The 56,977-nt window shown below is 70.3% G+C and carries 51 protein-coding genes, 2 pseudogenes and 1 riboswitch (1 of these 54 only partly in view); of the genes and pseudogenes, 33 read left to right on the top strand and 20 right to left on the bottom strand.

Annotated elements, in window-relative coordinates; translation table 11 throughout:
• Positions 1-2,387, bottom strand: the 5' portion of a protein-coding gene (locus tag ACF08M_RS13645) for a Tex family protein (protein WP_392185414.1). The gene continues 13 nt to the left of window position 1, outside the view; the window shows 2,387 of its 2,400 coding nt (coding positions 1-2,387); its start codon is at positions 2,385-2,387; its stop codon lies beyond the left edge, outside the window.
• 124 nt (positions 2,388-2,511) lie between these two features.
• The gene (locus ACF08M_RS13640) at positions 2,512-3,375 is read right to left on the bottom strand and encodes a hypothetical protein (RefSeq protein ID WP_392185413.1); all 864 of its coding nucleotides are present in this window, start codon (positions 3,373-3,375) and stop codon (positions 2,512-2,514) included.
• 156 nt (positions 3,376-3,531) lie between these two features.
• On the opposite strand from ACF08M_RS13640, the gene ACF08M_RS13635 reads away from it, so the two are divergent.
• Together ACF08M_RS13635 and ACF08M_RS13630 are read left to right on the top strand one after the other, a co-directional pair.
• Positions 3,532-4,494, top strand: coding sequence for a GlxA family transcriptional regulator (locus ACF08M_RS13635; RefSeq protein WP_392185412.1), 963 nt, complete (start codon positions 3,532-3,534; stop codon positions 4,492-4,494).
• Between the two features lie 41 nt (positions 4,495-4,535).
• Complete coding sequence (locus ACF08M_RS13630) at positions 4,536-5,171, top strand: DJ-1/PfpI family protein (protein WP_392185411.1); 636 nt, start codon at positions 4,536-4,538, stop codon at positions 5,169-5,171.
• Positions 5,172-5,183: 12 nt separating this feature from the next.
• Here the strand turns inward: ACF08M_RS13630 and ACF08M_RS13625 are convergent, their stop codons facing one another.
• The gene (locus ACF08M_RS13625) at positions 5,184-5,942 is read right to left on the bottom strand and encodes an enoyl-CoA hydratase/isomerase family protein (RefSeq protein ID WP_392185410.1); all 759 of its coding nucleotides are present in this window, start codon (positions 5,940-5,942) and stop codon (positions 5,184-5,186) included.
• 80 nt (positions 5,943-6,022) lie between these two features.
• Between ACF08M_RS13625 and ACF08M_RS13620 the strand changes: the two genes are divergently transcribed.
• Positions 6,023-6,646 (top strand): HdeD family acid-resistance protein, encoded by a 624-nt coding sequence (locus tag ACF08M_RS13620; protein ID WP_392185409.1) that lies wholly within the window; start codon positions 6,023-6,025, stop codon positions 6,644-6,646.
• A gap of 134 nt (positions 6,647-6,780) precedes the next feature.
• On the top strand, positions 6,781-7,236 hold the full coding sequence (locus tag ACF08M_RS13615; RefSeq protein ID WP_392185408.1) for an ATP-binding protein: 456 nt from the start codon (positions 6,781-6,783) through the stop codon (positions 7,234-7,236).
• 36 nt (positions 7,237-7,272) lie between these two features.
• On the opposite strand, the gene idi is transcribed toward ACF08M_RS13615, so the two are convergent.
• The 4 genes from idi to galE all read right to left on the bottom strand — a co-directional run bounded on the left by idi (position 7,273) and on the right by galE (position 11,577).
• A complete protein-coding gene (gene idi, locus ACF08M_RS13610; protein ID WP_392185407.1) occupies positions 7,273-7,866 on the bottom strand; it encodes an isopentenyl-diphosphate Delta-isomerase in 594 nt (197 codons plus the stop codon).
• Positions 7,867-8,012: 146 nt separating this feature from the next.
• Positions 8,013-9,281 carry a bifunctional class I SAM-dependent methyltransferase/N-acetyltransferase gene (locus ACF08M_RS13605; RefSeq protein ID WP_392185406.1) on the bottom strand — a complete coding sequence of 423 codons (1,269 nt, stop codon included), beginning with the start codon at positions 9,279-9,281 and terminating at the stop codon, positions 8,013-8,015.
• Positions 9,282-9,488: 207 nt separating this feature from the next.
• Positions 9,489-10,430, bottom strand: coding sequence for a cation diffusion facilitator family transporter (locus ACF08M_RS13600; RefSeq protein ID WP_392185405.1), 942 nt, complete (start codon positions 10,428-10,430; stop codon positions 9,489-9,491).
• A 166-nt stretch (positions 10,431-10,596) separates the two neighbouring features.
• Positions 10,597-11,577 carry a UDP-glucose 4-epimerase GalE gene (galE, locus tag ACF08M_RS13595; RefSeq protein ID WP_392185404.1) on the bottom strand — a complete coding sequence of 327 codons (981 nt, stop codon included), beginning with the start codon at positions 11,575-11,577 and terminating at the stop codon, positions 10,597-10,599.
• A 426-nt stretch (positions 11,578-12,003) separates the two neighbouring features.
• Here galE and ACF08M_RS13590 point away from each other — a divergent pair, with 426 nt between their 5' ends.
• From ACF08M_RS13590 to ACF08M_RS13500, 19 genes and pseudogenes are all read left to right on the top strand, one after another.
• Entirely contained in the window at positions 12,004-13,830 is a 1,827-nt protein-coding gene (locus tag ACF08M_RS13590; protein WP_392185529.1) for a DUF5941 domain-containing protein, read from the top strand.
• Positions 13,827-14,579: a sugar phosphate nucleotidyltransferase gene (locus ACF08M_RS13585; RefSeq protein ID WP_392185403.1), complete on the top strand. Its 753-nt coding sequence runs from the start codon at positions 13,827-13,829 to the stop codon at positions 14,577-14,579. The genes ACF08M_RS13590 and ACF08M_RS13585 overlap by 4 nt, the downstream gene beginning before the upstream one ends.
• Positions 14,567-15,628, top strand: a complete 1,062-nt coding sequence (locus ACF08M_RS13580) for an iron-containing alcohol dehydrogenase family protein (protein WP_392185402.1) — start codon at positions 14,567-14,569, stop codon at positions 15,626-15,628. The genes ACF08M_RS13585 and ACF08M_RS13580 overlap by 13 nt, the downstream gene beginning before the upstream one ends.
• The gene (locus ACF08M_RS13575; RefSeq protein WP_392185401.1) at positions 15,606-16,385 is read left to right on the top strand and encodes a CDP-alcohol phosphatidyltransferase family protein; all 780 of its coding nucleotides are present in this window, start codon (positions 15,606-15,608) and stop codon (positions 16,383-16,385) included. Before ACF08M_RS13580 ends, ACF08M_RS13575 begins: the two co-directional genes overlap by 23 nt.
• A complete protein-coding gene (locus ACF08M_RS13570) occupies positions 16,382-17,266 on the top strand; it encodes a glycosyltransferase family 2 protein (protein WP_392185400.1) in 885 nt (294 codons plus the stop codon). Before ACF08M_RS13575 ends, ACF08M_RS13570 begins: the two co-directional genes overlap by 4 nt.
• A gap of 107 nt (positions 17,267-17,373) precedes the next feature.
• Positions 17,374-18,303, top strand: coding sequence for an ABC transporter permease (locus ACF08M_RS13565; RefSeq protein ID WP_392185399.1), 930 nt, complete (start codon positions 17,374-17,376; stop codon positions 18,301-18,303).
• Positions 18,296-19,081 (top strand): ABC transporter ATP-binding protein, encoded by a 786-nt coding sequence (locus ACF08M_RS13560; protein WP_392185398.1) that lies wholly within the window; start codon positions 18,296-18,298, stop codon positions 19,079-19,081. Before ACF08M_RS13565 ends, ACF08M_RS13560 begins: the two co-directional genes overlap by 8 nt.
• Positions 19,082-19,527: 446 nt before the next feature.
• Positions 19,528-20,448, top strand: coding sequence for a squalene synthase HpnC (gene hpnC, locus ACF08M_RS13555; protein WP_392185528.1), 921 nt, complete (start codon positions 19,528-19,530; stop codon positions 20,446-20,448).
• A 29-nt stretch (positions 20,449-20,477) separates the two neighbouring features.
• Positions 20,478-21,398 (top strand): presqualene diphosphate synthase HpnD, encoded by a 921-nt coding sequence (hpnD, locus tag ACF08M_RS13550; RefSeq protein ID WP_392185397.1) that lies wholly within the window; start codon positions 20,478-20,480, stop codon positions 21,396-21,398.
• A gap of 118 nt (positions 21,399-21,516) precedes the next feature.
• The gene (gene hpnE, locus ACF08M_RS13545; RefSeq protein WP_392185396.1) at positions 21,517-22,905 is read left to right on the top strand and encodes a hydroxysqualene dehydroxylase HpnE; all 1,389 of its coding nucleotides are present in this window, start codon (positions 21,517-21,519) and stop codon (positions 22,903-22,905) included.
• A complete protein-coding gene (locus ACF08M_RS13540; protein ID WP_392185395.1) occupies positions 22,902-24,005 on the top strand; it encodes a polyprenyl synthetase family protein in 1,104 nt (367 codons plus the stop codon). Before hpnE ends, ACF08M_RS13540 begins: the two co-directional genes overlap by 4 nt.
• Positions 24,006-24,112: 107 nt before the next feature.
• Positions 24,113-26,113, top strand: coding sequence for a squalene--hopene cyclase (gene shc, locus ACF08M_RS13535; protein ID WP_392185394.1), 2,001 nt, complete (start codon positions 24,113-24,115; stop codon positions 26,111-26,113).
• Positions 26,113-26,772, top strand: coding sequence for a 1-hydroxy-2-methyl-2-butenyl 4-diphosphate reductase (locus ACF08M_RS13530; protein WP_392185393.1), 660 nt, complete (start codon positions 26,113-26,115; stop codon positions 26,770-26,772). Before shc ends, ACF08M_RS13530 begins: the two co-directional genes overlap by 1 nt.
• A gap of 5 nt (positions 26,773-26,777) precedes the next feature.
• On the top strand, positions 26,778-27,797 hold the full coding sequence (gene hpnH, locus ACF08M_RS13525) for an adenosyl-hopene transferase HpnH (protein ID WP_392185392.1): 1,020 nt from the start codon (positions 26,778-26,780) through the stop codon (positions 27,795-27,797).
• 4 nt (positions 27,798-27,801) lie between these two features.
• Positions 27,802-28,435 (top strand): annotated as a pseudogene (locus ACF08M_RS13520) (flavodoxin-dependent (E)-4-hydroxy-3-methylbut-2-enyl-diphosphate synthase).
• Between the two features lie 26 nt (positions 28,436-28,461).
• The gene (dxs, locus tag ACF08M_RS13515; RefSeq protein WP_392185391.1) at positions 28,462-30,363 is read left to right on the top strand and encodes a 1-deoxy-D-xylulose-5-phosphate synthase; all 1,902 of its coding nucleotides are present in this window, start codon (positions 28,462-28,464) and stop codon (positions 30,361-30,363) included.
• Positions 30,360-31,757, top strand: coding sequence for an aspartate aminotransferase family protein (locus ACF08M_RS13510; RefSeq protein ID WP_392185390.1), 1,398 nt, complete (start codon positions 30,360-30,362; stop codon positions 31,755-31,757). The genes dxs and ACF08M_RS13510 overlap by 4 nt, the downstream gene beginning before the upstream one ends.
• An 85-nt stretch (positions 31,758-31,842) precedes the next feature.
• On the top strand, positions 31,843-32,451 hold the full coding sequence (locus ACF08M_RS13505; RefSeq protein WP_392185389.1) for a helix-turn-helix domain-containing protein: 609 nt from the start codon (positions 31,843-31,845) through the stop codon (positions 32,449-32,451).
• Positions 32,452-32,482: 31 nt separating this feature from the next.
• Positions 32,483-32,650 carry a DUF6126 family protein gene (locus ACF08M_RS13500; RefSeq protein ID WP_164495316.1) on the top strand — a complete coding sequence of 56 codons (168 nt, stop codon included), beginning with the start codon at positions 32,483-32,485 and terminating at the stop codon, positions 32,648-32,650.
• A 23-nt stretch (positions 32,651-32,673) separates the two neighbouring features.
• On the opposite strand, the gene ACF08M_RS13495 is transcribed toward ACF08M_RS13500, so the two are convergent.
• Complete coding sequence (locus ACF08M_RS13495; RefSeq protein WP_392185388.1) at positions 32,674-33,486, bottom strand: tyrosine-protein phosphatase; 813 nt, start codon at positions 33,484-33,486, stop codon at positions 32,674-32,676.
• Positions 33,487-33,712: 226 nt separating this feature from the next.
• Between ACF08M_RS13495 and ACF08M_RS13490 the strand changes: the two genes are divergently transcribed.
• The 3 genes from ACF08M_RS13490 to ACF08M_RS13480 all read left to right on the top strand — a co-directional run bounded on the left by ACF08M_RS13490 (position 33,713) and on the right by ACF08M_RS13480 (position 38,256).
• The gene (locus ACF08M_RS13490) at positions 33,713-35,812 is read left to right on the top strand and encodes an alpha-galactosidase (RefSeq protein ID WP_392185387.1); all 2,100 of its coding nucleotides are present in this window, start codon (positions 33,713-33,715) and stop codon (positions 35,810-35,812) included.
• A 292-nt stretch (positions 35,813-36,104) separates the two neighbouring features.
• Positions 36,105-36,261, top strand: a riboswitch (cyclic di-AMP (ydaO/yuaA leader).
• Positions 36,262-36,264: 3 nt separating this feature from the next.
• On the top strand, positions 36,265-37,221 hold the full coding sequence (locus tag ACF08M_RS13485; RefSeq protein ID WP_392185386.1) for a peptidoglycan DD-metalloendopeptidase family protein: 957 nt from the start codon (positions 36,265-36,267) through the stop codon (positions 37,219-37,221).
• Positions 37,222-37,410: 189 nt separating this feature from the next.
• A complete protein-coding gene (locus ACF08M_RS13480; RefSeq protein ID WP_392185385.1) occupies positions 37,411-38,256 on the top strand; it encodes an SGNH/GDSL hydrolase family protein in 846 nt (281 codons plus the stop codon).
• A gap of 98 nt (positions 38,257-38,354) precedes the next feature.
• On the opposite strand, the gene ACF08M_RS13475 is transcribed toward ACF08M_RS13480, so the two are convergent.
• Genes ACF08M_RS13475 through ACF08M_RS13450 form a run of 6 tightly spaced genes read right to left on the bottom strand, consistent with a single transcriptional unit; the run spans position 38,355 to position 44,516 of the window.
• Positions 38,355-39,224, bottom strand: coding sequence for an STM4011 family radical SAM protein (locus tag ACF08M_RS13475; RefSeq protein WP_392185384.1), 870 nt, complete (start codon positions 39,222-39,224; stop codon positions 38,355-38,357).
• Between the two features lie 8 nt (positions 39,225-39,232).
• Positions 39,233-40,597, bottom strand: a complete 1,365-nt coding sequence (locus tag ACF08M_RS13470) for an STM4012 family radical SAM protein (protein ID WP_392185383.1) — start codon at positions 40,595-40,597, stop codon at positions 39,233-39,235.
• Positions 40,594-41,409 (bottom strand): STM4013/SEN3800 family hydrolase, encoded by an 816-nt coding sequence (locus ACF08M_RS13465; RefSeq protein ID WP_392185527.1) that lies wholly within the window; start codon positions 41,407-41,409, stop codon positions 40,594-40,596. The genes ACF08M_RS13470 and ACF08M_RS13465 overlap by 4 nt, the downstream gene beginning before the upstream one ends.
• A 37-nt stretch (positions 41,410-41,446) precedes the next feature.
• Positions 41,447-42,601 (bottom strand): STM4014 family protein, encoded by a 1,155-nt coding sequence (locus ACF08M_RS13460; protein ID WP_392185382.1) that lies wholly within the window; start codon positions 42,599-42,601, stop codon positions 41,447-41,449.
• Complete coding sequence (locus tag ACF08M_RS13455; RefSeq protein ID WP_392185381.1) at positions 42,582-43,553, bottom strand: STM4015 family protein; 972 nt, start codon at positions 43,551-43,553, stop codon at positions 42,582-42,584. Before ACF08M_RS13455 ends, ACF08M_RS13460 begins: the two co-directional genes overlap by 20 nt.
• Before the next feature lie 6 nt (positions 43,554-43,559).
• Positions 43,560-44,516: an STM4015 family protein gene (locus ACF08M_RS13450; RefSeq protein WP_392185380.1), complete on the bottom strand. Its 957-nt coding sequence runs from the start codon at positions 44,514-44,516 to the stop codon at positions 43,560-43,562.
• A 199-nt stretch (positions 44,517-44,715) separates the two neighbouring features.
• Here ACF08M_RS13450 and ACF08M_RS13445 point away from each other — a divergent pair, with 199 nt between their 5' ends.
• Together ACF08M_RS13445 and ACF08M_RS13440 are read left to right on the top strand one after the other, a co-directional pair.
• Positions 44,716-45,042 carry a hypothetical protein gene (locus ACF08M_RS13445; RefSeq protein ID WP_392185379.1) on the top strand — a complete coding sequence of 109 codons (327 nt, stop codon included), beginning with the start codon at positions 44,716-44,718 and terminating at the stop codon, positions 45,040-45,042.
• A 197-nt stretch (positions 45,043-45,239) separates the two neighbouring features.
• The gene (locus ACF08M_RS13440; RefSeq protein WP_392185378.1) at positions 45,240-46,241 is read left to right on the top strand and encodes a DUF6745 domain-containing protein; all 1,002 of its coding nucleotides are present in this window, start codon (positions 45,240-45,242) and stop codon (positions 46,239-46,241) included.
• A gap of 29 nt (positions 46,242-46,270) precedes the next feature.
• On the opposite strand, the gene ACF08M_RS13435 is transcribed toward ACF08M_RS13440, so the two are convergent.
• From ACF08M_RS13435 to ACF08M_RS13420, 4 genes are all read right to left on the bottom strand, one after another.
• Positions 46,271-46,837: a hypothetical protein gene (locus ACF08M_RS13435; protein WP_392185377.1), complete on the bottom strand. Its 567-nt coding sequence runs from the start codon at positions 46,835-46,837 to the stop codon at positions 46,271-46,273.
• A gap of 51 nt (positions 46,838-46,888) precedes the next feature.
• Positions 46,889-47,500 carry a TetR/AcrR family transcriptional regulator gene (locus tag ACF08M_RS13430; RefSeq protein WP_392185376.1) on the bottom strand — a complete coding sequence of 204 codons (612 nt, stop codon included), beginning with the start codon at positions 47,498-47,500 and terminating at the stop codon, positions 46,889-46,891.
• Between the two features lie 427 nt (positions 47,501-47,927).
• On the bottom strand, positions 47,928-49,148 hold the full coding sequence (locus ACF08M_RS13425) for a Glu/Leu/Phe/Val dehydrogenase dimerization domain-containing protein (RefSeq protein ID WP_392185375.1): 1,221 nt from the start codon (positions 49,146-49,148) through the stop codon (positions 47,928-47,930).
• 248 nt (positions 49,149-49,396) lie between these two features.
• The gene (locus ACF08M_RS13420; RefSeq protein WP_392185374.1) at positions 49,397-49,960 is read right to left on the bottom strand and encodes a carboxymuconolactone decarboxylase family protein; all 564 of its coding nucleotides are present in this window, start codon (positions 49,958-49,960) and stop codon (positions 49,397-49,399) included.
• A gap of 161 nt (positions 49,961-50,121) precedes the next feature.
• On the opposite strand from ACF08M_RS13420, the gene ACF08M_RS13415 reads away from it, so the two are divergent.
• Positions 50,122-50,562, top strand: a complete 441-nt coding sequence (locus ACF08M_RS13415) for a PPOX class F420-dependent oxidoreductase (RefSeq protein WP_392185373.1) — start codon at positions 50,122-50,124, stop codon at positions 50,560-50,562.
• A gap of 98 nt (positions 50,563-50,660) precedes the next feature.
• Positions 50,661-51,902, top strand: coding sequence for an MBL fold metallo-hydrolase (locus ACF08M_RS13410; protein WP_392185372.1), 1,242 nt, complete (start codon positions 50,661-50,663; stop codon positions 51,900-51,902).
• Between the two features lie 292 nt (positions 51,903-52,194).
• On the opposite strand, the gene ACF08M_RS13405 is transcribed toward ACF08M_RS13410, so the two are convergent.
• Both ACF08M_RS13405 and ACF08M_RS13400 read right to left on the bottom strand, forming a co-directional pair.
• On the bottom strand, positions 52,195-52,791 hold the full coding sequence (locus ACF08M_RS13405; RefSeq protein WP_392185371.1) for a hypothetical protein: 597 nt from the start codon (positions 52,789-52,791) through the stop codon (positions 52,195-52,197).
• 72 nt (positions 52,792-52,863) lie between these two features.
• Positions 52,864-53,331 carry a hypothetical protein gene (locus ACF08M_RS13400; RefSeq protein WP_392185370.1) on the bottom strand — a complete coding sequence of 156 codons (468 nt, stop codon included), beginning with the start codon at positions 53,329-53,331 and terminating at the stop codon, positions 52,864-52,866.
• A gap of 510 nt (positions 53,332-53,841) precedes the next feature.
• Between ACF08M_RS13400 and ACF08M_RS13395 the strand changes: the two are divergent.
• The 3 genes and pseudogenes from ACF08M_RS13395 (at position 53,842) to ACF08M_RS13385 (ending at position 56,763) form a co-directional block, all read left to right on the top strand.
• A pseudogene (locus tag ACF08M_RS13395) lies at positions 53,842-54,592 on the top strand (carbohydrate ABC transporter permease).
• A gap of 145 nt (positions 54,593-54,737) precedes the next feature.
• The gene (locus tag ACF08M_RS13390) at positions 54,738-55,847 is read left to right on the top strand and encodes a hypothetical protein (RefSeq protein WP_392185369.1); all 1,110 of its coding nucleotides are present in this window, start codon (positions 54,738-54,740) and stop codon (positions 55,845-55,847) included.
• 55 nt (positions 55,848-55,902) lie between these two features.
• Positions 55,903-56,763, top strand: a complete 861-nt coding sequence (locus ACF08M_RS13385; protein ID WP_392185368.1) for a DUF3592 domain-containing protein — start codon at positions 55,903-55,905, stop codon at positions 56,761-56,763.
• Positions 56,764-56,977: the final 214 nt, after the last annotated feature.

Genomic DNA, 56,977 nt, shown 5'->3' with positions numbered 1-56,977 from the left:
CCGCCCTGCTTCGGATCCGTCAGTCCGGCCCGGCGCAGTGCGTCCGCCATTGCGCTGTTCACCGGGGCGGGCGCCGGACGGGCGGAGCCGCCTCCACCGCCGCCGCGCCGGTCGCGGTCCCGGCCGCCCTGGCCCTGGCGCTGCCGCGGCGGCCGGCCGCCCTGGCCGCCCCGTTCCCGCTTCGGCCCGCCGCCCTGGCTCCCCGTCGCCGCCGACGCCTCGTCGTCCAGCCGCAGGGTCAACGAGATCCGCTTCCGCGGAATGTCGACATCCATGACCTTCACCTTCACGATGTCGCCCGGCTTCACGACATCCCTCGGGTCCTTCACGAACGTGCGCGACATCGCCGACACATGCACCAGTCCGTCCTGGTGCACACCGATGTCCACGAATGCGCCGAACGCCGCGACATTCGTGACGACCCCCTCCAGTACCATCCCGGAGGCCAGATCACCGATCTTCTCGACGCCCTCCTTGAAGGTGGCCGTCCTGAACGCCGGACGAGGGTCGCGCCCCGGCTTCTCCAGCTCCTTCAGGATGTCGGTGACCGTCGGCAGACCGAACTTCTCGTCCACGAAATCGTCGGCCCGCAGCGACCGCAGCACACCCGTGTTGCCGACCAGCGAGGCGACGTCGCCGCCGGTCCGCTTCACCATCGCCCGCACCACGGGGTACGCCTCCGGGTGCACGCTCGACGTGTCCAGCGGGTCGTCGCCCCGGATGCGCAGGAACCCCGCGCACTGCTCGTACGCCTTCGGGCCCAGCCGCGCCACATCCTTGAGCGCCTTGCGCGACCGGAACGGCCCGTTCGCGTCACGGTGCGCAACGATGTTCTCGGCGAGCCCCGAGCCGATCCCCGACACCCGCGAAAGCAGTGGTGCCGAAGCGGTGTTGACGTCGACACCGACACCGTTCACACAGTCCTCGACGACCGCGTCCAGTGAACGCGACAGCTTCACCTCGGACAGATCGTGCTGGTACTGACCGACACCGATCGACTTCGGGTCGATCTTCACCAGTTCCGCGAGAGGGTCCTGAAGGCGTCGCGCGATCGAGACGGCGCCGCGCAACGACACGTCCATGTCGGGGAGTTCCTGCGACGCGAAGGCCGAAGCGGAGTACACCGACGCGCCCGCCTCCGACACCATCACCTTGGTGAGCTTCAACTCGGGGTGCCTGTCGATGAGTTCACCGGCGAGCTTGTCGGTCTCGCGGGACGCCGTGCCGTTGCCGATCGCGATCAGGTCGACGTCGTGGGTCTTCGCCAGCCGTTCCAGCGCGGCCAGCGACTGGTCCCACTTGTTCGCCGGGACGTGCGGGTGGATGACGTCCGTCGCGACGACCTTGCCGGTCGCGTCGACGACGGCGACCTTCACACCCGTGCGGAAACCGGGGTCGAGACCCAGGGTGGCCCGTGTCCCGGCCGGCGCGGCGAGCAGCAGGTCGCGCAGGTTCGACGCGAAGACTCGTACCGCCTCGTCCTCCGCCGCCGTACGCAGCCGCAGCCGCAGATCGATGCCGAGGTGCACCAGGATCCGGGTCCGCCAGGCCCAGCGCACCGTGTCGCCGAGCCACTTGTCGCCCGGACGGCCGCGGTCGGTCACCCCGAAACGGCGGGCGACCATGTTCTCGTACGTCGAAGGGCCGGGCGTCCCGGACGGTTCCTCCGGTTCCAGGACCAGGTCGAGCACGTCCTCCTTCTCGCCCCGCAGCATCGCGAGCACCCGGTGCGAGGGCAGCGCGGTGAACGGCTCCGCGAAATCGAAGTAGTCGGCGAACTTCGCACCCGCCTCCTCCTTGCCGTCGCGCACCTTGGCGGCGAGCCGGCCGCGCGACCACATGCGCTCACGCAGCTCACCGATCAGATCGGCGTCCTCAGAGAACCGCTCGGTGAGGATGGCCCGGGCCCCCTCCAGCGCCGCCGCGGCGTCCGCGACGCCCTTGTCGGCGTCGACGAAGGCGGCGGCAGCGGCGAGCGGTTCCACCGAAGGGTCCCCGAGCAGGCCGTCCGCGAGCGGTTCGAGACCGGCTTCCCTGGCGATCTGCGCCTTCGTGCGCCGCTTGGGCTTGAACGGCAGATAGATGTCCTCAAGACGCGCCTTGGTGTCGGCGGCCCGGATCTGCGCCTCCAGCGCCTGGTCCAGCTTGCCCTGCTCGCGCACGGAGTCGAGGATCGCCGTACGACGGTCCTCCAGCTCCCGCAGATACCGCAGCCGCTCCTCGAGCGTGCGCAGCTGCGCGTCGTCGAGCATCTCGGTCGCTTCCTTGCGGTAGCGCGCGATGAACGGCACGGTCGACCCGCCGTCGAGCAGCTCGACGGCCGCCTTCACCTGCCGCTCGCGTACGCCGAGCTCCTCGGCGATCCTGCCTTCGATGGACGTCGTCACGGTTCTACCGACTCGCCTTCTCGTACTGGCTGTGCTTACCGGGGCGGGGCCCCTCCGCCTGCATTGTGCCGGGTGGCCGGGCACCGTGTCGCCCGGCCACCCCAGTTGTCGCGGGTCGGCGTGCTCAGCCCCTGCCCATCAGGTCGGCCGGGAACGCGCCCGCCGAGGCCGCCGTGAACAGGAAGTCGCGCCCCAGCTCGGTCAGCCGCGCCACGCCCTCCTCGCCCAGATGCTCGTACGGGGCCAGGTCCATCCGGTCCGTGGCCTCCTCCAGCTCCGCCCGCAGTGCGACTCCCGCCTCCGTCAACTCGCCTTCGGCGTCCAGGAGTCCACGCCCGCGCAGCCGATCGGCCGCCTCCTCCCAGTCGGTGCGGTTCCAGCCGCGGGTGGTGAGGATCCAGTCCGGGTTCATTCCCTTGCCGGTCGCGGTGTGGCTGACCAGGGCCTCCACCGGGTCGAGACCGGCGGCGAGGAGAGCCGCTATATGGGCGTCGCCGCGGTGCTCGCGCAGTAGTGTGCCGGCGTGCCAGTACGCCAGATGGGGCTCCTCGGGCACCGGAAGATCGGCATGGGCGGCGTAGAGCGGCCGGGCGTGTCGGGTGCACGCCCCGGCGGCGCGCAGCGCCAGCCCGGCCGCCTCGGCCATGCCGGGGGAGGCGATGATCTCCTCGCCCAGCAGCCGGCGGAGCGTGGCGTCGGCGGCGCGCAGCCGGGCGTCCAGGACGGCCTGCGGCGAGGCGACGGACCACACGGCGGGCAGATGCCGGGCGACGAGGTCATGGTTGAAGTTGTAGAAGGTCGCGGTGACCGTGCCGGGGCCGACGGCGCCCAGCGCCGCCGCCCGCGAGGCGATGTAGGTGGCGTGGGGGTCGTCGATGCCGAGTTTCCCGAACTCCTTGCCGAGGTCGGGGGAGAAGTAGACCGTCGAGTGCAACGGGTTGACGGCGTTGTGGCAGTGGCGTCCGGCGCGCGGCGGCAGAGTGCTCATACGGGCACATTACCGACTGGTCGGTACGCTCCGTAACCCCTGGGCGGCCCCCTGATCGGCCCTTGATCGCCCTTTGATCCAGGAGGACGCGGCATGGCAGGAAAGGTGGGGATTTCGTCATTGCGGCCATGCGACCGGCTGTCCAGGATGGCAGTCATGACGCAGCGATCCGTACTCGTCGTCCTCTACGACGGCGTGCAGAGCCTCGATGTGACCGGTCCGGTGGAGGTCTTCGCCGGGGTCTCCCATTTCGCCGGGGCCGGCTACGAACTGCGCACCGCCTCCCGGGACGGCGCGCCGGTCCGGACGAGCAGTGGTCTGTCGCTCGTCCCGGACGGCAGTCTCGCCGACGCCGAACCGCCGCACACCCTCCTCGTCCCGGGCGGCCAGAGCACCGGTACCCCCGACCCGTCACTCGTCGACTGGCTGCGTGCCCACGCCCCGCAGGCCGAGCGGCTCGTCTCCGTCTGTACGGGGGCACTGCTGCTCGCCGCGGCCGGGCTGCTGGACGGGCACCGGGTGACGACGCACTGGACGGTCTGCGACCACCTCGCCCGCAGCTACCCGGCCGTCGAGGTCGACCCCGATCCGATCTTCGTACGCGACGGCAGACTGGCCACCTCCGCCGGGGTCACCGCCGGTATCGACCTGGCCCTCGCGCTCGTCGAGGAGGACCACGGCCGGGACATCGCGCTCACGATCGCCCGCCACCTCGTGGTCTTTCTGCGCAGGCCCGGGAACCAGGCGCAGTTCAGCGCCCAGCTCACCGCGCAGACCGCCCGGCGCGAACCTCTGCGTGCGGTCCAGCACTGGATCACCGAGCACCCCGGCGACGATCTCACCGTCGAGGCGCTCGCCGCCCGCGCGCGGCTCTCGCCCCGTCACTTCGCCCGCGCCTTCCGGGCCGAGACGGGCCTCACACCGGGCCGCTACGTCGACCGCGTACGCCTCGAACACGCCCGTCGGCTGCTGGAGGACACCACCGACGGCATCTCCGGCATCTCGCGCGACTGCGGTTACGGCACTCCGGAGGCCATGCGCCGCGCGTTCATCAAGACCCTCGGCACGGCACCCGCCGAATACCGCCGACGCTTCCGCGGCCGGCTGGCCGCTCACTGACCGGCCCGCCATCCACCGACGACCGACCGAAAGGCAACGCCGTGCAGATCGCCATCGTCCTCTTCGACCGTTTCACCTCGCTCGACGCCGTGGGTCCCTACGAAATGCTCGCCCGCACCCCTGACGCCGAGACCGTGTTCGTCGCCGAACGGACCGGACCCGTGCGCAACGACAGCGGCAGCCTCGCGCTGGTCGCCGACAGGACCTTCGCCGAGGTACCGGCGCCCGACGTGGTGGTCGTCCCGGGCGGCCCGGGCCAGAGCGCCCAGATGGAGAACGAGGAACTGCTCGGCTGGCTCCGCACCGTCGACGCCACCAGCACCTGGACCACCTCCGTCTGCACCGGGTCCCTGCTGCTGGCCGCGGCCGGGCTGCTGACGGGCCGCCGCGCCACCTCGCACTGGCTCGCGCTGGACGCGCTGAAGGACTTCGGTGTCGAGCCGACCGGCGAACGCGTCGTCGTCGACGGCAAGTACGTCACGGCGGCGGGCGTCTCCTCCGGCATCGACATGGGGCTCACCCTGCTCGGCCGGATCGCGGGTGACGAGCACGCCATGACCGTACAGCTGCTTGCCGAATACGACCCGCAGCCGCCGTACGACGCGGGTTCACCCGCCAAGGCCCCGGCGGCACTGGTCGAGGAGTTCCGCGCCAAGAGCCGCCGCATCCTCCAGTAGCCGCGGGGGGTTTCACAGCCCCGCCGGCCAGGTGAAGCGCGGCGCGCGCCGTTCCAGAAAGGCGGCGACACCCTCCGCGGTGTCGCCGCTGCGACGCGCCTGCTCCGCCCAGTACGTATCCCGGTCCTCCCGCCCGGTGGCGAACTCCTTCGCCGCCGCCTGCGTCAGCAGCGAGCGCGCCGCCAGCGTGCGTACATACGCCTCAACCCGTTTGTCCAGCTCGCCGGCCGGCAGCACCTCGTCCACCAGACCGGTCCGCAGCGCCCGCGCGGTGTCGATCAGCTCGCCGGAGAACAGCAGATGCTTCGCCGTCGCCGGGCCGGTCAGCGCCACCAGCCGTCGGGTCGACGACGCGGCGTACACGATCCCGAGCTTGGCCGGTGTGACACCGAACGACGCCCCCTCCTCGGCGAACCGCAGATCGCAGGCGGCCGCGAGCTGGCTGCCGCCGCCCACGCAGTAGCCGCGGATCGCCGCGAGCGTCGGCCGGGGGAACGCTGCGAGGGCCTCCTCGGCGGCCACGGCGAGCGCCTGCGGATCGCCCGCCGGATCCCGGAGCGAGGAGATGTCCGCACCGGCGCAGAAGGTGTTCCCGGCGCCCGTCAGCACCAGCACCCGGACCGCGGGGTCGGTGGCCAGCCGCTCCAGCAGACCGGGCAGCGCGCTCCACATCGCGGCCGTCATCGCATTGCGTTTGGCGGGGTTGCTGATGACGACGGTCGCGACACCGTCCGCGACGGTGTGCTCCAGCCGGGATTCCGTACGGTCCATGCGCCGGATGCTATCCGGACGGTTCGAACCTATGATCAAGAAGGGGTCGCCGGACAGGCACACACCCCGAGGAGCTTCCCGTGGCCGATCCCGCAGTCGAGGGCAAGAGGCTGAGCCGCAGTTTCGGCTGGCTGGCGTTCCTCGGCACCCTTCTCGTCGTGGCCGGTCTCGTCGGCCTCGTGTACACCGGCGTGGCGACGCTCACCTCGATGATCCTGTTCGGCTGGCTGCTGCTGATCGGCGGCATCGTCGGGCTGCTCCACGCCATCGAGTCCCGAGGCACCAACTTCTTCTGGCTGGCCGTCGTGGTCGCCGCGCTGAACATTGCCGCCGGAGTCGTCGTCATCCACCATCCGCACGGCACGGCCGAGGCGCTGACCATGTTCGCCGCGCTGCTCTTCCTGACCGGTGGGCTGTTCCGGCTGGTCGGCAGCGTCGTGGTGCGTGGCCCGCAGTTCGGCTGGACGCTCCTGCAAGGAGCCTTCGGCCTGCTCCTGGGGCTGCTGGTGCTCTTCGACTGGCCGCACAGCAGCCTCTACGTACTCGGTCTGTTCTTCTCGCTGGCGCTGCTCTTCGACGGGCTCGGCCTGATCGCGCTCGGGGTCGGCGGCCGCCATGTGGTCTCCATGGTCTCGGATCAACGCGCGAGCGGAGAGCTGCCGGACACAGCCACCGAAGGACGTCAGAAACGCTCCAAGAGCTGACACATTCGTGCATGGTCGGCCAAATTCCGTCGATAGAAGTCGACTTCTTGGCAGCAGTGCGATCCGGGCCGACTACGCGCCGCACTCTGTACTCGACGTGCAGTAACCACCGAGTCGAGAGCGGGTGCCGGACTATGGAGAGCCGCGGGAGTGTCCCCGCCCGGCCCGTGTCGTACGAGGGAGTCTGGCGGTTCACCGCCCCGGCCGTGGACGTCTCCGTACCGCAGGCCAGGCATGCCGTACGCGACCTGCTGCACCGCCAGGGCGTGCCACTGGACGAGGACGTCGCCGAGGGTCTGCTGCTCATCGTCTCCGAGCTGGTCACCAATGCGGTGAAGCACGCCGCCCTGCTCTCGCCGGAGCTCGCCGTCGAGGTGGCCGTCGGCGCGGCATGGGTCAGGGTGTCCGTCGAGGACAACCATCCCTATCGGCCGACGGCCCTGGAGACGGACTACGCGCAGACCGGCGGCCGCGGCCTGCTGCTGGTCCGGGAGATCACCCGGGAGGCGGGCGGGACCTGCGACGTGGAGCACACCGCGGGGGGCGGAAAGATCATCTGGGCGGCGCTGCCGCTGAGCCCGTCGCCCTGACCCCCGTGTGCCGCGGCACACGGCACGGCCGGCCGGTTACCAGCCCGCCGACGGTCCGGTCAGTTCCCTGATCGCCGGCCGTGCGGCATCCAGCACTGTCATGAACCAGGCGGAGAACGGCGCCCGCGCATGCCGTTCGGCCAGCTCCCCGGCCGTCACGAACGCGGTCTCGCCGACTTCCTCCGGATCCGGGTGCAGCCGGTCCTGCGCCATCCCCACGAAGAGATGGTTGAACTCCTGCTCCACCAGGCCGGAGGCCGGGTCGGGGTGGTTGTAGCGGACCGTGCCCGCCTCGGCCAGCAGCGAGGGCGAGACACCCAGCTCCTCGTAGGTACGACGGGCGGCGGCGGCGAAGGGTGCCTCGCCCGGATAGGGGTGGCCGCAGCAGGTGTTCGACCAGACGCCGGGGGAGTGGTACTTGCCGAGCGCGCGGCGCTGCAACAGCAGCCTGCCCTGCTCGTCGAAGAGGAACACCGAGAAGGCCCGGTGCAGTTGACCGGGCGGCTGATGGGCGGCGAGCTTCTCCGCCGTGCCGATGGTGGTGCCGTTCTCATCGACCAGTTCGAGCATGATCGCTTCTGCGGTGCCGTTCGACGAGCTGTTCGCCGCGGTGGCTGGTGTGGTCGGCATACCCATCCTTCGCTATGGTCCCGGCCTTGTGCGCCGGTCCCGTCGAGTCCGGTCAAGTCTGCCGTACAGAAGCCGCTGGTCCGCACTTCGGGTCCTGCATGTCCGGCCCCGCCGCACCCCGGGGCGCGGCGGGGCCGGACGGCACGTCAGACGCCGAAGGCCGCCGGGTACCGGATCGTGCCGTGCGGCACCGGCACGGAGTCGTCGAGCACCAGGGCCATCATCGCTTCGTCCGGGACGTCGAAGTCCGGCCGGATCCCGTAGCGGGATGCCGGTACGAAGCCGAACCTCGGGTAGTAAGCGGGATGGCCGAGCACCAGGACGAGCGATTCGCCCCGCAGCCGGGCCGCGTCGAGCGCGGCCCGCACCACGGCCTGTCCGGCGCCCTGCCGCTGATGCTCCGGGGCCGTCGCCACCGGGGCCAGCGCGAGCGCCGGTGCGTCCCCGACCCGGCACCGGGTCAGCAGCGCGTACGCCGCGATGCCGCCGTCCGGGCCGTCCAGCGCGACATGGCCGAGGCCGGGCAGCCAGGCCGCCGGATCGGTACGCAGCGCGTCGACGAGAGCGGCTTCGTCCGGTGTCGGGAACGCGGCGGCGTTGACCGCGTGCACGGTCGCCACGTCCGCCGCGGTCTCCGGCCGGGTCGCCCAGCGGAGGTCCGCGGGGCGCAGCACGTAACAGGCGTAGCCGTATTCCGCACCGTGGTCGCGCCGTATGGCCAGCTCCTCGCGGGTCGCCGCGAGCGCCCAGGCCATGCCGGGAGCGGACGCGTCGGCGGCCTCCACCCGTCGGGCGAGCGGGACGTAGTACTCGTCCCAGTCGCTGTCGGGCTGCACCCGCACCCCGAGGACGTGGTACCCGGCAGCCACGGCTGCCGTCGTGTTCGCCGCCACGGGGCGCAGCGAAGCCTCCCGTTCCCAGAAGGCGCGGGCCTCGGCCGTCGGCGTGTCCGTCGTCCAGACGCACTCGCTGACGACGAGGGAGCCGCCCGGGGCGAGCAGCCGCTTCCAGTCACGCAGTGCCGCGTCGAAGCCGATGATGTACGCGGAACCCTCGGCCCAGACCAGGTCGAACGACCCGTCCGGGAAGTCGGCACCGCAGAGCTCGGCCATGTCGGCCCGGACCGTACGGATACGGTCGCCGAGCCCACGAGCGGCGGCCGCCTCGCGCAGTTCGCCGAGAAACGGCTCGTGGAGATCGACGGCGGTCACCTCGGCGCCGGCCTCGGCGGCGAGCAGCAGCGCGGCGCGTCCGGGCCCGCAGCCCAGATCCAGGACACGCGGACGGTGCGGCAACGGGCCGGTGAGCTCCAGCAGCTGCCGGGTGGTGGCATCGGAGCCGGGACTCTGCCGCGGCAGATTGTGGTGCAGGGAGAAGAACGCCTCGGAACGGACGGCGTGATCATTGTCGGTCAACGGGAGAACCCTTGTGTACGAGGGCTCCGGCCGGCGTGCCGACCCGGTGCGGACCGGGGTGCTAGCCGAGGGCCCGGGAGATGAGGACGGACCGGATGCTGCGCCGGACGGGCGCCGTTGCGACGGTCATCAACCTCAACTCCTCTTTCGGTACGGGGAGGCTCCACGCCCCGCCGGGCATCGTACACGGCCCTGCTGAACAGCAGTTCAGTGACAGAGTCCGGCCTCGTGCTCGGCGTGGCCGCTCGGCTCCAGCTGGAAGGTGCAGTGCTCCACGTCGAAGTGGACGCCCAGGCAGCCCTGCAGTTCATGGAGCAGCTTCTCGTGACCGATCGAGTCCAGCATGTCCTGGCGCACCACCACATGGGCGGAGAGCACCGGCATCCCCGATGTGATCGTCCAGGCGTGCAGGTCATGCACGTCCAGGACTCCGGGCAGGGCGGTGATGTGGGCCCGCACCTCGCCCATGTCGACGCCCTTGGGCGCCGACTCCAGCAGCACATTGAGGGTCTCCCGGAGCAGCTTCACCGTGCGCGGGACGATCATCAGGCCGATGACCAGCGAGGCGATCGGGTCGGCGGCCTGCCAGCCGGTGGCCAGGATGATCCCCGCCGAGATCAGCACGGCGATGGAGCCGAGCGTGTCCGCGAGCACCTCCAGATAGGCGCCGCGCACATTGAGGCTGTCCTTCTGCCCACGGAGCAGCAACGACAGCGAGATCACGTTGGCGACCAGACCGACCAGGGCGAAGACGATCGTCAGCCCGCCCTTCGTCTCGGCGGGCGTGATGAAGCGCTGGATCGCCTCGAAGAGCAGATAGCCGCCCACGCCGAGCAGCAGCAGGCAGTTGGCCAGGGCGGCGAGGATCTCGGCGCGGGCGAAGCCGAAGGTGCGGTTGAGTCCGGCCGGCCGGTTGGCGAAGTGGATCGCCAGCAGTGCCATGCCCAGGCCCAGGGCGTCGGTCGCCATGTGGGCCGCGTCGGCGATGAGGGCGAGGGAGCCGGAGAGCAGTCCGCCGACGATCTCCATGACCGTCACGGTGAGCGTGATGCCCAGCGCGATCCGCAGCCGTCCCTGGTACGCGGCGGCTGCCGTGCCGGTGGGCGCCGGCCCGCCGTGTGTGTGCCCGTGGTCGTGCCCTGCCCCCATGGGGACGCCTCCCGGTCGTCTCGCGGACTCGGGCGCGGTCGGCCCGAGCACTGCCAGTCAACTACGGGTGGGGGGTATCGGGCAACACGGTACTGAACACCGTTGTCATATGCCCTGACCTGCGGAAATGTCCGCAGGTCAGGGCTGTGGAGTGATCGCGGACGGCTCAGTCGCGGCGCGCCTCGGGGTGGTGCAGGCACCAGCCCTCCCACGCCGACTCGACCATCTCGCGCACCCCGCGCCGGGCCGTCCAGCCCAGTTCCTCGGACACCCGGGCGGCGGACGCGACGGCCTTCGCCGCGTCGCCGGGGCGGCGCGCGTGGACCTCCGGCTTCTCGGGCCGGCCGCTGACCTCGCCGACCAGATCGGCGAGCTCGCGCACCGAGACGCCCTCGCCGCGGCCGATGTTCACCGTCAGGTCGCCTGCACCCTGTCCGGCCAGCCTCCGGGCGACGGCGAGATGCGCGTCGGCGAGGTCCGCGACGTGGACGTAGTCGCGGATGCAGGTGCCGTCGGGCGTCGGGTAGTCGGCGCCGAAGATCCGGGGGGCCTCGCCGCGGGTGAGCCGCTCGAAGAACATCGGAATCACATTGAAGGCGCCGGTGTCCGACAGTTCCGGCGCGGCCGCCCCGGCCACATTGAAGTAGCGCAGACAGGCCGTGGACAGGGAGTGTGCCCGCCCCGTCGCCCGGACCAGCCACTCCCCGGCGAGTTTCGTCTCACCGTACGGATTGATCGGAACACAAGGAGTGTCCTCGGTGATCAGTTCCACATCCGGTACGCCGTACACCGCTGCCGAGGACGAGAACAGGAACCGCGGCACCCCCGCGGCGACGACGGCCTCCAGGAGGACGGTCAGCGCGGCCACGTTCTCCCGGTAGTACAGCAGCGGCTTCTCGACGGACTCGCCGACCTGCTTCTTCCCTGCGAGATGCACCACACCGGTCACGGAATGCTCGGCCAGTGCCCGGTCGAGCAGTGCGCGGTCGGCCACCGAGCCCCGGACCAGCGGTACATCCGCCGGGAGCCGTTCGACGATGCCGGTCGAAAGGTCGTCGAGGACGACCGCCCGCTCACCGGCGTCCACCATGGACCGCACCACGTGTGCACCGATATATCCCGCTCCGCCTGTGATCAGCCATGTCATGCGGATCAGCCTAGGGCCTCCCGTTCGGACCACGCCGGGCTCGCGGGGGCCGGCACTTCCCCTCGCCGCGTTGCCGTCGGTCGGCATGGCTCCTTCCGCAAGCTCTCGGTCCCGCTCGAGCAGGGGAGGCCCCGTCTGCCTCCCTCCTCCGCCTTGCGGTCCACAGCACCGGACCCCGCGCCCTGATTCCAGCCCGATCCAAACGGAAGTCCCCAGGTGCGGGCCATCGCGTTTTGTCAGGTGAGGCGGGGATCGACGATGATGATCGCGGACGGCGTTGCACCATGCCGGTCCGCCCCGAACGGAGCACAAACGGGCAGTGAACTCCGGCCTCCGTTCATCCGATAGCCTCTGCCGACGTGCCGCCGGCCCGCTTCCGGGCCGCACTGTCGCGCCGACCCCGCCTGCACCAAGGAGTGAGTTCGTCTGTCGACCGCCATCCTCACCGGTGCACCGGTACCCGGATCGTCGCTCGCGGACGATCTGCGGTCGCTCGGCTTCGACGTACAGGTCGCCGCCGATGTGACCGAGGCCGCACGGCTGCTCTCGGCCGTCCCCGCCGACCGCCGCGTCGCACTGGTCGACCCCCGTTTCGTCGGCCATGTTCATGCCCTCCGGCTCGGACTGACCGACCCGCGCTTCCCCGCCGCCACTGTGCCCGGCGCGCTCACCGCGCAGCCCGAGGCACGCCCCGCGCTCGCCCGTGCCATGAGCGACGCCGAGCCGTCCGGCGCGGGCGCCCCCATCGGCCCGGGCACCACGGCGACGGCCACCGACCGCACCGTGCCGGGCCGCCTCGCCGTCGCCATGGATGCCGAAGGCACCCCGGTCCAGCGCCCCGAGCTCGGCTCGCTGGTCGCCGCCGTACCGGTCGACGACTCCTCGCGCGCGGCAGCGGAGGGTGCCCTCGCCGGGGTCGACGACGAGGCGGTGCGACTGCGCAGCGCCGTGAAGGCACACGACGGCTTCTTCACCACGTTCTTCATCAGCCCGTACTCCCGCTACATCGCGCGCTGGTGCGCCCGCCGCGGCCTCACCCCGAACCAGGTCACCACCGCATCCCTGCTCACCGCGCTGATCGCGGCGGGCAGCGCGGCGACCGGCACCCGCGGGGGCTACATCGCCGCCGGACTGCTGCTGCTCTTCTCCTTCGTCCTGGACTGCACCGACGGGCAGCTCGCCCGTTACTCGCTGCAGTACTCGACGATGGGCGCCTGGCTGGACGCCACCTTCGACCGGGCCAAGGAGTACGCGTACTACGCGGGCCTCGCGCTCGGCGCCGCCCGCGGTGGCGACGACGTATGGGCACTGGCCCTCGGAGCGATGGTGCTCCAGGCCTGCCGCCATGTCATCGACTTCTCGTTCAACGAGGCGAACCACGACGCCGTGGCCAATTCGAGCCCCACGGCGGCTCTCTCCGACCGGCTCGACAGCGTCGGCTGGACGGTCTGGCTGCGCCGGATGATAGTGCTGCCGATCGGCGAGCGCTGGGCGATGATCGCGGTACTGACCGCGGTGACCACGCCCCGGACCGTCTTCTACGCCCTGCTCATCGGCTGCGCCTTCGCCGCCTGTTACACCACCGCGGGCCGCCTGCTGCGCTCGCTGACCCGCAAGGCGGAGCGCACCGACCGCGCCGCCCGGGCGCTCGCCGACCTGGCCGACTCCGGTCCCGTCGCCCAGATCGTGGCGGCACGGGGCCCCCGGATCCCGGGTGCCTGGAGCGCCCCGGTGATCGCCTTCGTCGGTGCGGGGGCGTTGATCGCCGCCGCTCTCCAGCAGCCGTTCGGCAGCAGGCAGATGATCTTCGCCGCGGTCTTCTACGCGATCTGCTCGGGCATAGCCGTGGCCCGCCCCCTCAAGGGCGCGCTGGACTGGCTCGTACCCCCGATATTCAGGGCGGCGGAGTACTGCACCATCCTCGTTCTCGCCGCCCGCAGCGAGGTCCCGGGAGCCCTTCCCGCAGCGTTCGGGCTGGTCTCGGCCGTCGCCTACCATCACTACGACACCGTGTACCGGATCCGCGGCGGCACCGGCGCGCCGCCCCAGTGGCTGGTACGCGCGATCGGCGGGCACGAGGGCCGCACCCTGGTGGTGGCCGTACTCGCCGCCGTACTCACTGAGCATTCAGCGTTCACCGTGGCACTCACCGCTCTCGCGGTGGCCGTGGCACTGGTGGTGCTCGTGGAGTCCATCCGCTTCTGGGTGTCCTCCGGAGCACCCGCCGTTCACGACGAAGGAGAACCCGCATGATCGGCCTCGTACTGGCAGCCGGTGCAGGACGGCGTCTGCGCCCCTACACCGACACGCTTCCGAAGGCCCTCGTGCCTGTAGGCCCTGAACAGGACGGTGCTGCGAAGACGGTTCTGGACCTCACGCTGGCCAACTTCGCGGAGATCGGCCTCACCGAGGTCGCCGTCGTCGTCGGCTACCGGAAGGAAGCCGTGTACGAGCGCAAGGCCGAGCTGGAGGCGAAGTACGGCGTCACCCTGACCCTGATCGACAACGACAAGGCCGAGGAGTGGAACAACGCCTACTCCCTGTGGTGTGCCCGTGACGTCCTGACGCGCGGCGTCATCCTGGCCAACGGCGACACCGTCCACCCGGTCTCCGTCGAGAAGACGCTCCTGGCCGCCCGCGGCAACGGCAAGAAGATCATCCTGGCCCTCGACACGGTGAAGCACCTCGCCGACGAGGAGATGAAGGTCATCGCCGAGGGTGACAAGGGTGTGCGACGCATCACCAAGCTGATGGACCCGGCCACCGCGACCGGTGAGTACATCGGCGTCACCCTCATCGAGCCGGAGGCCGCCGCGGAGCTCGCCGACGCGCTGAAGACGACGTATCTGCGCGACCCCGACCTCTACTACGAGGACGGCTACCAGGAGCTCGTGAACCGCGGCTTCGCCATAGACGTGGCCCCCATCGGCGAAGTGACGTGGGTCGAGATCGACAACCACGACGATCTCGCGAAGGGCCGTGAGATCGCATGCCAGTACTGACCCGGCTCATCCCGTCCCCGGTCGTCGTGGACATCAGCCGCGGCGCCCTGGACGATCTGGCCGGTCTCCTCGCCGACCAGCGGATCTCCGCCTCCGGCAAGCTCGCCGTCGCGATCAGCGAGGGTTCGGGGCGCGCCCTGCGCGAGCGGCTGGCCCCCGCGCTGCCCGGCGCCCACTGGTACCCCGTCACCGACGGCACCCTCGATTCGGCCGTCAAGCTCGCCGACGACATCAAGGGCAACCGCTACGACGCCGTGGTGGGCCTCGGCGGCGGCAAGATCATCGACGTGGCGAAGTACGCCGCGGCACGCGTCGGCCTGCCCCTGGTCGCGGTGGCGACGAACCTCGCGCACGACGGTCTCTGCTCGCCCGTCGCGACCCTGGACAACGACAACGGCCGGGGCTCCTACGGGGTCCCCACCCCGATCGCCGTCGTCATCGACCTCGACATCGTCCGTGAGGCGCCGGCCCGGTTCGTGCGCTCCGGCATCGGCGACGCGGTCTCCAACATCTCCAGCGTGGCCGACTGGGAACTCGCCCACGAGGTACGGGGCGAGGAGATCGACGGACTCGCCGCGGCCATGGCCCGGCAGGCCGGCGAGGCCGTGCTGCGCCACCCCGGCGGGATCGGCGACGACGCCTTCCTCAAGGTGCTGGCCGAGGGCCTCGTGCTGACCGGCATCTCCATGTCGGTCGCCGGGGACTCCCGGCCGGCCTCCGGCGCCTGCCACGAGATCAACCACGCCTTCGACCTGCTGTACCCCAAGCGTGCCGCGAGCCACGGCGAGCAGGCCGGCCTGGGTGCCTGCTTCGCCATGCATCTGCGCGGTGCGCACGAGGAGTCGCTGCTCATGGCGGTCACTCTGCGCCGCCATGGCCTGCCCGTCCTGCCCGAAGAGATCGGCTTCACCGCCGACGAGTTCGTCCAGGCCGTCGACTACGCCCCGCAGACCCGTCCGGGACGCTTCACGATCCTGGAACACCTCAACTTGTCCACCGACCAGATCAGGGACGCGTACGCCGACTATGCAAAAGCCATCCATAGCTGAACTTCGTCCGGTCGTGCACCCTCCGGGTGTGAAGGACCGGCGCAGCGGCGAGCACTGGGCGGGTCGGCTCTACATGCGCGAGATCTCCCTGCGCGTGGACCGGCACCTGGTGAACACCAGGGTCACGCCCAACCAGCTGACCTATGTGATGACCGTCGCGGGCGTGCTCGCCGCGCCGGCCCTGCTCGTTCCCGGCATTCCCGGAGCGTTGCTCGGCGTCCTCATGGTCCAGCTCTACCTGCTGCTCGACTGTGTCGACGGCGAGGTGGCCCGTTGGAAGAAGCAGTTCTCCCTGGGCGGGGTCTACATGGACCGTGTCGCCGCGTATCTCTGCGACGCTGCCGTACTGGTCGGCTTCGGCCTGCGCGCCGCCGATCCGTGGGGCTCCGGACGGATCGACTGGCTGTGGGCCTTTCTGGGCACCCTCGCGGCCCTCGGCGCCATCCTGATCAAGGCCGAGACCGACCTCGTCGGCGTCGCACGCCACCAGGGCGGTCTGCCGCCGGTCAAGGAGGCCGCCTCCGAGCCGCGCTCGTCCGGCATGGCGTTCGCCCGCCGGGCCGCCGGTGCGCTCAAGTTCCACCGGCTGATCCTCGGCATCGAGGCGTCGCTGGTGATCCTGGTGACGGCCGTCCTCGACACGGTCAGGGACGATCTGTTCTTCAGCCGTCTCATGGTGGCGGTCCTGGCCGGCATCGCGATGCTGCAGACCCTCCTGCACCTGGTGTCGATCCTGGCGTCGAGCAGGCTGAAATGAGCACACCCATGAAGCTCGGCGCGGTCATCATCACGATGGGCAACCGCCCCGCAGAGCTGCGCGCCCTCCTCGATTCGGTCGCCGGCCAGGACGGTGACCGGATCGAGGTGGTCGTCGTCGGAAACGGCGCCCCCGTGCCGGACGTCCCCGCCGGCGTACGCACCGTCGAGCTGCCCGAGAACCTGGGCATCCCCGGCGGCCGCAACGTCGGGATCGAGGCCTTCGGTCCCTCCGGCGCCGATGTGGACGCCCTGCTCTTCCTCGACGACGACGGACTGCTGCCGCTCAGCGACACCGCCGAGCTGTGCCGTCGGGCGTTCGAGGCCGATTCCGAGCTGGGCATCATCAGCTTCCGGATCGCCGACCCCGACACCGGCGTCACCCAGCGCCGCCACGTGCCGCGGCTGCGGGCCTCCGACCCGATGCGCTCCTCGCGGGTGACGACCTTCCTCGGCGGTGCCAACGCCGTACGCACCAAGGTCATCGCCGATGTCGGACCCCTGCCGGGCCAGTTCTTCTACGCGCACGAGGAGACCGATCTCGCCTGGCGGGCACTGGACGCCGGCTGGATGATCGACTACCGCGCGGACATGGTCCTCAACCACCCGACCACCGCTCCGTCCCGGCACGCGGTGTACCACCGCATGGTGGCCCGCAACCGGGTCTGGCTGGCCCGGCGCAATCTGCCGGTGCCGCTGGTCCCCGTCTACCTCGGCGTGTGGCTGCTGCTGACCCTGCTGCGCAAGCCCTCCGGCCCGGCCCTGAAGGCATGGTTCGGGGGTTTCCGGGAAGGCTGGTCCACGGCCTGTGGCACCCGCCGTCCGATGAGGTGGCGCACGGTCTGGCGGCTGACCAGACTGGGCCGACCTCCCGTGATCTGAGAGGCTCTCCTCTGAGAGCATGAGACGTACTTCTTCTCCACGGGACCTGTCCGCTCCGAGCCGCGCCCGCGACTGGCTGCGCATCTTGAATACGAGAGTTTCATCTGGTGAGTGACACAACCCATGATGGTGCGGTCGCCTTGAGCACCCCGCCATCCGCCGACGACGGCCTGAGCGCGGCCGAAAGGGCCGCCAAGTACGGCCTGACGGTGAGCGGCGCCCGGCCAGGGCTCGTCGAGTACATCCGGCAGCTCTGGGGCCGCCGCCACTTCATCCTGGCGTTCTCCAGGGCGAAGCTGACCGCCCAGTACAGCCAGGCGAAGCTCGGCCAGCTGTGGCAGGTGGCCACTCCGCTGCTCAACGCTCTGGTCTACTACCTGATCTTCGGGCTGATCCTGGGGACCCGGAAGGGAATGACCCAGGATGTCTTCATCCCGTTCCTGGTGACCGGTGTCTTCGTCTTCACCTTCACCCAGAGCTCGGTGATGGCGGGTGTGCGGGCCATCTCCGGGAATCTGGGGCTGGTACGGGCGCTGCACTTCCCCCGCGCCTCGCTGCCCGTCTCGTTCTCGCTGCAACAGCTCCAGCAGCTGCTGTATTCGATGATCGTGCTCGCGGTCGTGGCCGTCGCCTTCGGCAGCTACCCGGGGCTCTCCTGGCTGCTGATCATTCCGGCGCTGGCCATGCAGTTCTTCTTCAACACCGGACTGGCGCTGATCATGGCCAGGCTGGGCAGCAAGACCCCCGACCTCGCCCAGCTCATGCCCTTCGTCATGCGGACCTGGATGTACGCGTCGGGCGTCATGTTCTCCATCCCGGTGATGCTCAAGGACAAGCCGGCCTGGATCGCCGATGTGCTGCAGTACAACCCGGCGGCCATCTACATGGACCTGATCCGTTTCGCGCTGATCGACGGCTACGGCTCGGAGAACCTGCCGGCCCACGTCTGGGTCGTGGCGCTCGCCTGGGCGGTCCTCGTCGGCCTGGTGGGCTTCGTGTACTTCTGGAAGGCAGAGGAACGGTACGGCCGTGGCTGACGACAACACTTCGGGGCGCGTCCCCACCGTCATCGCCGACGACGTGCACATCGTGTACCGGGTCAACGGCGCCGGCGGAGGCAAGGGCAGCGCCACCGCGGCGCTGAGCCGGATACTGCGCCGCGGCAAGGGCGAGCCGCGCGGAGTGCGGAAGGTGCATGCCGTCCGCGGTGTCTCCTTCACCGCCTACCGCGGCGAGGCGATCGGTCTCATCGGGACCAACGGCTCCGGAAAGTCGACCTTGCTGCGGGCCATCGCCGGTCTGCTGCCGACCGAGCACGGCAAGGTGTACACGGACGGGCAGCCGTCGCTGCTCGGGGTGAACGCGGCGCTGATGAGCGATCTGACCGGCGAGCGCAACGTCGTGCTCGGCGGCCTCGCGATGGGCATGTCGCGCGAGGAGATCCGTGAGCGCTACCAGGGCATCGTGGACTTCTCCGGCATCAACGAGAAGGGCGACTTCATCACCCTGCCGATGCGGACGTACTCCTCCGGAATGGCCGCCCGGCTGCGGTTCTCCATCGCCGCCGCGAAGAACCACGATGTCCTCATGATCGACGAGGCGCTGGCCACCGGTGACCGCAAGTTCCAGATCCGCTCCGAAAAGCGCATCAGGGAGCTCCGCAAGGAGGCGGGCACCGTCTTCCTGGTCAGCCACAGCAACAAGTCCATCAAGGACACCTGTGACCGGGTGCTCTGGCTGGAAAAGGGCGAGCTGCTGATGGACGGTCCGACGGACGAGGTCCTCAAGGCGTACGAGCGCGAGACCGGTAAATAGCAGGTACTTCGGTCCCGTGGCACCGAGGCGGCCTCCGCCGGAACTCTCCGGCGGAGGCCGCCTCGGTGTCCGGATCGTGGCCCCTGCGGGGCGGTCTGCACGCCCGGCGGTACGCCGGGGACAAGATCTCCTCCCGACGGATGACGTCAATTTCCTTGCGCACGGGGAAGGTTGGCGGAGCAGGGTGCGTTGTTCCGCCGCGCGTAACACCCCGGCGTATCGATGAGCGTTGTACAACGTAAGCTGTAGCGGTGCTGATTCGTTGCAAGTGGGGCGATACCGCCTGGCCATACGGCCCGGAGGTGTGCTCCGTACTCGGTAGAGCGGGCGGCGTGTCCGGAATGGGATGTTTTGGGTCAGCAGTGTAGAACGGGAGATGTGACGGCTATGACGGAAAATCTCCAGCTCCGAGGTGCTCACGCCGTCCCAACGCCGGGCGGTCAGTGGTGACGCCCACCCGGCAGGCGCATCCTGATGCCGTCGTGCCCAGCACCCTCGACAAGGCCGCTGACGAGAATTTCCCGGTAGCCCCCTTCTTCCTGCCGCGAGCCTGGCGCGACGACCTGATGGCCGTCTACGGCTACGCCCGTCTCGTCGACGACATCGGCGACGGCGATCTCGCCGCCGGCGGCGCGGACGCCCGGTACCTCGGCCTCGAACCCGAGCAGACCGACGACCGTCCCGCCATGCTCGATGCCTTCGAGGCCGATCTGCACCGGGTCTTCGCCACCACGGGCGAGGGCCCGCACCACCCCCTGCTGCGCGCGCTGCGCCCCACCGTGCGGCGCTGCGCGCTCACCCCCGAGCCCTTCCTCGGCCTCATCGAGGCGAACCGGCAGGACCAGCGGGTCCGCCGCTACGGGACGTACGAGGAACTCGCCGCCTACTGCGAGCTCTCCGCCAATCCCGTGGGCCGGCTGGTCCTGCAGATCACCGGAACCGCCAGCCCCGAGCGGATCCGCCGTTCCGACGCCGTCTGTACGGCCCTGCAGATCGTCGAGCACCTCCAGGACGTCACCGAGGACCTCGGCCGCGACCGGATCTACCTGCCCGCGGACGACATGGCCCGGTTCCACGTCCGCGAAACCGATCTGGCCGCCCCCTCGGGAGGCGCATCGGTGCGCTCGCTGGTCGCGTACGAAGCGGAGCGCGCGCGGGAACTGCTGAATGAAGGCACCCCCCTGGTGGGTAGCGTCCACGGCAGGCTCAAGCTGCTTCTCGCCGGATTCGTGGGAGGGGGGCGTGCCGCCCTCACCGCGATCGCGGCCGCCGGGTTCGACGTACTGCCCGGGCCGCCCAAGCCCACCAAGCCCAGCCTGCTGCGCGAGGCGGGAGTTGTCTTGCGAAAAGCGCGTAGAGAGGGGTGAGCCGGACCGTGGAGGGACAGACGACGTACATGTCGGCACCGGTACAGGCCGCATACAGTTACTGCGAGGCGGTCACCGGACAGCAGGCGCGTAACTTCGCGTACGGCATCAGGCTGCTGCCGGCCGCGAAGCGACAGGCCATGTCGGCGCTGTACGCCTTCTCCCGTCGTGTCGACGACATCGGTGACGGCGAGCTGGCACCGGAGACCAAGCGGGCCCGGCTGGAGAGCACCCGTGCGCTGCTGGACCGGATCCGCGACGGCGCGATCGACGAGGACGACACCGACCCGGTGGCCGTCGCACTCGCCGACGCCGCACGCAGATTCCCGCTCCCGCTGGGCGGGCTCGACGAACTCATCGACGGCGTGCTGATGGATGTGCGCGGTGCGACGTACGAGACCTGGGACGACCTCAAGGCGTACTGTCGCTGTGTCGCGGGCGCCATCGGCCGTCTCAGCCTGGGCATCTTCGGCACGGAACCGGGTGCTCCGGGCGCCGACCGGGCCGCGGAGTACGCCGACACGCTCGGCCTCGCGCTCCAGCTGACCAACATCCTGCGCGACGTCCGCGAGGACGCCGGCAACGGGCGTACCTATCTGCCCGCCGACGACCTCGCCAAGTTCGGCTGCTCGGCCGGTTTCCACCGGGCCACCCCGCCGCCCGGCGCCGATTTCGCGGGGCTGGTCCACTTCGAGGTCCGGCGCGCGCGCACCCTGTTCGCCGAGGGATACCGGCTGCTGCCGATGCTGGACCGGCGCAGCGGCGCGTGTGTCGCGGCCATGGCGGGCATCTACCGCCGGCTGCTCGACCGGATCGAGCGCGACCCCGAGGCGGTGCTGCGCGGCCGGGTGTCGCTGCCGGGACACGAGAAGGCGTATGTCGCGGTGCGCGGGCTCTCGGGCCTCGACGCACGGTACGTCTCCCGGCGGACGGCCAGGGGGCGTATCTGATGCGCCGTACGGACATCTCGCGCACGATGTGCTGCACGGAAACACGTTTCCACCGGTGGTCAACCCTCTGGTGTATTGACGCGTCCCTCACTGAAGTGGCCCGGCGAAAGGAGGACGCATGACGGACGACGCCCTGGGTTCCTCCCGTGCGGTCGTGATCGGCGGCGGACTCGCCGGTACCACCGCGGCCCTGCGACTCGCCGATGCGGGGCTTGACGTGACCCTGCTCGAAGGGCGGCCCAGGCTCGGCGGACTCGCCTTCTCCTTCCGGCGCGGCGAGCTGACGGTCGACAACGGACAGCATGTCTATCTGCGCTGCTGCACCGCCTACCGCTGGCTCCTCGACCGTGTGGACGGGACGCGCCTGGCGCCCCTGCAAAACCGTTTGGACGTGCCCGTTGTCGATGTGGGGCGGCTCTCGGGACCGCGGCTGGGACGGCTGCGCCGCAACGCACTGCCGGTGCCCTTCCACCTCGCCGCCGGACTCGCCGGCTATCCGCATCTCTCGCTCACCGAGCGGGCGAGCGTCGGACGCGCCGCACTGGCGCTGGGCCGCCTGGACCCGGACGACCCCGCACTCGACACCATCGACTTCGGTACCTGGCTCGCCCGGCACGGCCAGTCGCCGCGCACCATCGAGGCCCTCTGGGACCTCGTCGGGGTCGCCACGCTCAACGCCACCGCGCCGAACTCGTCGCTGGCCCTCGCCGCGAAGGTCTTCAAGACCGGACTCCTCTCCGAGCCCGGCGCCGCCGACATCGGCTGGGCGAGCGTGCCGCTCGGCGAGGTCCACGACACACTGACCCGCAAGGCACTCGACGCCGCCGGGGTGCGCACCGAGCTGCGCACCAAAGCCTCCTCCATCACTCGGACGGAGGATGACCGCTGGATTGTCGACACCGGCGGCGAACGGATCGAGGCGGACACCGTCGTCCTCGCCGTCCCGCAGCGCGAGACCCATGACCTGCTGCCCGCGGGCGTGCTCGACGCGCCGGAGCGGCTGCTCGATATCGGCACCTCGCCGATCCTCAACGTGCACGTCGTCTATGACCGCAAGGTGCTGCGCCGCCCCTTCTTCGCCGCGCTCGGCTCGCCGGTCCAGTGGGTCTTCGACCGGACGCACGCCTCGGGGCTCACCGGCCCCGGGCAGTACCTCGCCGTGTCCCAGTCCGCCGCGGACGAGGAGATCGACCTCCCCGTCGCCGAGCTGCGGAAGCGTTACCTGCCCGAGCTGGAGCGGCTCCTTCCGGCCGCCCGCGGGGCCGGGATCAGGGACTTCTTCGTCACCCGGGAGCGCACGGCGACCTTCGCCCCCGCCCCCGGTGTCGGCCGGCTGCGGCCAGGAGCCCGCACCCGTGCTCCCGGTCTCAGTCTGGCCGGAGCTTGGACGGCCACCGGCTGGCCCGCGACGTTGGAGGGTGCCGTCCGCAGCGGGTTCAGCGCGGCGGACGCCGCGCTCCGGGCGCTCGGCCGCTCCCATGAACATCCGCTGCAGGAGGCGGCATGAGCAGTACCACCGGAACAAGAGGAGAGTCAGTGACCCCGGCGAATCCGGCTTTCGACACCGTGGCCGACACCACGGACGTCACCGCGCTTCTGGAGCGCGGACGGGCCCTTTCCACGCCGGTGCTCCGGGCCGCCGTTGACCGGCTCGCACCGCCCATGGACACCGTCGCCGCGTACCACTTCGGCTGGATCGATGCCCAGGGACAACCCTCCGTCGGCGACGGCGGCAAGGCCGTCCGTCCGGCGCTCGCCCTGCTGTCCGCGGAGGCGGCCGGCGCCGCCGCCGAGGCGGGCGTCCCCGGCGCCGTGGCCGTCGAGCTCGTGCACAACTTCTCGTTGCTGCACGACGACCTGATGGACGGCGATGAACAGCGCCGCCACCGCGACACCGTCTGGAAGGTGCACGGTCCCGCCCAGGCGATCCTCGTCGGCGACGCGCTCTTCGCGCTCGCCAACGAGGTCCTGCTGGAACTCGGCACCGTCGAGGCGGGCCGCGCGGCCCGTCGGCTGACCGTCGCCACCCGCAAGCTCATCGACGGGCAGGCCCAGGACATCTCCTACGAGCACCGCGAGCGGGTCACCGTCGAGGAGTGCCTGGAGATGGAGGGCAACAAGACCGGCGCCCTGCTCGCCTGCGCCTGCTCCATCGGCGCGGTCCTCGGCGGTGCCGACGACCGTACCGCGGACACCCTGGAGGCGTACGGCTACCACCTCGGCCTCGCCTTCCAGGCCGTTGACGATCTGCTCGGCATCTGGGGCGACCCCGAGTCCACCGGCAAGCAGACCTGGAGCGATCTGCGCCAGCGCAAGAAGTCCCTGCCGGTCGTCGCCGCGCTCGCCGCGGGTGGACCCGCCTCGGAGCGTCTCGGCGAACTCCTCGCCGCCGACGCCAAGAGCAGTGATTTCGACAGCTTCTCCGAAGAGGAGTTCGCCGCCCGTGCGGCGCTCATCGAGGAGGCGGGCGGCCGCGAATGGACCGCCCAGGAGGCCCGTCGACAGCATGCGGTCGCCATCGAGGCACTGCACCGCATCGACATGCCGCACACCGTGCGGGCGCAGCTCACCGCGCTCGCTGACTTCGTCGTCGTACGAAAGAGATGATCACCATCTGCTCCATATGACTCGCAGTCGCCGGCCGGTGCCCCTTAGGGCACCGGCCGACGGAGACCCCAGCACAGCAGAGGACCAAACTGCAAGAAGGGGAAGCCATGACAGCGACGACCGACGGAAGCACCGGGGCTGTGAATCCCCGCGCAGCCTCGGCCAGCAATCCGACCGACACAACCATCGCCGCGGACGACATACTGGCCGCCGCGCGGCGGGCCGCGGAACGCTCGGTGGAGCATCTCCTCGGCAGGCAGGACGACCAGGGCTGGTGGAAGGGCGACCTCGCCACCAACGTCACCATGGACGCCGAAGACCTGATGCTCCGGCAGTTCCTCGGTATTCAGGACCAGGCCGTCGTCCAGGCGGCCGGCCGCTTCATCCGCGGCGAACAGCACGCCGACGGCACCTGGGCCACCTTTCACGGCGGCCCCGGCGAGCTCTCCACCACCATCGAGGCGTACGTCGCACTGCGGCTCGCCGGAGACCGGCCGGACGAACCGCATATGGCGCGGGCCTCGGGCTGGATCAGGGAACAGGGCGGAATCGCGGCGAGCCGCGTCTTCACCCGGATCTGGCTGGCCCTCTTCGGCTGGTGGAAGTGGGAGGACCTGCCCGAACTCCCGCCCGAGCTGATGTTCTTTCCCAAATGGGCCCCCCTCAACATCTACGACTTCGGCTGCTGGGCCCGCCAGACCATCGTGCCGCTCACCATCGTCTCGGCGAAACGGCCAGTGCGCCCGGCCCCCTTCGCACTCGACGAGCTGCACACGGACCCCCGTCGTCCGAACCCGCCCCGGCGCACCGCCCCGGCGACGAGCTGGGACGGAGTCTTCCAGCGCCTGGACAAGGCGCTCCACCTCTACCACCGGATCGCACCGCGCAAGCTGCGCCGGTCCGCCATGAACGCGGCGGCCCGCTGGATCATCGAACGCCAGGAGAACGACGGCTGCTGGGGCGGAATCCAGCCGCCCGCCGTGTACTCCGTCATCGCCCTGCACCTGCTCGGCTACGACCTGGACCACCCGGTGATGCGGGCCGGACTCGAATCGCTCGACCGGTTCGCCGTCTGGCGCGAGGACGGTGCCCGGATGATCGAGGCCTGCCAGTCCCCGGTCTGGGACACCTGCCTCGCCACCATCGCCCTCGCCGATGCCGGGGTCAGCCCCGACCACCCGGCACTCGTGAAGGCCGTGGACTGGATGCTCGCCGAGGAGATCGTCCGGCCCGGTGACTGGGCCGTGCGCCGCCCCCGGCTCGACCCGGGCGGCTGGGCGTTCGAGTTCCACAACGACAACTACCCGGACATCGACGACACCGCGGAGGTGGTCCTGGCGCTGCGCCGGGTCCGTCACCCGGACACGGTACGGGTCGAGGCCGCCATCAAGCGCGGAGTGCGCTGGAATCTCGGCATGCAGTCCCGCAACGGCGCCTGGGGCGCGTTCGACGCGGACAACACCAGCGGGTTCCCCAACCGGCTGCCCTTCTGCGACTTCGGCGAGGTCATCGACCCACCGTCCGCCGACGTCACCGGGCACGTGGTGGAGATGCTCGCCGTCGAGGGGCGTTCCGCGCACCCCGCGACCCGGCGTGGAATCGAGTGGCTGCTCGCCGAACAGGACCCGAGCGGCGGCTGGTTCGGTCGCTGGGGCGTCAACTACGTGTACGGCACGGGGTCGGTGGTGCCCGCCCTGGTGGCCGCCGGGCTGCCCGTCACGCATCCGGCGATCCGCCGGGCCGTCGGCTGGCTGGAGTCCGTGCAGAACGACGACGGCGGCTGGGGCGAGGACCTGCGCTCGTACCACGAGGACAAGTGGATCGGGCACGGAGCGTCGACCGCCTCCCAGACCGCGTGGGCGCTGCTCGCGCTGCTCGCCGCGGGACGGCGGGACAGCGGGGCCGTGCAGCGGGGGGTGTCCTGGCTCACCGACACTCAGCGGGCCGACGGATCCTGGGACGAGCCGTACTTCACCGGCACCGGCTTTCCCTGGGACTTCTCCATCAACTACCACCTCTACCGGCAGGTCTTCCCGCTCACCGCACTCGGGCGGTATGTGCACGGAGAACCCTTCGCCGGCCGCCTGGTCACCCACAAGGGGGCCTGATGGGCGTTGGTCCGGGGCCGGCCGGGCCCGCAGCGCCGCTGCTGATCGCCTGTGCGCTCGGCATCGAGCAGTTCGCCCTGCGCAGTGGCAGAAGCAGGGCCGGTGAGGCCCCGGGCCCGGTGACCGTACTGCGTACAGGCATGGGCCCCAAGGCCGCCGAGACTGCCGTGTCCCGGGTGCTCGGTCAGGACCGGGCACCCGGCACGGCGGTTATCGCCTCCGGTTTCTGCGCCGGGCTGTCACCCGATATGCATCCCGGGGACCTGGTGGTCGCCGACGAGACCCGGGGAGCCGGGGACTCGACGGCCTGTACCGGCACGGACCTGCTCGCCGAGGCCCTTGCCCGGACGGTGCCCGGCCGTACCGTCCACACCGGTCCGCTGACCGGTTCCGCCCATGTCGTACGCGGACATGAGCGGGCCGAACTGCGGGCCACCGGAGCAGTCGCGGTGGACATGGAGTCCGCCGCCACCCTGCGCGCAGCCCTGCGGTCCGGACCTCGTCCGGTTGCGGCCGTACGGGTGGTCGTGGACGCTCCGGAGCACGAGCTCGTCCGCATCGGCACGATACGCGGTGGAATATCGGCTTTCCGTGTTCTCCGTGCCGTCCTGCCTGCTTTCTATGAATGGCACCGATCCTTGCTGCTCCCCAGGAGGTGAGCCAGATGGCCATGCCGCTCCGTCAGTCCATCAAGGTTGCGACGTATCTCATCGAGCAGAAGCTCCGCAAGCGGGACAAGTTCCCGCTCATCGTGGAACTGGAGCCGTTGTACGCCTGCAATCTCGCGTGCGAGGGCTGTGGGAAGATCCAGCATCCGGCGGGAGTGCTCAAGCAGCGCATGCCGGTCGCCCAGGCAGTGGGCGCCGTGCTCGAATCGGGTGCCCCGATGGTTTCCATCGCCGGTGGTGAGCCGCTGATGCATCCGCAGATCGATGAAATCGTACGGCAGCTGGTCGCGCGCAGGAAGTACGTCTTCCTCTGCACCAACGCGATGCTGCTGCGGAAGAAGATCGAGAAATTCAAGCCCTCGCCGTACTTCGCGTTCGCCGTGCACATCGACGGGCTGCGGGAGCGGCACGATGAATCGGTCGCCAAGGAGGGAGTGTTCGACGAGGCGGTTGCGGCCATCAAGGAGGCCAAGCGGCGCGGTTTCCGGGTCACCACGAACTCCACCTTCTTCAACACCGATACCCCGCAGACGGTCATCGAGGTTCTCAACTACCTCAATGACGATCTGAAGGTCGACGAGATGATGATCTCGCCCGCCTACGCGTACGAGAAGGCACCCGACCAGGAGCACTTCCTCGGCGTCGAACAGACCCGCGAACTGTTCAAGAAGTCGTTCGCGGGCGGCAACCGGGGCCGCTGGCGGCTGAACCACTCGCCGCTCTTCCTGGACTTCCTGGAAGGCAAGGCGGACTTCCCGTGCACCGCGTGGGCCATTCCGAACTACTCGCTCTTCGGCTGGCAGCGGCCCTGCTACCTGATGGCCGACGGGTACGTCCCCACGTACCGCGAACTCATCGAGAAGACCGACTGGGACAAGTACGGCCGCGGCAAGGACCCGCGCTGCGCCAACTGCATGGCGCACTGCGGCTACGAGCCCACCGCTGTCCTCGCCACCATGGGATCCTTGAAGGAATCGCTGCGCGCCGCGCGCGAGACCGTCTCCGGGAACCGATGACGTCATGACCGCTGGAGAGCCGGTCGCTCCGGGTCTCCCCGAGCTGCCGGCCCGGCCGATCGCGATGCGCCGCCACTCGCGGCGCATCCAGGTCGGGTCGGTGGCGGCGGGCGGGGATGCGCCGGTGTCGGTGCAGTCGATGACGACGACGCGTACGTCGGACGTGGGTGCGACGTTGCAGCAGATCGCGGAGCTGACGGCGTCGGGCTGTCAGATCGTGCGGGTGGCGTGTCCGACGCAGGACGATGCGGACGCGTTGGCGGTGATTGCGAGGAAGTCGCAGATCCCGGTGATCGCGGATATTCATTTCCAGCCGAAGTATGTGTTCGTGCGGGCGGGCGCAGGTGGATGTGTACAAGTTGGCGGATCAGGTCAGTGCGGGTCTTGAGGGCATGGAGGTGCCGTTGCGGGTGGCCGTGATGGGCTGTGTCGTCAATGGTCCGGGTGAGGCCCGTGAGGCGGATCTGGGCGTCGCGTCCGGCAACGGCAAGGGGCAGATCTTCGTGAAGGGCGAGGTCATCAAGACCGTGCCCGAGTCGAAGATCGTCGAGACGCCGATCGAAGAGGCCCTGGAGATCGCCGAGGGCAGGGACGACGCGGGGACGCCATCGGGAATTCCCGCCGTCACCGTGAGCTGAAACAGAACCAGAGAGGGGGCCCGAGCGTGACGATTCTGGAGAACATCCGGGGGCCGCACGATCTCAAGACGCTGAGCGACGTACAACTCGGTGAACTCGCCGAGGAAATAAGGCAGTTCCTCGTCTTGGCAGTGGCGAGGACCGGCGGTCATCTGGGCCCCAACCTGGGAGTGGTGGAGCTCTCCATCGCGCTGCACCGGGCCTTCGACTCTCCGGTGGACCGCATCCTGTGGGACACCGGGCACCAGAGCTATGTGCACAAGCTGCTCACCGGGCGTCAGGACTTCTCCAAGCTCCGCCGCCAGGGGGGCCTCTCCGGCTACCCCTGCCGCGAGGAGTCCGAGCACGACGTCATCGAGAACTCGCATGCCTCGACCGTCCTCGGCTGGGCCGACGGCATGGCCAAGGCTCACCAGGTGCTGGGGCGGAGCGACCATGTCGTGGCCGTCATCGGTGACGGTGCCCTCACCGGCGGAATGGCCTGGGAAGCGCTGAACAACATCGCGGCGGCGCGGGACCGGCCGCTGATCATCGTGGTGAACGACAACGAGCGTTCGTACGCCCCGACGATAGGCGGCCTCGCCGATCACCTCGCCACCCTCCGTACCACCGACGGATACGAACGCTTCCTCTCGTGGGGCAAGGGGGTGCTCCAGCAGGCGCCGGTCATCGGGCAGCCGCTGTACGAGTCGCTGCACGGCGCGAAGAAGGGCTTCAAGGACGCCTTCGCCCCGCAGGGCATGTTCGAGGACCTCGGACTCAAGTACGTCGGGCCGATCGACGGGCACGACATCGCGGCCGTCGAATCCGCGCTGCACCGGGCGAAACGCTTCCGTGGCCCGGTGCTGGTGCACTGCCTCACCGAGAAGGGGCGCGGCTACCCGCCCGCGCTCCAGGACGAGGCCGACCGCTTCCACACCGTGGGTGCGATGGATCCGCTGACCTGCGCACCGCTCGTTCCGACGGGAGCGCCGTCCTGGACCTCGGTGTTCGGGGACGAGATCGCCGAGATCGGCGCGGAGCGGCCGGACGTCGTGGCCATCACCGCGGCGATGCTGCACCCCGTCGGACTGACCAAGTTCGCCGAGGCGTTTCCCGACCGGGTCTGGGACGTCGGGATCGCCGAGCAGCACGCCGCGGTCTCCGCGGCGGGACTCGCCACCGGCGGACTGCATCCGGTCGTCGCCGTCTACGCCACTTTCCTCAACCGGGCCTTCGACCAGCTGCTGATGGACGTCGCGCTGCACAAGTGCGGGGTGACTTTCGTCCTCGACCGGGCCGGGGTCACCGGACCGGACGGGCCCTCGCACAACGGCATGTGGGACATGTCCGTGTTGCAGGTGGTTCCCGGACTGCGGATCGCCGCCCCGCGCGACGCCGACGAACTGCGCGCCCAACTCCGTGAGGCCGTCGACATCGACGACGCGCCCACCGTGATCCGGTTCCCCAAGGAGTCGGTGGGGGAGCCGGTCCCGGCCATCGACCGGATCGGCGGAATGGACGTGCTGCACCGGGCGGACGACGCCGATGTGCTGCTCGTGGCCGTCGGTGTGCTCGCCCCGGTCTGTCTGGGCGCCGCCGGCCTGCTGGCGAGCGGCGGTGTCCGCTGCACCGTCGTCGACCCGCGCTGGGTCAAGCCGGTCGACGAACAGCTGGCCCCGCTCGCCGCCCGGCACCGGCTGGTCGCCGTCGTCGAGGACAACAGCCGTGCGGGGGGCGTCGGTTCGGCCGTCGGGCAGGCGCTGCGGGATGCCGGGGTCGACATACCGCTTCGGACATTCGGCATCCCCGAGCAGTTCCTCGGCCACGGAAAACGCGCCGAGGTGCTGGCCGACATCGGGCTCACACCGGTCGAGATCGCCGGGCGGATCAGCGCCGCACTGGCCGGCAAGGAAGCAGCGAGAAGGACCGAGGAGAGCGGGGCATGAAGGACGACGGGCCCAAGGGCTTCGATCTGGCGCAGCTTCTCGCGGAGCGCGGCGCCGAGCGCTACGAGCTGCACGCGAAACACCTCAATCACCAACTGCCCCGCATGTTGCACACCATCGGCTTCGACAAGGTCTACGAACGGGCCGAGGGGGCGCACTTCTGGGACGCGGACGGCAATGACCACCTCGACATGCTCGCCGGATTCGGGGTGATGGGCCTCGGCCGGCACCACCCCGTCGTACGCAAGGCCCTGCACGACGTCCTGGACGCCTCGCTCGCCGACCTCACCCGCTTCGACTGCCAGCCGCTGCCCGGGCTGCTGGCGGAGAGGCTGCTCGTCCACAGCCCGCATCTGGACCGGGTCTTCTTCGGCAACAGTGGTACGGAGGCCGTCGAGACCGCGCTGAAGTTCGCCCGGTATGCCACGGGCAGGCCCAGGATCCTCTACTGCACCCACGCCTTCCACGGGCTGACGACCGGCTCGCTCTCGGTCAACGGGGAGAGCGGCTTCCGGGACGGCTTCGCACCGCTGCTGCCGGACACCGCCATCGGACTCGGGGATCTCGACGCGCTGAGGCGTGAGCTGAAGCGCGGCGATGTGGCGGCACTGGTCGTCGAGCCGATCCAGGGCAAGGGGGTCCACGCCGCGCCGCCCGGCTTCCTGCGGGCCGCGCAGGAACTGCTCCACAAGCACCGGGCGCTGCTCATCGCCGACGAAGTGCAGACCGGCCTCGGAAGGACCGGCGACTTCTACGCGTACCAGCACGAGGAGGGCGTCGAACCCGATCTGATCTGTGTGGCCAAGGCCCTCTCCGGCGGCTATGTGCCGGTCGGGGCGACTCTCGGCAGGGACTGGATCTTCAAGAAGGTCTACTCGTCGATGGACCGGGTCCTGGTCCACTCCGCGAGCTTCGGCTCGAACGCCCAGGCGATGGCTGCCGGGCTCGCGGTCCTGGCGGTGATGGAGGACGAGGAGATCGTCGCGGGTGCGCGGCGCACCGGCGATCTGCTGCGCGAACGGCTGGCCGCGCTGGTCGGCCGTTATGAGCTGCTGCACGAGGTGCGCGGGCGCGGGCTGATGATCGGCATCGAGTTCGGCCGACCGTCGTCACTGAAGCTGCGCAGCCGCTGGACGATGCTGCAGGCGGCCCGTAAGGGCCTCTTCGCACAGATGGTGGTGGTGCCCCTGCTCCAGAAGCACCGCATCCTCACGCAGGTCTCCGGCGATCATCTCGAAGTGATCAAGCTGATTCCGCCGCTGGTGATCGGGGAGCCCGAGGTCGATCGGTTCGTCACTGCGTTCACCGCGGTCATGGACGACGCGCACAGCGGTGGCGGGCTGATGTGGGACTTCGGCAGGACCCTGGTGAAACAGGCCGTCGCCAACCGCTGATCGCGCAGGCTCTTCCGGCCTGTGCGACTTTTGCCTCGGAGGTAAGAAATTTGCCTACGAGGAAAGTTCCTGGCCCAATGGGTACATGAACACTCCAGACGGAGGGGTGGCCGACGAGCTGCCCGGGGTTGCGCCACGGCTGCGCGATCTGCGCCGTGGCCGTGGTCTCACCCTGGAGACCGCCGCCCAGCGGGCGGGGCTGTCGCCCGCCCATCTCTCCCGGCTCGAAACGGGTCGTCGGCAGCCCTCGCTGCCGATGCTCCTCGGTCTTGCCAGGATCTACGGTACGACGGTCTCCGAACTGCTCGGCGAGACGCCCCCCGAACGGGAGGCGATCATCCGCGGCGGGAAGTTCGAGGGGGCCGAGGCCGACGGCTGGATGTACCAGCAGGCCGGCGGCTCCGGCCGGGCGATGCAGGCGCTGCGCGTCCGGGTTCCGTACGGCGCACAGGGTGATCTGGTCCGTGTCCATCCCGGCGAGGAGTGGCTGTACGTGCTCATCGGGCATCTGCGGGTCACGCTCGGGGACACCGTGCACGATCTCGCCCCCGGTGACAGCGCGCACTTCGACTCGCTCACCCCGCACCGGATCACGGCCGTCGACCACGACGGTGCCGAGCTGCTCTTCGTCCACACCCTGCTGCAGAGCCCCGCCGCCGAGCTGTGTCTCGGCAGCGGCATCCACCGTCCCTGACCGGCCCGTCCGGTTGTCAGAGAGGACTGTCATGTCCGATTCCGAGAACTTCGACCCACTGGGGTCCAAGAAGAACTACGAAGCCCAGGAGCGGAAGTTTCCGCGCGGCGTGGTCATCCGGCTGTTCGCCTACCTCATCGCCGGACACATCTTCGCGGCCTTCCTCTACCTGCTCTTCGCGGTGGCCGGCAAGGGCTGACCACCGCCGCCGGGCGATTCGCGCTACGCCTCGTCGAGGAGGCGGCCGCGCAGCCGCTCACGGGTCTCGGGGGCGAGCTTCAGCCCCTCGGAGAAATACCGGTCCGTGCCGCCCCAGGTCTCCTCGATGGTGTCGAAGGCCGCGGCCAGATAGTCGGCATGGGTACCGAAGAGCGGATTGAGCAGCTCCATCACCTCGGCCGACATGCCCTCCGCCGGGGTGTCGCTGCGCCGGACCTTGTAACGACGGTGGGCGTCATTGGATTTCAGGTAGTCGGCCTCGATGGCGTCGCGCTCGACGCCGACCGCGAGCAGTGACACCGCGATCGACAGCCCGGCCCGGTCCTTGCCAGCCGCGCAGTGCATCAACGCGGGAACGCTGTCCTCGGCCAGGGCGTGCAGGACCCGGCTGTGCTCGGCTGTGCGGTCCCGGACGATCGAGCGGTATGAGGCGATCATCCGGTTCGTCCCCTTGTCGTCCGCGAGGACCGAGCGCAGCTGGTCGAGGTCGCCGTCGCGGACCATCTGCCAGAACTCGGCGCCGTCGGCGGGGTCGGAGAGCGGAATGCTGACATTCCGCACGCCCGGCAGCTCCACGTCCGGACCGTCGAGCCGGTGGTCGGCCGCATTGCGGAAGTCGAAGACCGTGTGCAGACCGAGAGTGCCGAGAAATGCCGCGTCCTCGGTGGTGGCGTGCGCGAGATGACCACTGCGGAAGAGCCGCCCGTACCGCACCCGCCGGCCGTCGACGGTGGGCAGTCCGCCCACGTCACGGAAGTTGCGGACACCCGCCAGCTCGGGTTCCGTCGACGAGGTCTGGGGCAACTGCTGCGTCACGGTGTCTCCTGGAGTGTCTGGCTTCGGCGCGAGCCGCCGACAAGGCCACTCCCGCGACGATACGACATTGATTCCTCAGGCAATCATCTCGGCCGATGGTTGTCGATACCCCGGTGAACCCCTGTGCCCCCGCGGCGAATCCGTCCGTTGAATTCCCCGCCGGACCGTTGCCCGCTCACCTGGCGATGGTTGATGATGTGCGGAACTGTTGGAATGTGGGGGCAAGATGATCGAGACTGGTGGCAAGGGCCGGACCTGGCTGCTCACCGGGGCGAGCAGCAGCTACGCACTGCGACTCACCGAGCGGGACGAGCTGATCCATCTGCACTGGGGGCCGCGCATCTCCCTGGCCGCTGCCGAGGCGCTGGCCGCGGCGCCGGAGCAGCCCGTCAGGGCTTTCGAGTCCCCGCTCGACGGCCGCGAGGAGTATCCCGTGGAGGGCGGCCCCCGGTTCGTCCGCCCGGCCCTCTCGGTGCGTACCCCGGAGGTTCGCGGTACCGAGTGGGCTTTCACCGACGCCGCGGTGGACGGGGACGAACTCCGTATCGCCTTCGCCGACTCCCTGCACCGGCTCGCCCTCACCCTGCACTACCGGATGCGGGACGACTCCGATGTCGTCGAGCGATGGGTCACCGTCGCCCACTCCGGGCCGGACGGTCCGCCGCTGGAGCTGCTGCGCGCCGACGCGGCGGCCTGGGCGCTGCCCGCCCGCGACGCCTGGCGGCTGAGCCGGCTGCACGGCCGCTGGGCGGCGGAGTCGCAGCTCGCCCGGGCGGGGCTGATGTACGGCGAGAGCATCATCTCCAGCAGGCGCGGCCACACCGGGCACCAGTACCTGCCATGGGTGGCACTCGACGCCGACGGAGCGGCGACCGAGGAGAGCGGAGAGGTCTACGGCTGCGCGCTCGGCTGGTCCGGGTCGTGGCGGATCTCCGTGCAACGGCTCCCCGACGGACTCGTGCAGATCACCGGCGGTGCCGGCCACGACGACTCGGGGCTGCTGCTGCTCATGCCGGGGGAGTCGTACGTCACACCTGTCTTCGCCGGTCTGTGGAGCGCGGAGGGATTCGGCGGGGCGAGCCGCGCCTGGCACGCGTGGCAGCTGGCCCATGTGATCCCGGACTCCCTGAGCCCGCGTCCGGTGCTCTACAACTCCTGGGAGGCGACGGGCTTCGACATCGGGCAGGACCAGCAGCGCGCCCTCGCCGAGCGCGCCGCCGCGATGGGCGTCGAACTGTTCGTCGTGGACGACGCGTGGTTCGGACGGCGCACCAGTGACCGGGCGGGGCTCGGCGACTGGACGCCGAATCCGGACCGCTTTCCCGGTGGCCTCAAGCCGCTCGCCGACGAAGTGCACGGTCTCGGCATGCAGTTCGGTATCTGGGTCGAGCCGGAAATGGTCAATGCAGACAGCGATCTCTATCGCGCGCATCCTGACTGGGTGCAGCACTTCCCCGGGCGGACGCGGACCGAGTTCCGTAATCAACTGGTGCTCAATCTTGCCCGCGCCGATGTGCAGGAATATCTCTGGGAGCAGCTGGACACACTGCTCTCCAGCGCACCCATCGACTATGTGAAATGGGACTTCAACCGCTCCTTCACCGACGCGGGCTGGCCGGGCGAGGAGTATCCGCAGAGGCTCTGGGTCGAGCATGTCGACGCCCTGTACGCGCTGATCGGCCGTCTCCGGGCCGCGCACCCCTCGGTCGCCTTCGAGTCCTGCTCCGGCGGTGGCGGCCGGGTCGATCTGGGGATTCTGTCCCGTACGGATCAGGTGTGGACCTCGGACAACACCGACCCGCTCGACCGCCTCGCCATCCAGGAGGGCTTCGGTCAGATCCACCCGGCCCGGGTGATGGCCGCCTGGGTCACCGACAGCCCGAACGTCCAGCTCAACGGCAGGGGCAGTTCACTGCGCTTCCGTTTCGTGAGCGCGATGGCCGGCGTGCTCGGGGTCGGCGGGGACCTCGCCGAGTGGAGCGAGGAGGAACTGGCCGAGGCGCGGGACTGGGTGGAGCTCTACAAGGAGATCCGGCCGGTGGTGCAGTACGGCGCGCTGTACCGGCTGCGCGCCCCGCGCGGCGGGCTCAGTGCGGTCCAGTACGTCCGCGGGGACGAGACCGTGGTCCTGATGTGGCTGGAGGCGCAGAGGTACGGGGAGCTGCCCCCGGCCCTGCGGCTGCGCGGACTCGACCCCGAAGCGACGTACACCTGCCTGGACACGGGGGCGGTGCACCACGGTTCGGCACTGCTCCATCAAGGGCTGCACACCGGGCTTCGGGGGAATCTCGACGCACGGGTACTGAGGCTCCGACGCGAACGATGAGAAGAGATGTCCATGATGGGTGGATTTGATTCAACATGCCCTGTCTGTACAGGGGATGACCGCCCTCTCGTGAGCGGAATCATATCCGTGACGGTGTGTGCCGACGGGGCGGTCGGTCATTCCGTGCACGGTGCGGAAATTCAAGATCCTTAATCCACGGAGTGTGACCAGAATTCCGCGCCGAATTCCTGGTGCGGATTCCGGCATGGAATCAGTGGCTTGTTCTCTTCGTCCCGGCTCGCTTACGGTCACCGTCAATCCGGATGGACCGCCTAATCCTGCCGCCGTCCGGAATTCGCATCCACTCATCGTGCGGCAGGAGCGGGGGAACCAGGTAGGCCGCCGATCGGGGAAATCCGGCCGGCTCGGGGTGAAGTCGCGCTCGGCGCGGCCGGGCATCTCCAGCCCGAACCCGACAGCTCACCTCGTAGGCGCCGGAGAGGAAGCTCGTCATGCCCATATCGGCTAAGCATCGTCGTACGAAGGCCGGAATCATCGCCCGTGGCGTCGCCGCCGCGGGCGCCGGCGGCGCCGTCATCGCACTGCCGCTGCTCGGCGCCACGGGTGCCAGCGCCGCGGAGCAGGCCGCCCCGGCCGTCGCCCCGCAGTCGGCCTCCGCCGCCGAGCACGCCACCCCGGTCAAGCCGGTCGCGCAGGAGCAGGCCGCCACCACGACGTACTCCGTCGTCTCCGGCGACTGGCTGTCGAAGATCGCCGCCGAGCACAAGATCGAGGGCGGTTGGCAGAAGCTGTACCAGGACAACCGCTCGGTCGTCGGCGACGACCCCGGCCTGATCCTCCCGGGCATGAAGCTGACGCTCGGCGGCACGGCGGCGGACCACTCCGCGCCCACCGGTGCGGGTGCGGGCGCGGCCCTCCCGTCGAAGGCCCCCTCGGTGTCCTCGTCGGCCGCGGTGAAGTCGGCGCCGGCGAAGTCCGCCCCGGCCAAGGCCTCGGCGGCCACGGAGTCCAAGACCTCCGCCCCGGCCTCCCGGAGCAACAGCTCCGGCTACGCGCACCCGGTCCCCGGCAACCACACCACCGGTTACCGCGCCTCCGGCTCCAACTGGTCCAGCGGCAGCCACACCGGGATCGACTTCCCCGTCTTCACCGGCACCAGTGTGAAGGCCATCACCTCCGGCACCGTCGTCACCGCCGGCTGGGGTGGCGCCTACGGCAACCAGGTCGTCATCAAGCACGCCGACGGCCACTACTCGCAGTACGGCCACCTGTCCTCGATCTCCGTCGCGGCGGGCCAGTCCGTGAGCACCGGTCAGCAGATCGGCCTCTCCGGTTCGACCGGCAACGCCACGGGACCGCACCTGCACTTCGAGGTCCGCACGGGCCCGGCATACGGCTCGGACATCAACCCGATCGCCTTCCTCGCTTCGCACGGCATCTACGTCTGAGCCGGACGAACGGGTGGCTGAGCAACACGGCATGACCTGAGCAGCACAGGAGGGGCGGTGCGCGGCGGCGCACCGCCCCTCCTGCTTATTCCCCCTTTACCTAAACCTGACCGGGTGGTCTATCTCACCACCCGTCAACCCCTTATTACGGTCGCGTAGGTCACATTCAGCAGTGCAGGATAGGCGTTTGTGGCAGACGATTCGAGAAAAAATCAACGTGGCGTCATCAACCGACAGGGCGTCATCGGGTCGTACGCGGCGATTGGCGACAGTTTCACCGAAGGAGTCGGTGATCCCGGCCCGGACGGGACCTTCGTCGGCTGGGCGGACCGATTCGCGGTACTTCTCGCGGACCAGCTCCCGGACCCCGATGCGGATTCGAGCACCGACGGCTCCGCACACGGGAATTTCAGATACGCCAATCTCGCCGTACGCGGACGCCTCCTCGACCAGATCGTCGAGGAGCAGGTGCCGCGCGCCAAGGAGCTCGCACCCGACCTGGTGAGCTTCTGCGCGGGCGGCAACGACATCATCAGGCCCGGCACGGACCCCGACGACGTGGCCGAGCGCTTCGAGCGCGCGGTCGCCGAGCTGACCGAATCGGTCGGCACCGTGATGGTCACCACCGGCTTCGACACCCGTGGCGTTCCCGTGCTGCGCCATCTGCGCGGCAAGATCGCCACCTACACGGCCCATGTGCGGGCCATCGCCGACCGCTACGACTGCCCGGTCCTCGACCTGTGGTCGCTGCGATCCGTCCAGGACAGGCGCGCCTGGGACGACGACCGGCTCCACCTGTCGCCCGAGGGACACACCAGGGTCGCGCTGCGCGCCGCCCAGGTCCTCGGCCTCGACGTGCCGGCCGATCCCGACCAGGAATGGCCCCCGCAGGCACAGCGCGGCACGCTCGAAGTACGGCGTGACGACATCCACTGGGCGCGCGAGTACCTGGTGCCGTGGATCGGCCGACGGCTGCGCGGCGAGTCCTCCGGCGACCATGTCGAGGCCAAGCGGCCCGACCTGCTGCCGCTCTAGTTGTACTGACCCGTGAGGTCAGGGACGCGGCTGGCGGGTGGTGTCCTCGCTCGCCGGACGGGCCTGGGCCGCCGGGCCCGCCCGGCGGCCCGCGCCCGTCAGCCGCGAGAAGACAGCGGCGGACCCGGTATCCGCTCCAGCACCCCGCCCGCGAAGACGTCGTACAGCGGCAGCGTCTCCAGATGCACATAGCCGATGTGGCAGTCGCAGACGGCCAGTGGGCAGGCGCGCGGGGCGAGCGAGCGCCGGTAGCTGCCGTCGTAGAGGTTGCCGAGCTCCGCCGGGACGAAATGGCAGCGCCGCACCGTGCCGTCGCCGTCCACCGAGATGACCGACTCGCCCGTCCGGCAGGGCAGTCCGGCCGACCGGTGCGGATGCCGGCTGTACGGGAAGAGCGGGTCGATCGCCGTCCAGCGGTCCGCCTCCTCGTCCGTATAGGTGTGCCCCTCCGCGGCGTTCACCCAGAGGTAGACCTCGTCCGGCAGCGCGGCACGCAGCCGCCGGGCCTCCTCGAGATGCTCGTCGAGCCCGACGACACCCACGCTGTGGCGAATGCCCAGCGCGGCCAGTTCCCCGCACTTGCCGAGGAACCGCTCGTACGGTGTCTGCCCCGGGTGGTACGTGCACCACAGCGCGATCTTCTCGCGACCGGCGTCACCCGCCTCCGCCAGCCAGCCCGTCCGGCTGCTGAGGTTGGTCTGGATCGCGACCCGGCCGACGTGCGGCAGCTGTGCCAGTTCGACCAGCGCGCGCCGGTACCAGGAGCGGACCAGGCCCTCGCCCCACGGGGTGAAAAGAACCGAGATCCGGTCACCGGTCTGCGCCGCGGCCCACGCGGTGAACCGCTCCAGCGCGGCGCGGTCGGCACGCAACTGCTCCTGGCTGTCGCGCCGCTTGGCGAACGGGCAGTAGGGACAGTCGTAGTCGCAGGAGGCGAGCGGGCCGCGATAGAGGATGGTCAGGTCCACGGGCGCGCTCACTTCAGTTCGTACGCGGCCATCGCGGCCCGCACCTCGGGGGAGAAGAGTTCCGGGCCCAGGGCGTCGGAGTGGGCCAGGCCCTCGGGGGAGAGCCGTAGCAGTCCGGATGCCCCGGCCGCCGCGTCGAGCCAGCCATGTGCCTCGAACCGGGCCAGTTCGGCCGGGAAATCGTCGGCCGGGGAGGCGCCGAACCGCTCCCGGTAGTCGGCCAGTCGCAGCCCCTCGGCCTGGAGCACCGACTGCAGGAGGTGACGTCGGCGCGCCTCGTCGCCGCCGACATACCGTCCGACCTCGGCGCGAGAGAAGTCCTCGGTGGCCGTGTAGCCGTCGATGATCGCCCGGACCTCCCGCATCTCCACCGCGTAGTCGAAGGAGTAGTGCAGCCTCGTGGTGTACGAGCGGGCTCCGCACCCCAGGCCGATCATGCCGTCGGTCTGGCAGGCGTAGTCGTCGGGGCCGTCCGTCCGCGGGGCGTCCGCGCGGCGGAACATCCGCATGGAAACCTGCTCGTAGCCGTGGGCGAGGAGATGGTCGCGGCCCGCGCGGTACAGGCGCAGCCGCTGCTCGTCCCAGGCGGCGTCGGCCGCCGCCTCGCCGTCGGAGCCGAGCCGCCCGAGACCGGTCAGCGGACGTACGTACAGCGGGTAGAGGTACAGCTCCTCCGGCCGCCAGCCCAGTGCCGCGTCCAGCGAGGAGCGCCAGCTCTCCTCGGTCTGCCCGTCGATGCCGTAGATGAGGTCGATGTTCAGGATCGGGATCCGGGCATCACGTATCCGGTCGAGCGCCGCCTCCACATCGGTCCGCCGCTGCGGCCGCACGGCCGCACGCGCCTCCGCCTCGACGAAGCTCTGTACCCCGATGCTGATCCTGGTCGTACCACGGTCGGCGAGCACGGCCAGCCGGTCGGCCGTCGCGGTCGACGGCGACGTCTCGACCGACAGCGGAACGGCCCGCAGATCGGCGCCCATCCGTTTCTCGGCGATGTCGCAGAGCCGTTCCAGCTCCGCGGCGGTCAGGAACGTGGGAGTGCCCCCGCCGAACGCCGCCGCGGCGAACCGCACCGGCTCCGCGTCGCCCAGCGCGTCCCGGACCGCGGTGGCCTGCCGGTCCAGCGCGTCGAGATAGCGGGTCGTCAGCTCGTCGGGAGCGCCGATCCGGGTGAAGAGATTGCAGAAGCCGCAGCGGACCTCGCAGAACGGTATGTGGAGATAGAGCGAGAGCGCGTCCTTGCGCTCGGCCGCCCAGAGCTCGCGCAGCGCCGGCCGCTCGGCGAGCGGCCGGTAGGCCGTCTTGTGCGGATAGGCGTAGACATAGCTCTGGTACGGGCGGGTGGACCGCGCGACGGTCGTGGTGCGGCTCATGGTGCGGTGGCCCCCGGTTCCAGGAAGAAGTGCGCGTAGGGAACGGTCCAGACGGACTCGTGGCCGAGCCGGTGGCCCGTGTAGCCGTCGTCCCCGTACGCCGTGCCGTGGTCGGAGCAGACGATGGCGAAACAGCGGCGGCGGCTGCTCGCGGCGGCGAAGAGCCGCCCGATGTGGGCGTCGACGTACTCCAGCGCGGCGGCGTGGGTGGCGCGGGAATCCCCCGCCTCGCGAGTGGCTCCCGGCCGGTGGAACCAGTTGGGCTGGTGCAGTGCGGACACATTGACGAAGAGGAACAGCCGCTGTTCGGAGGGGAGTTTGGCGACGACCCGCTCGACACGGGACACCTGCGCCTCGAAGGAGGTCGGCGAGGCCACACCGAACTCCGGTTCCCAGTGGCTCTCCTGGAACATGCCGGGCAGCACGGAGCCCAGTGGCCCCTGCTGATTGAAGAAGCCGACACCGCCGACGCACACCGTGCGGTATCCCACGTCGGCCAGGCCGGACAGGAGATCGGGGGTGTCGAAGACAAAGGTGCCCGAAGCGGTGGACTCACTGCCCGCGAAACGTGCCGCGAACAGCCGGGGGTGTGGCCCCGGGCCGGCCGGCGTCGGCAGGAATCCGGCGAAGATCGCCTGGTGGGAGGCGTAGGTGAAGCTGCCGGGCGCATGCCGCTTCTCCCAGACGCCGCCCGGCAGATGGCGCGCCAGATGCGGGATGCGCCCGGCGGCGGCGAGCTCCGCCGCCACGTCGTAGCGCAGTGTGTCGAGGGTGACGAGCAACAGGTCGTGGCTGCCCACGACCTTGCTCATGTCCGGGTTCCGGGCCGTTGCGAGGGCGGGCACGGTGTCAGGGAGTGGCGGTTGCACGGTGGTTCCTTGCTCTGTTCAGTACGGCGGCGACCTGCGCCGCATAGGTGTCCTGGCCCTCGGCACCGCTGCCGGCAAGTCCGGTCAGCCGTGGAAGCAGATCGCCGAAGGCGTTGACCTCGCCGACGGCGAAGCGCCGCCAGCCGGTCGCGGGCAGCAGGTCGACGCCCACGCACAGCGTGTCCGGGAAGCATGCCGCGGCCCGTTCGCACAGGGCCAGGGCCTCGGCCCAGCTGCCGCCCGCGGCCTCGACGGCCGCGCGGACGCCGTCGAGTTCTCCGCGCGCGCCGCCGAGGTGGAGATTGGTCATGGGGGAGTGGCTGGTGCGCACGACGGCATGGGTGGCCCGGCCCGCCACCACCACGACCCGCAGGTCCGCCGCCCGCCCGTGCTGAGTGGCCTTGGGCAGCCAGCGTTCGATGTGCAGTCCGTCCGGTGCGAGCGCGTCGACGATCGCCGCGACCTCCCGCTCCGTCGTGCAGCGGCGAACCCGCAAGGAGTTGTGGAGCCGGCCCGCCGCGTCCCGTTCCACCGATGTGGTGGCCCTGACCCGGCCGGGCCCGGCCGTCTCCACGGCCAGGACCCCCGAGGCGGACGAGCCGTGCGCGAGCTTCACGAACGCTCTGGGCATGCGGTGGGCCGTCATCCGCTCGCGTACGTCCGCCCAGTCGCGCACCACGGGTGCCGCGGCCCCCGAAGTCGGCGAGGGCGGTACGCGGACCCCGGCGCTGTCCAGCACGGCATGGCAGAGCCGCTTGTCGAAGAGCACCGCGACGTCGCCGGGGTCGTCGAGCAGCACGGCGCCGGCGGCGGCAGCAGCCTGCGCCACCGCCCGTACGGCCTCGGTGAACCGGGCGTACCACAGGGCGGTCCCCTCGACCCTGGTCGGATCACCGACCGCCCTGAGCAGCCGCTCCACCTCGGCGTCCTCACCGGGCGAGTCCATCCGTACGGTCTCGCCCGGCCGGAAGACGGCTTCGCCGCGCAGGACGTCCAGCCAGGGCACGACGCGCGCCGCAGGCAGCCCGGCGGCGCGCACGGCGTCCTGGAAGAGCGCGACCCGGCGGTTCCCGGGCACACCCACGACGGCGAAGCGCGGCGCCGGGCCGGTGGTGCTACTCGCTGACGGCGACATAGCGGTGGTCGTCCTCTTCCGGATCCCAGTACTCGACGTCGTCGATCTCACCATTGACCCGATCGGGACCGAGCAGGTTCCTGAGACGGTCCATCAGCGAGGCGCCGATGTAGTGGTGATGCAGATCCAGCGAGGCGAGATGGGTGAGCGGCTGGCCCGAAAGCAGCGCTTCGGCGCCCTCGTCGCTCAGGGTCCCCATCGCGAGGGAGAGCGACTCCAGCTGGGCGACGACCGGGGCGGAGGCCACCGCGGCCGCGATCTCGTCCTGGATCTCGCTGTTCTGCAGCCCCAGGTGGCGCAGGGCGGGGAACGCCGCACCGGACAGCAACGGGGCGAGGTCCCCGACCGTCGTGTCCCCGCCGTACTCGGTGACGCCGAGCCAGAGTTCGAGGTGCTCCAGCGCGGGCAGCTCCGATGCTCCGACCGCCCGCACGATGGCGGAAGGCAGACCGCCGGACTCGAACCGCAGCTTCTTGAGCGACTGGTGCCGCACCGGCCGCAGACCGAGTGTCGTCCGGCCCTCGATCCGCTCGCCGCAGCCGCGTACGGTCAGCTCCTCCAACTGCCCGAACGCCTCGATCACCGGAGTGATGTCGGACATGACCAGCCATGACAGCTCGCACTCCTCGCTGACGACATCGGCGAGGAAGAGTGCCCGCAGCGCCGGGAAGCGGTCCGCGTGAGTGGTCAGCAGTTCGATGACCGGGGCGACGGATTCGTAGTCGTTCTGCCACCAGGGGCCGATCAGCAGGGCCCGGACACGTGAGGTGTCGACCGTGTCCAGGAAGTGCTCCCAGAGCCTGGTGAACGTCGGATCGCCGTCCCAGTCGCTCTGCAACCGCCAGGCGACCGAGTCGGCGGCCGGGAGCGGCTCGGCGTGGTCCCCGTCAGGTCCCGGCAGGGTCAGGACGGGCAGACCGTGAAACGTCTCGGGGTGTTCGATGTCCGTCATCGCCCCTCACTCCGAAACCGCGGTGTAGCGGCCTTCGGCACCGCGGTCGTCCCAGGGTTCCGAGCGTTCCGACACATCGACCCGCACGCCGTGCGGCTCCAGTGCCTGAGTGATCCGGCGCTCCATCGGCTCGGTCATGAAGTGGTGCTGCAGATCGAGCCGTTCGAGATGGGTGAGCGGCTGGCCGTCCAGCAGCGCCGCCCCGCCCTCGTCGCCCAGCGTGCCGTACGACAGATCGAGGACGCGCAGCTGGGCGACGACCGGGGCGCCCGCGACGGCGGTCGCGATCTCGTTCTGCAGCTCGCTGTTGCGCAGGCCGAGGTGAGTGAGCCCGGGAAAGCGGGAGCCGGACAGCAGTGGTGCCAGGTCCGCCACATCCGCGTCGCCCCCGTACGCGGAGACGCCGAGCCAGAGGTCCAGCCGTTCCAGCGCGGGCAGCTCGCTGTCCAGAATGCCGCGGATCACCCCGACCGGAAGGCCACCGGTCTCGATGGTCAGCGAACGCAGCCGCTCGTGCTTCGAAGGGGAGAAGACCAGGTCCGTGCCGCCGCGCACACCCAGTTCGAGCAGACCGGGGAAGGCCTTCAGCAGCTCCGTGACATCCGACTGCTCGATCCAGGAGATCTCGTTCTCCTCCTGGGTCATGTCGCCGACGAAGACGGCCTCCAGCGAGGTGAGCCGGCCGGCCGCGGCGGTGATCAGACCGATCGGGTAGGACGACTTCTCCTCGTACGACTCGCCCCACTGACCGATGATCAGCGCACGGACCCCGGCCGGGTCGACGGCTTCGAGGAACGCCTCGAACGCTTCCTCCCAGGTCATCTCGGACTCGTCGTCGTACGGATCGACCGAGATGCGCCAGGCTGCCGCATCGGCGGCCTGAGCGGGCGCCTTGCCTGCCGCGTGTTGGAAGTCGACAACGGGAAGGCCGAGCAACTCGTGCAGATGGTCCACACCGGACATGACCATGAGCTCCTGGTACTGGGGGACAGCTGATGTCTGCAAGGTTTATCAAGCCGCACTGACAACGGCGCGACCGGGACCGTGCGCCAGGTGCGCACCGATGCCCGCCGGATCCGGTCGCCGGTCGATTGTCAGACCCCTCCCTTAGCGTTTTTCCCGTGGCCGGCACAGCGGGTGCGGTCATCGAGGGGAGACGTCTGTGTACCGGCAGGGCGATGTACTGATCGTGTCGTTGGAGGAGTCGGCGGTGCCCGCGCACCTCGTGGACGCGCCGGGTGAACCGAGGGACGGGCGGGGGCGCATGGTCCTCGCGCTGGGCGAGGTCACCGGCCATGCCCACGCGGTTCAGGGGCCGGGCCGGCTGATGCGTGAGGCGGGTGCCTTCGGGCCGATGCTGCTCCATCTTCCCGAAGGCGGCCGGGTGGTGCACGAGGAGCACGCGGCGATACCACTGCCGAAGGGCTGGTACCGCGTGGTGCGCCAGCGGGAGTACGCGCCGGGGGCGATCCGTATTGTCGCGGACTGAGCGGACTGACGCTGCCGGGCCCTGGTGGGCACCGACGACAAGAGCGGCACCTCGGTGGCCCGGAGCGCACAAGATCGCCGGTGGACACGAACGCACCGGCTCGGCGAGTCGCTCGACACCGAAGCGCACAACACCGAAGCGCACAACACCGAAGCGCACAACACCGATACACAGGATTCAGGGGACGGGGAAAACCGATGCAGTATGTGGACTCATGGCGGGCCGTGGCGGCGGCGACCGGTGCGGCGGACCGGGCCGCGGCCGAGGACGGGCTGCGGCTCGCCTACCGCAGTGCGGGACTTGCCGAGCCGGAGCGGATCATCTGGGCCGACTCGCCCAGGGCCGCCGTGGAGGCCGTCGGGAAGCTCGTCGACGCCGGACGCTCGGTGCGTGACGAAGTGCGGACCCGGCCCTGGGCACAGGAGCGGCGCCGTATGTACGACGAGCTGGGCCCGGCGGGCTGGTCCGCCCTGTGGTCCGCCACCGGGGCACAGCTCTGGGAGACCACGGCGGCGCTGGCCGAGCGGATCAGGGCCGGTGTCGTCGCGGACCTCGCGGAAAAGCCCGCGGACGAGTCCGATGTCCGGCTGGTGCTGCTCGACGCGGTCCTGGGTCAGCACGATGCGGCCTGGCTCGCCGCGTTCGACGGCCGGGGCGACCGGCTGGACGGCCTGGCCGAGGTGGCCAGGCACGCCGGCTGGTGGTGGCCCTTTGAGCGTGTCGTGGTGATCAGCGAGCGCCCGGAAGCGCTCCACCGGGACGAGGCGGGCCGGCTCGACCGCGGGGACGGCCCGGCGCTCGCCTACCGGGACGGCTTCGCCCTCCATGCCTGGCGCGGCATGCCCGTGCCCGCCGAATTCCTCGCGGAACTGAACTCCCTGACGCCCAAGCGGATACGTGAGGAGGACAACGCGGAACTGCGCCGCGTCATGCTGGAGTTCTACGGCTACGACCGCTACCTCACCGAGTCGGGTGCCGAGCCGGTGCACCGGGACGAGACAGGTGTCCTGTGGCGGATCGCGCTGGACGGCGACGAGGACGTGACGATGGTCGAGGTGGTCAACTCCACTCCGGAGCCCGACGGCACCAGCCGCACCTACTGGCTGCGGGTCCCGCCCACCACGAGGACCGCGAAGGGCGGCGTGGCCTGGACGTTCGGACTCGATGAGAGCGCGTACGCACCTGTGCGTCAGACCTGACCGCCGCAGGCCCGGCGGACGGGGGCGTTTCAGGTCGTGGCGTCGAGGTGGGCACCGATCCCGAGGAAGGCCGGTACCAGCGGGGCCGGGGCGACCGAGGGGGACATGACCTGGGAGGCGAAGTGCACGATGACCGGGTCCGGCTCGGGGGAGATGAGGAGGCGCCGGCCGTGGATGCCGTCGGCCATGAAGGACTCGTGGGGGTCGTTCAGGATCCACCGGAGGCCGTGGTAGGAGAGCGTGGCGGGCGAGTCCGGCGGCGCCGCCGGGAAGCGGACATGCCGGGGGTAGCCGTCCGGTACGCCGGTGGCGATCGTCCTGGCGACGCCCTCCGGCACGACCTGCCGGTCACCGATGGCGCCGCTGCAGCGGATCGCGGCCGACCGGCGTAGCTCATCAGGGTGCCCATGTGCAGCAGATCCGTCGCCCCGCGCGTCGCCGGACGCTGTTCCTTCGAGTTCGGGGACGTACCGGGAAGTCGGCGCGTCGCGGTCGAGCAGCCACCGACCCGAAGCGGCGGCCGTCGTCAGCGGCAGTACGTGGCTGTCGCCGCCGTCCGCCCCGAACGCGACGCGGAACGGCAGGGTGTCCCTCACCCGGACCGCCGGACGGCCGCACCCCGGTGCGAGCCCTCGCGGGGAGACGTATCAGGCCGTCAGAGTCGTGCGGTCGATGCCGAGTTCGCGGGCGAGCGCATCATCGGTCCAGGCCAGCATCGTGGCCCGGGAGAGCGGGCCCGCGTACGAGGTCATCTGCACCGCCAGGCCGTCCAGCAGGGCGGTCAGTCGCCAGGCCGCGGTCATCGGGTCGTCGCAGTGGAACTCACCGGCGGCGGCGCCCTCCTCGATGACCTCGGCCAGCTCAGCCTTCCACTGCTGGTCGAGATCGCCGGCCACATTGCGCAGCGCCGGGTCGCGCAGCGAGACGGCCCAGCCCTCGATCCACAGCCGCCAGCCCTTGGCCTGGCCCGTCGGCGCGTACCAGCGGACGGCGGCGCGCAGCCGCCGTACCGCACTCGTGCGGCGGCCCAGCAGCTTGCGCAGATGGGCGAGGTCGGCCTCGGCGGCATGCACGAAGGCGGCCGCGACCAGCTTCTCCTTGGTCGAGAAGTGGTAGAGCACGAGTGCGTTGCTCACCCCGAGCACGGAGGCCACGTCCGCGATCCGTACTGCCGCGACCCCGCGCACCTCGATCTGTTCGACGGCAGCACGCAGGAGCTCCTCGCGTCGTTCCGCCACGCCCAGCCGTACTCTCGCCACGGCGTCACCCTAACGAATGCGCGGGGTCCGGACGGGCAGGGGGCGGAGCCGCGTACGACTCCGCCCCCGTGGTCATCCGACGCGCGGCGCGCCGGCCCGCACTGTCAGTTCCCCGAGCACCACATGCCGGGGCAGCCGGAGTTGTGCGCGTCGAGGAGGTCTCCGTCAGCGAAGCGCCGGAGCCGTCCGTGACGGTGGACCTCAGACCGGCCTCGGCCGTCCCGAGGGCCGGTACGGCGACCTTCCAGGGGCCGTTCGCCAGGACATTCACACCTGTGAAGTCGTGTGCTTTCAGGGGGCGGTGAGGTGAGAGTGCCAGAAACATGGCGGATCGGGGGCGGGTCGGTGCCGGCGGGAAGCTGTCACGGCAGGTACACGCCGTGGACGTCGGCGGCCGGAGCCGTCATGCCCCGGCCCGCGGCGGGGATCAGCGGTACCAGCCGAAGCGCTCCGCCATCACCGGAAGCCGGTCCGCGACGATGGCATGCGCGGCGGCCCGGGGGGTGCAGCCGTCGGCCTCGGCGCGGGCCAGCATCAGGTCGATCAGGGCCCGCATCGCACGGCGGGTGTGTCCGAACGCCTCTTCGGCGTCCGCGCCGATGTCGCCGAACAGCGTCCACCACCACCAGGCGTTCGTGCCGGAGTTGACGACGACGTCCGGCAACACCGTGATCCCGCGCGCCGCGAGCAGTTCCTCCGCCTCGGCGAGTACGGGCATGTTGGCCGCCTCGACCACCCAACGAGCCTGTACCCGGGCCTGGTTGGCGGCATCGATTGCGTACGAGACGGCGGCCGGCACCAGTATCTCGGCTTCCTGCGCCAGCCAGGCGTCCGAGGGCAGCTCCCGGTCCTCGTCCCGGAGCGCGCCGCGGTCCACCGTCCCGTACCCGTCCCTGGCGGCCAGCAGTGCTTCGACGTCCAGGCCGGCCGGATTGGCGATCGTGCCCTTGACGTCGGCCACGGCCACCACCCTCAGCCCGGCCCGCGCCAGGAACCGGGCCGTCGCCCCGCCCATGGTGCCGAGCCCCTGTACGGAGACCCTCGCCTCCCGGTGCGGGACGCCCGCCCGGTCCAGTGCCGCGAGTGCCGACTCGGCGACCCCGCAGCCGCCGACGAGCTCGTCGAGCCCGATGCCGTCCACCTCGACGGCGAACGCGTCGGCGAGGCGCCGCCGGGCCGCCGTCTCGTCGTCGAGCAGCGGATAGACGGCCTGGACCGAGGAGACGAGCCCGGCCTCGGCCGCCGCCCGGTCCACGATGTCCTGGGTGAGTCCGAGGTCCTCGCCCGTCGTCCACATGTTCTCGACGTACGGGCGCACCGCCCGCAGGTAACGCACCAGGACGCCGTACGCCTCCGGGGCGCGCGGGTCGCAGTCGATGCCGCCCTTCGCGCCGCCCAGCGGTATGTAACGGGCCCCCGTGCCATCGGCGTCGAAATGGAGGGCTTCCTTCATCGTCATGCCGCGGGCCAGCCCCGCCACCTCGTCCAGCGTGCACCCCGCCCGCATCCGCAGTCCGCCACTGGCCACCCCGCGCACCAGCCGGTCCACGACCAGATGTCCCCGGCGGCCGGTGACATGGTCGGTCCAGGTGAGCGATATCAGCGGGGCGGACGGGGCGGTGGAACGGGACACCAGGGGTGTCGTCATCGGGAGGTCTCCTCGGTCACGGTGGTCACGGCGGGCCCGGGGCGGTCGGGGCAGGGGGCTGGAACTCTCGGAGCCCGCCGTATGCCGGCGTGCTGCTTCCCGGCGGCCGTGCGGGCACGCCGACCTCTCCGCGGGCGGCCGCCGTCAGCAGGTAGGTCTACTGAACCGCCGGTCAGTATCGGGAGGCGGGAGTGCCCGTGTCAATGCGGCCACTGCTGAATCGGCGTTCAGTGGCAGGGCCGCATTGTTCAGCGGCTCGCGGGGTGCTCCGCCTCGCACCGGTCCTTGAAGCCCTGGCTGGTCAGACCGAGGGCGGAATGGGTGCGGGAACGCATGTTCTCCACCGAGACCATGGTCGTCAGCTCGACGAGCGCCGCTTCGCCGAGCGCGGTCCGCAGCCGTTCCACCAGCTCGTTCCCGACCTCGGGCGGGGTGAGGCTCATCGCCTCCGCGTACGCCATGACGTCACGTTCCAGCGGGGTGTACGCCTCGCTCTCGTGCCACACCGGTACATCGCGCAGCTTGCGCGGGTCCATGCCGTGACGGTGGTTCTCCCAGTAGCCGAAGTCCATGCACCAGCTGCAGCCGACGGTGGCCGCGGACGTCATGACGGCCAGCGCCTTGAGCTGCGGATCCAGCTTCTTCCAGCGGCCCACCGCCAGCTCGAAGCGGATCCCGGCCCACAGCACCCCGGTGTGGTGGGCAGCGGTCCGAAGGGGATCGATGACCTTGCCGTACGTACGGTTCGAGTACCACGACGCGGCACGGTAGAGGAGGGTGCGAGGCGGGGTGAGCGAGATGCGTGCGGTCATGACCGGTCTCCTTCGGTACGGCTCGGACGCCGGCCGGCGGCGCTGCGGGACGCCGTCGGCCGACCGTGTTCACGGGTGTGACGGACGGGGGGCCCTGGGATGTGACACGCGAGCGCGGCCGGATCCGGAATCCTGTGGCGGGCACGGACGTTGGATCCGGCATGACGGGATTCGACGCACAGCAGGAAGCGCTGCTCGGGCTGCTCGGTGAGGAGAGCGGTGGCGTGCTCGTGACACTCAAGCGCGACGGCAGGCCCCAGCTGTCCAATGTCAACCACTTCTACTGCCCCGGGGAGCATGTCCTCCGTGTCTCGGTCACCGAGGACCGGGCGAAGACGAGAAACATCCGCCGTGACCCGCGGGCGAGCTACCACGTCACCGGCGCGGACCGCTGGGCGTGGACGGTCGTGGACGGCACGGCCGAGCTGTCCCCGGTCGCCGCCGACCCGTATGACGCGACGGTGGAGGAGCTGATCACGCTCTACCGCGACATCCGGGGCGAACACCCTGACTGGGACGACTACCGCAGTGCGATGGTCCGTGACCGCCGGGTCGTGCTGCGACTGCACGTCGAACACGCGTATGGGCAACCGCGTGGCTGAGGGAACCCGGTCCGGCGATCGGCCCGCCGCCCGTTCCGCTCCCGCATTGTCGTACTCCCGCCCATAATGAGACGAAACCGACTCCCTCAGGAGATGTTTTGACCGGCGCTGATCCTTTGCCTCCGTTCCGCACCCGGCTGCGTTCGCTGCGTCCCGCCGCATTCGGCGCCGATCCGGACGGTGCCCGCATGGAGCGCATCCGCCGCTCACCCAACTTCGCCGACGGCGTTTTCCAGAACCCCGTGGGGGCGCGGACCAGGCCGTCCGGGTCCACTCTGGAGTTCGCGAAGGTCTACTTCCGCAAGGAGGAACGGGCCCGCAGGGCCCCGGTCGGCACCGTGCCGGTGCATGCCACCACGTACGCCGACCTCGCCGAGCCGCCCGCCAGCGGGCTGCGGCTCACCTGGATGGGTCATTCCAGTGTGCTCGCCGAGATCGACGGCCGGCGGGTGCTCTTCGACCCGGTGTGGGGCGAGCGCTGCTCGCCCTTCGCCTTTGCCGGGCCCAAGCGGCTGCACCCCGTGCCGCTGCCGCTCGCCGCGCTCGGCCCGGTGGACGCGGTGGTGATCTCCCACGACCACTACGACCACCTCGATCTGCCGACGATCCGTGCCCTCGCGGGCACGGACACGGTGTTCGCCGTCCCGCTCGGAGTCGGCGCCCACCTGGAGCGATGGGGCGTGTCCACGGACCGGATGCGGGAACTGGACTGGAACGAGACCGCGAAGATCGCCGGGATCGGCCTGACGGCCACCCCGGCCCGGCACTTCTGCGGCCGGGGTCTGCGCAATCAGCAGCACACGCTCTGGGCGTCCTGGGCCGTCGCGGGACCCGAGCACCGCATCTACCACAGCGGCGACACCGGCTATTTCCCCGGCTTCAAGGACATCGGCGCCGAACACGGCCCGTTCGATGCGACGATGATCCAGATCGGGGCCTATTCCGAGTACTGGCCCAAGAACCACACGGACCATACGCCGCTGCCTGGTGGGTGGCCCGATATACATATGACGCCGGCTCAGGGGATCCAGGCGCACCTTGACCTGCAAGGGGGCAAGCCGCACGGCGTCATGATGCCCATCCACTGGGGCACCTTCACTCTCTCCGTGCACCCGTGGGCAGAGCCCGGAGAGTGGACCAAGGATGCAGCCGAGGAAGCCGAGCAACCAGCCGCATTTCCTCGGCCGGGCGAGCCCTTCGAACCCGCGGGAACGCTTCCCCTGGACCCCTGGTGGCGGTCCGTCGCTGCCCCGATTGCACACCCCTGGCGCCGCAGCGGGGCGGTGGACGTTACTCAGGGTACGGACAATCGCGATCTTGATCTCGCAGGTGAGCGGTGACTCGGGGCAGGGGTGAAATGAAGTTTCCCGGTGACCTCGGGCAGATCGTCGTTTCGCCGTGAGGGCCTGGTCCTGTGGGTGACGCAGGCGTGTCTCGTGGGGCGTGAGGCAGCCCCAGCGGATGTGTTTGCGTAGACGGCGTCGGTTGCAGAAGGTCTCGACGAAGTCGAAGCTGTCGCCGACGCCGTCGCCGTCGGCGAAGCTGCGGATGTGGACCTGGTGGATGACGGCGTTGCGCCGCCAGGGAGTGGAGCGGTGGTGGCGGGCACGGTGTTGTTGCTCCTTGGCCGTTTCATGTCGGACCCAGACCTGTCGGTGTGTCTCGGGCGGGCGTCGGCAGGCTGTGGTGGCCTGCGTTGTCGGTGTGCGGTAGGAGGCCGTGGTAGATCCGGGGCGCGCCGTCGAGTGTCAGCGTCGTGCTGCCGTTGGTGACCGGGATCTGGGTGACCTGTCCGATCGCGTCCACCTGCTGCACCGCGGTCGTGGCGGCGACCACGAGCGGGGTCTTGGTCGGCCAGGGGTCGGTCCATACCTCGGGGGCGGGGAAGTGCCAGTCGGTGCGCCGGCCGGCCGTGTTCAGCAGGTAGCCGTCGGCCCGGTTCCACAGCACGACCGCGGGGCCGTCGGGTGTGTCGAACCACAGGCCGAACGTCCGCGGGTCGGCGAAGGTCAGCCGGCCCCGGAAGGTGGCCTGGTCGAGCGTGCGGGCCGCGGTCGCGTAGGCCAGGAGCGACGGCTTCGGGCTGAGGTCGCGGTTCATCAGGCCGTAGTGGTACTCGACGTTGTCCGGGTCGGCGACTTGCGGCATGCCGAGCACGCTGTCGTGGAACTGGTACCAGCACACGCCCCGGATCCCCTCGGCCTTGGCCAGTGCGAGGCTGAGGAACACGTTCTCCGCGGCATGCCGGTAGGTGTCGTGCCACCAGCTGTTGGGCTTGGTCGGTGCGTATGCCTCGGTCAGTCAGATCTCCTTGTCGCCGTGCTCGGCCATCAGCGCCTTCAGTCGGCGCAGGCCGCCGTAGAAGTTCCAGTAGGTGCCGTCGCCGCCGGTGGTCCAGTCGTCGCCCGGCGGTATGTAGTCCGGGGTGAAGTTGCCGCGTCCCGGGTGGTAGGCGAAGGCGTCGATCAGGTCCCAGCCACCGGCGGCGATGAAGTTCTCCACCCATGGCTTGTCCATGCCGGCCAGTCCGTTGTTCATCAGCTTGACGGTGTCACCGGTGGCTGCTCGCCGGTCGAAGACCGGCCGTAGTGCCTTGTCCAGGTATGCCTGCGCGGCGTCGCCGGTGTTGAAGGGTCTGTTCAGCTCGTTGCCGACCTCGAAGTAGCCGGCGCCGGCACCGACCGCCACCGCCAGTTTGTCCGCGGCCCAGGTGGCCGCCTCGGTGCCGGTGACGTCCAGGGACGGCTGGAGTTCGATGTTGTGGCGCATGCCGCGGGCGTCGAAGGCGGCGGGCGGCAGCCCGGGGCCGGCGAGCAGACCTTCGTCGGGGTCGACAACTATGCGGCCCTGGCCGACGACCCGCAACTGCCGTCGGTGCTGGGGGCGACCGCCGTCTTCTGCGGCGGGGTCGTGGTGCTGAACATCGGCCTGGGCCTGCTGTTCGCCGTACTCCTCAACCGGCGGTTCCGCGGCGCGACGTTCTTCCGCAGCGTGTTCTTCTCCCCGGTCGTCGTCTCCGTGGTGGCGTGGACCCTGGTCTGGGGTTTCCTGCTCCAGGACAACGGCGGTGTCAACGGGGTTCTCGGCGCGGTCGGCATCGACGGGCCGAACTGGCTCCAGCGCGGCGACACCGCGATGCTGTCGGTGATCGTCACACAGGTGGTCCGCAGCGTCGGCGTCAACATGGTGCTCTTCCTGGCCGCCCTGCAGGGCGTGCCGACGCAGCTGTACGAAGCCGCCCCGCTGGACGGCGCGGGGAGCGTGGTGCCGACCGTCTGGATGGTGGCGGCCTCGGTGAAGCCGCTGCCCGAGATCTTCAAGGCCCCGCCGTCACTGTGGACCGCCGACCCCACGCTGTCCGCGTACAGGGAAGCGTTCAGCTTCCAGCCGTTCGCCCGGCAGTACGCGAACAGCGTCTACATCGCCGTCCTGGTCACCCTGATCCCCCTGCTGGTCTCCAGCCTCGCCGGGTACGCGTTCGCCCGGATCCGCTTCCCCGGCTCGAACGCCCTCTTCCTGGTGGTGCTGGTCGGCCTCCTGGTGCCCAGCGAGGCGACGATCGTGCCGTTGTTCCAGATGTTCAGACGAGCCGGGGTGATCAACACGCACTGGCCGCTGATCCTGGTCACCGCGCTGGCCGGACCGTGCGTCCTGGCCACCTTCATCATGCGGCAGTTCTTCATCGCCCTTCCGGCCGAACTGGAGGAGGCGGGCCGGCTGGACGGCCTCGGCCGCCCCGCGCTCTGGTGGCGGATCTTCCTGCCGCCGGCCAGGCCGGCGTTGTCCACGGTCGCGATCCTGACCTTCCTCACCTCCTGGAATCTCTATCTGGAACCCACCGTCTACCTCACCTCGCCGGAGCTGTTCACGCTGCCGCAGGCCCCTGACCCGGTTCGCCGACTCCTACGGGGCCGAGATGTGGAACACCCAACTGGCGGCCGCCACGATGACCGTCCTGCCGGTCCTGGTCGTCTTCGTCATCGCCCAGCGCCAGCTCGTCGAGGGCCTGGCCCACTCGGGCCTCAAATGAGGCCGGAACGGCCCCTGCTCGCGCACCGGGCTCGGACACCCGGTGCGGGCCCGCCCGTTCCCCACATGAAGTCGTTCCCAGCAGCCCCGGAGGCAGACGCTTGGAGATCTACCGGCCGTCACCCGAGCCCGACACAATCACCCATATGACGATCACCACGGGCGGCGCGCCCCCCGCATGGAACACGTTCGTCGCCCTCGCCCGGGGACTCCTGACGGGTGGTGTGATCGGGGCGTCGCTGGCCGCTCTCGTCGTCGGCGGCATCATCGAGAGCGTGCCGCTGTTCGTCACCGGACTGGGTCTTCCCGCGGTCTACGGCCTGGTCTTCTTCCTCGCCGGTGTGCCGAGGCGGGCCCGGGAGGCGGCGATCGCGCCGTGTACGGCACTCGCGGTGGCCGAGAGCGTGGAGGCCGTCGGGGGTGAGGCGACGAGCGACGTGGCGGTGCGGTTCGATCTGACGGTCGCGGCGGATGACGTACCGGCGTACCGCGTCGCGTTCACGCAGGACATCAACCTCGCGGACCTGCCCGACTACCGCCCGGGCGGCGTCGTGGTGGTCCAGTACCCGCCGGAGAGGCCGTGGCGGGTGAGGATCGTGAAGCGGCCGACGCCTGAGTGGGAGGAGCGGGTGGCCGGTGCCCGCCTCGACTCGGCGCCGGGGCCGGTCTTGGCGAGCGAGCCCACCGGGGGCTGTGCCGTCGGCTCCGTCACGCTGCTCGCCCTGCTGCTCGCCGCGGCCGGTGTGGTCCTGCTGTTCCGCGCCGACCTGTTCGACGAGGGCGCCTCCGCACCGCCGCCGTCCTCCGCCCAGCCGTCGGCCTCCGCCTCTTCGTCTTCGCCTTCGTCGACCACGGTGGTGTCGTCGGCCTCGGGCACGGTCGCCCTCGGCCCGAACCACTCGTTCCTCGACAAGGATGAGCTGCGCAAGGCCGTCGGCTCGCTCACCAAGGGCACGGACCCGCGCGCGGCGCTCACCGTCGTCGTACAGGACCGGCTGCTGTCGGTCGTGTACGCGCCCAACGGCTCGCAGGCCCCGACGTTCGATCCGGATTCCCTGCCCTACGACCGCTTCCCCGCCCTCGTCGGGGAGGCGAAAAGCAGCCTGGGCGTCGGTTCCCCGCAGACCTGGCAGCTCACCGTCGAACGCCTCACCGGTTCCCTCACCATCAGGGTCGGTGTGACGGGAACCGAGGGAACGGCCTCGCTGGAGGCGGCCGGGGACGGCAAGGTGCTGCGGCGCACCCCGGCGCACTGACGGACGCCACGCCGGCCGCATCTCACTGAGGAAAAGGAAGAACAGGGGGAGCCGCATGGACCTGCAGGGATATCTGGCGCTGTGGTGCGCAGTGTTCGGCACCATCGCACTGGTCGGGTACGCCCGGTCGCTGGCCGGGATGACCCCGGCGCAGCGGGCCGTCCGGGTCCTGGGGCGGATCGAGCAGGTCCGCGAACCCAGGCACGGAAGCTCGCAGCGGGACGGGATACCCGTGGTCGTCTCCTTCCAGGACCCCTCCACTGGCGAGGAGTTCACCGTGACGAACGACCGTGACCACGGGGAGAGGATCACGGCGGCCTGGACGGGGCGGGAGATCGGGGTCCGCTACCCGCGCGGAAGACCGCACGCCTACCGGTTCGTCAGCGACCTCCGGGCAGGCCGACGCGGGCTCGGGTGGCCGAACTTCGCGCTCTTCCTGATCTACGCCGGACTGGTGGTCTTCGCGGCGATCGACTGGAACTGGCCGTGGGCTCTGATCGGCTTCGGCGTGCCCTGGACACTGTCCGGCGTGTGGCACATGCCCCAGAACGCACGCGCGGTGAACCGCCGTACCGACGCGCTGACCTCCCAACCCCCCGTTCCGGGCCGCATCATCGCCGTGCTCACGGACACCGGCACCGACAGCGAGGGCGGCACCTGGACCAGCCACACGCCGGTTATCGCCTTCACCACCCACAAGGGCACGGCCGTCACCGCCTACTGCGCCGACGAGCTGCCCGACCCCACGAACTCCTACGGCCGCAACGTCACGATCCACTACGACCCCGACGACCCCGCCGTCTTCACCCCGGACCTCGCGGCCGAAGACCGTTCCGGCGTACTCGACATCACCTGCGGCATCGTGGCGCTGCTCCTCGGAGTGGCGGCGGTCGTCGTCGGAGCGGTGCTGCTGTGACACCCGACGAGCGGCGGTATGCACTGGAGTACTTTTCCCCCATGGATCCCCTCACGTTCGACCAGGAGGAACGGAAGCCACCCGACGCGCGCAGGAACGCCGCGAAGTCGCCCACGTTCTCCGCATCGAAGCAGTACTGCCGTTCGAGCGGTTCAGCAGTTCCGGTGCCGTCGCACTTGTTGCAGCCGCTCTTGCCCGTGGCCGGGTCCCGGGG

It is taken from the genome of Streptomyces sp. NPDC015032, from assembly GCF_043080425.1.
Classification (GTDB): Bacteria; Actinomycetota; Actinomycetes; order Streptomycetales; family Streptomycetaceae; genus Streptomyces.
This window is presented reverse-complemented; position numbering and strand designations above follow the sequence as displayed.

Bases quoted from the DNA above. Each gene is read 5' to 3' on its own strand.
- ACF08M_RS13640 (WP_392185413.1), bottom strand. From the start codon at position 3,375: ATGAGCACTCTGCCGCCGCGCGCCGGACGCCACTGCCACAACGCCGTC.
- ACF08M_RS13635 (WP_392185412.1), top strand. From the start codon at position 3,532: ATGACGCAGCGATCCGTACTCGTCGTCCTCTACGACGGCGTGCAGAGC.
- ACF08M_RS13625 (WP_392185410.1), bottom strand. From the start codon at position 5,942: ATGGACCGTACGGAATCCCGGCTGGAGCACACCGTCGCGGACGGTGTC.
- ACF08M_RS13615 (WP_392185408.1), top strand. From the start codon at position 6,781: ATGGAGAGCCGCGGGAGTGTCCCCGCCCGGCCCGTGTCGTACGAGGGA.
- idi (WP_392185407.1), bottom strand. From the start codon at position 7,866: ATGCCGACCACACCAGCCACCGCGGCGAACAGCTCGTCGAACGGCACC.
- ACF08M_RS13600 (WP_392185405.1), bottom strand. From the start codon at position 10,430: ATGGGGGCAGGGCACGACCACGGGCACACACACGGCGGGCCGGCGCCC.
- galE (WP_392185404.1), bottom strand. From the start codon at position 11,577: ATGACATGGCTGATCACAGGCGGAGCGGGATATATCGGTGCACACGTG.
- ACF08M_RS13585 (WP_392185403.1), top strand. From the start codon at position 13,827: ATGATCGGCCTCGTACTGGCAGCCGGTGCAGGACGGCGTCTGCGCCCC.
- ACF08M_RS13580 (WP_392185402.1), top strand. From the start codon at position 14,567: ATGCCAGTACTGACCCGGCTCATCCCGTCCCCGGTCGTCGTGGACATC.
- ACF08M_RS13575 (WP_392185401.1), top strand. From the start codon at position 15,606: ATGCAAAAGCCATCCATAGCTGAACTTCGTCCGGTCGTGCACCCTCCG.
- ACF08M_RS13570 (WP_392185400.1), top strand. From the start codon at position 16,382: ATGAGCACACCCATGAAGCTCGGCGCGGTCATCATCACGATGGGCAAC.
- hpnD (WP_392185397.1), top strand. From the start codon at position 20,478: ATGTCGGCACCGGTACAGGCCGCATACAGTTACTGCGAGGCGGTCACC.
- hpnE (WP_392185396.1), top strand. From the start codon at position 21,517: ATGACGGACGACGCCCTGGGTTCCTCCCGTGCGGTCGTGATCGGCGGC.
- ACF08M_RS13540 (WP_392185395.1), top strand. From the start codon at position 22,902: ATGAGCAGTACCACCGGAACAAGAGGAGAGTCAGTGACCCCGGCGAAT.
- shc (WP_392185394.1), top strand. From the start codon at position 24,113: ATGACAGCGACGACCGACGGAAGCACCGGGGCTGTGAATCCCCGCGCA.
- ACF08M_RS13530 (WP_392185393.1), top strand. From the start codon at position 26,113: ATGGGCGTTGGTCCGGGGCCGGCCGGGCCCGCAGCGCCGCTGCTGATC.
- hpnH (WP_392185392.1), top strand. From the start codon at position 26,778: ATGGCCATGCCGCTCCGTCAGTCCATCAAGGTTGCGACGTATCTCATC.
- ACF08M_RS13510 (WP_392185390.1), top strand. From the start codon at position 30,360: ATGAAGGACGACGGGCCCAAGGGCTTCGATCTGGCGCAGCTTCTCGCG.
- ACF08M_RS13505 (WP_392185389.1), top strand. From the start codon at position 31,843: ATGAACACTCCAGACGGAGGGGTGGCCGACGAGCTGCCCGGGGTTGCG.
- ACF08M_RS13500 (WP_164495316.1), top strand. From the start codon at position 32,483: ATGTCCGATTCCGAGAACTTCGACCCACTGGGGTCCAAGAAGAACTAC.
- ACF08M_RS13490 (WP_392185387.1), top strand. From the start codon at position 33,713: ATGATCGAGACTGGTGGCAAGGGCCGGACCTGGCTGCTCACCGGGGCG.
- ACF08M_RS13485 (WP_392185386.1), top strand. From the start codon at position 36,265: ATGCCCATATCGGCTAAGCATCGTCGTACGAAGGCCGGAATCATCGCC.
- ACF08M_RS13470 (WP_392185383.1), bottom strand. From the start codon at position 40,597: ATGAGCCGCACCACGACCGTCGCGCGGTCCACCCGCCCGTACCAGAGC.
- ACF08M_RS13465 (WP_392185527.1), bottom strand. From the start codon at position 41,409: ATGAGCAAGGTCGTGGGCAGCCACGACCTGTTGCTCGTCACCCTCGAC.
- ACF08M_RS13460 (WP_392185382.1), bottom strand. From the start codon at position 42,601: ATGTCGCCGTCAGCGAGTAGCACCACCGGCCCGGCGCCGCGCTTCGCC.
- ACF08M_RS13455 (WP_392185381.1), bottom strand. From the start codon at position 43,553: ATGACGGACATCGAACACCCCGAGACGTTTCACGGTCTGCCCGTCCTG.
- ACF08M_RS13450 (WP_392185380.1), bottom strand. From the start codon at position 44,516: ATGTCCGGTGTGGACCATCTGCACGAGTTGCTCGGCCTTCCCGTTGTC.
- ACF08M_RS13440 (WP_392185378.1), top strand. From the start codon at position 45,240: ATGCAGTATGTGGACTCATGGCGGGCCGTGGCGGCGGCGACCGGTGCG.
- ACF08M_RS13425 (WP_392185375.1), bottom strand. From the start codon at position 49,148: ATGACGACACCCCTGGTGTCCCGTTCCACCGCCCCGTCCGCCCCGCTG.
- ACF08M_RS13420 (WP_392185374.1), bottom strand. From the start codon at position 49,960: ATGACCGCACGCATCTCGCTCACCCCGCCTCGCACCCTCCTCTACCGT.
- ACF08M_RS13415 (WP_392185373.1), top strand. From the start codon at position 50,122: ATGACGGGATTCGACGCACAGCAGGAAGCGCTGCTCGGGCTGCTCGGT.
- ACF08M_RS13400 (WP_392185370.1), bottom strand. From the start codon at position 53,331: ATGCGCCACAACATCGAACTCCAGCCGTCCCTGGACGTCACCGGCACC.
- ACF08M_RS13390 (WP_392185369.1), top strand. From the start codon at position 54,738: ATGACGATCACCACGGGCGGCGCGCCCCCCGCATGGAACACGTTCGTC.
- ACF08M_RS13385 (WP_392185368.1), top strand. From the start codon at position 55,903: ATGGACCTGCAGGGATATCTGGCGCTGTGGTGCGCAGTGTTCGGCACC.